The organism is Streptomyces sp. NPDC048417 (genome assembly GCF_040651615.1).
Lineage (GTDB): Bacteria > Actinomycetota > Actinomycetes > Streptomycetales > Streptomycetaceae > Streptomyces.
In genome coordinates, this window is sequence record NZ_JBEZKI010000009.1 from 168663 (window position 1) to 226212 (window position 57550).

At 70.9% G+C, this 57550-nt stretch carries 53 protein-coding genes (2 of these 53 only partly in view); 42 read left to right on the top strand and 11 right to left on the bottom strand.

Features of this window, described 5'->3' with window-relative positions; genetic code table 11:
- The 4 genes in view from AB0D59_RS16450 to AB0D59_RS16465 are tightly spaced (each overlapping or abutting the next) and all read right to left on the bottom strand, a layout consistent with a single transcriptional unit that may run on beyond the window.
- On the bottom strand, nt 1-167 hold the beginning of the coding sequence (locus AB0D59_RS16450; RefSeq protein ID WP_362565323.1) for a response regulator transcription factor. Its footprint begins 457 nt before the window's first position; 167 of the gene's 624 nt are visible here — the first part of the coding sequence; the start codon lies at nt 165-167; the stop codon falls past the left edge of the window.
- Nucleotides 164-1369: a sensor histidine kinase gene (locus AB0D59_RS16455; RefSeq protein ID WP_362565546.1), complete on the bottom strand. Its 1206-nt coding sequence runs from the start codon at nt 1367-1369 to the stop codon at nt 164-166. The genes AB0D59_RS16450 and AB0D59_RS16455 overlap by 4 nt, the downstream gene beginning before the upstream one ends.
- On the bottom strand, nt 1366-2214 hold the full coding sequence (locus AB0D59_RS16460) for an ABC transporter permease (protein WP_362565325.1): 849 nt from the start codon (nt 2212-2214) through the stop codon (nt 1366-1368). The genes AB0D59_RS16455 and AB0D59_RS16460 overlap by 4 nt, the downstream gene beginning before the upstream one ends.
- Nucleotides 2211-3077 (bottom strand): ABC transporter ATP-binding protein, encoded by an 867-nt coding sequence (locus tag AB0D59_RS16465; RefSeq protein ID WP_362565327.1) that lies wholly within the window; start codon nt 3075-3077, stop codon nt 2211-2213. The genes AB0D59_RS16460 and AB0D59_RS16465 overlap by 4 nt, the downstream gene beginning before the upstream one ends.
- A 145-nt stretch (nt 3078-3222) precedes the next feature.
- On the opposite strand from AB0D59_RS16465, the gene AB0D59_RS16470 reads away from it, so the two are divergent.
- The 3 genes from AB0D59_RS16470 (at nt 3223) to rpsD (ending at nt 6196) form a co-directional block, all read left to right on the top strand.
- Nucleotides 3223-3879, top strand: a complete 657-nt coding sequence (locus AB0D59_RS16470; RefSeq protein ID WP_362565329.1) for a vitamin K epoxide reductase family protein — start codon at nt 3223-3225, stop codon at nt 3877-3879.
- A gap of 43 nt (nt 3880-3922) precedes the next feature.
- On the top strand, nt 3923-5278 hold the full coding sequence (locus AB0D59_RS16475; RefSeq protein ID WP_362565331.1) for a replication-associated recombination protein A: 1356 nt from the start codon (nt 3923-3925) through the stop codon (nt 5276-5278).
- Between the two features lie 303 nt (nt 5279-5581).
- A complete protein-coding gene (rpsD, locus tag AB0D59_RS16480) occupies nt 5582-6196 on the top strand; it encodes a 30S ribosomal protein S4 (protein ID WP_351707197.1) in 615 nt (204 codons plus the stop codon).
- Between the two features lie 27 nt (nt 6197-6223).
- Here the strand turns inward: rpsD and AB0D59_RS16485 are convergent, their stop codons facing one another.
- Nucleotides 6224-8386: an AAA family ATPase gene (locus AB0D59_RS16485; protein ID WP_362565333.1), complete on the bottom strand. Its 2163-nt coding sequence runs from the start codon at nt 8384-8386 to the stop codon at nt 6224-6226.
- A 151-nt stretch (nt 8387-8537) separates the two neighbouring features.
- Here AB0D59_RS16485 and AB0D59_RS16490 point away from each other — a divergent pair, with 151 nt between their 5' ends.
- The 13 genes from AB0D59_RS16490 (at nt 8538) to nusB (ending at nt 21462) form a co-directional block, all read left to right on the top strand.
- Nucleotides 8538-8981 carry a DUF948 domain-containing protein gene (locus AB0D59_RS16490; protein ID WP_351707371.1) on the top strand — a complete coding sequence of 148 codons (444 nt, stop codon included), beginning with the start codon at nt 8538-8540 and terminating at the stop codon, nt 8979-8981.
- 11 nt (nt 8982-8992) lie between these two features.
- On the top strand, nt 8993-9340 hold the full coding sequence (locus AB0D59_RS16495; protein ID WP_362565335.1) for a hypothetical protein: 348 nt from the start codon (nt 8993-8995) through the stop codon (nt 9338-9340).
- Nucleotides 9340-12012 carry an alanine--tRNA ligase gene (gene alaS / locus AB0D59_RS16500; protein ID WP_362565337.1) on the top strand — a complete coding sequence of 891 codons (2673 nt, stop codon included), beginning with the start codon at nt 9340-9342 and terminating at the stop codon, nt 12010-12012. The genes AB0D59_RS16495 and alaS overlap by 1 nt, the downstream gene beginning before the upstream one ends.
- 15 nt (nt 12013-12027) lie before the next feature.
- On the top strand, nt 12028-12492 hold the full coding sequence (ruvX, locus tag AB0D59_RS16505) for a Holliday junction resolvase RuvX (RefSeq protein WP_362565339.1): 465 nt from the start codon (nt 12028-12030) through the stop codon (nt 12490-12492).
- A 121-nt stretch (nt 12493-12613) separates the two neighbouring features.
- Entirely contained in the window at nt 12614-14326 is a 1713-nt protein-coding gene (gene mltG, locus AB0D59_RS16510) for an endolytic transglycosylase MltG (RefSeq protein WP_362565341.1), read from the top strand.
- A complete protein-coding gene (locus tag AB0D59_RS16515; protein ID WP_362565343.1) occupies nt 14307-15146 on the top strand; it encodes a shikimate dehydrogenase in 840 nt (279 codons plus the stop codon). The genes mltG and AB0D59_RS16515 overlap by 20 nt, the downstream gene beginning before the upstream one ends.
- A 168-nt stretch (nt 15147-15314) precedes the next feature.
- Nucleotides 15315-16499 carry a chorismate synthase gene (gene aroC, locus AB0D59_RS16520; protein ID WP_362565345.1) on the top strand — a complete coding sequence of 395 codons (1185 nt, stop codon included), beginning with the start codon at nt 15315-15317 and terminating at the stop codon, nt 16497-16499.
- Nucleotides 16496-17014 carry a shikimate kinase gene (locus AB0D59_RS16525; protein ID WP_362565347.1) on the top strand — a complete coding sequence of 173 codons (519 nt, stop codon included), beginning with the start codon at nt 16496-16498 and terminating at the stop codon, nt 17012-17014. The genes aroC and AB0D59_RS16525 overlap by 4 nt, the downstream gene beginning before the upstream one ends.
- Entirely contained in the window at nt 17011-18102 is a 1092-nt protein-coding gene (gene aroB, locus AB0D59_RS16530; RefSeq protein ID WP_362565349.1) for a 3-dehydroquinate synthase, read from the top strand. The genes AB0D59_RS16525 and aroB overlap by 4 nt, the downstream gene beginning before the upstream one ends.
- 142 nt (nt 18103-18244) lie before the next feature.
- The gene (locus AB0D59_RS16535) at nt 18245-19081 is read left to right on the top strand and encodes a Pro-rich N-terminal domain-containing protein (RefSeq protein ID WP_362565351.1); all 837 of its coding nucleotides are present in this window, start codon (nt 18245-18247) and stop codon (nt 19079-19081) included.
- A gap of 229 nt (nt 19082-19310) precedes the next feature.
- The gene (locus tag AB0D59_RS16540; RefSeq protein WP_362565353.1) at nt 19311-20417 is read left to right on the top strand and encodes an aminopeptidase P family protein; all 1107 of its coding nucleotides are present in this window, start codon (nt 19311-19313) and stop codon (nt 20415-20417) included.
- Between the two features lie 44 nt (nt 20418-20461).
- Nucleotides 20462-21028, top strand: coding sequence for an elongation factor P (gene efp / locus AB0D59_RS16545; protein WP_351707161.1), 567 nt, complete (start codon nt 20462-20464; stop codon nt 21026-21028).
- Between the two features lie 2 nt (nt 21029-21030).
- Nucleotides 21031-21462: a transcription antitermination factor NusB gene (nusB, locus tag AB0D59_RS16550; RefSeq protein ID WP_351707158.1), complete on the top strand. Its 432-nt coding sequence runs from the start codon at nt 21031-21033 to the stop codon at nt 21460-21462.
- 266 nt (nt 21463-21728) lie between these two features.
- Here the strand turns inward: nusB and bldD are convergent, their stop codons facing one another.
- Nucleotides 21729-22232 carry a transcriptional regulator BldD gene (bldD, locus tag AB0D59_RS16555; RefSeq protein WP_020938842.1) on the bottom strand — a complete coding sequence of 168 codons (504 nt, stop codon included), beginning with the start codon at nt 22230-22232 and terminating at the stop codon, nt 21729-21731.
- Nucleotides 22233-22484: 252 nt separating this feature from the next.
- Between bldD and pyrR the strand changes: the two genes are divergently transcribed.
- From pyrR to AB0D59_RS16625, 14 genes are all read left to right on the top strand, one after another.
- On the top strand, nt 22485-23060 hold the full coding sequence (gene pyrR, locus AB0D59_RS16560; protein WP_362565356.1) for a bifunctional pyr operon transcriptional regulator/uracil phosphoribosyltransferase PyrR: 576 nt from the start codon (nt 22485-22487) through the stop codon (nt 23058-23060).
- Between the two features lie 85 nt (nt 23061-23145).
- Complete coding sequence (locus AB0D59_RS16565) at nt 23146-24126, top strand: aspartate carbamoyltransferase catalytic subunit (protein WP_351735628.1); 981 nt, start codon at nt 23146-23148, stop codon at nt 24124-24126.
- A gap of 5 nt (nt 24127-24131) precedes the next feature.
- A complete protein-coding gene (locus AB0D59_RS16570; RefSeq protein WP_362565358.1) occupies nt 24132-25418 on the top strand; it encodes a dihydroorotase in 1287 nt (428 codons plus the stop codon).
- Nucleotides 25415-25984: a hypothetical protein gene (locus AB0D59_RS16575; RefSeq protein WP_362565360.1), complete on the top strand. Its 570-nt coding sequence runs from the start codon at nt 25415-25417 to the stop codon at nt 25982-25984. The genes AB0D59_RS16570 and AB0D59_RS16575 overlap by 4 nt, the downstream gene beginning before the upstream one ends.
- Nucleotides 25981-27123 carry a glutamine-hydrolyzing carbamoyl-phosphate synthase small subunit gene (gene carA / locus AB0D59_RS16580; protein WP_362565361.1) on the top strand — a complete coding sequence of 381 codons (1143 nt, stop codon included), beginning with the start codon at nt 25981-25983 and terminating at the stop codon, nt 27121-27123. The genes AB0D59_RS16575 and carA overlap by 4 nt, the downstream gene beginning before the upstream one ends.
- Nucleotides 27116-30424 (top strand): carbamoyl-phosphate synthase large subunit, encoded by a 3309-nt coding sequence (gene carB / locus AB0D59_RS16585; RefSeq protein ID WP_362565363.1) that lies wholly within the window; start codon nt 27116-27118, stop codon nt 30422-30424. The genes carA and carB overlap by 8 nt, the downstream gene beginning before the upstream one ends.
- 156 nt (nt 30425-30580) lie before the next feature.
- Nucleotides 30581-31687 (top strand): quinone-dependent dihydroorotate dehydrogenase, encoded by a 1107-nt coding sequence (locus tag AB0D59_RS16590; protein WP_362565364.1) that lies wholly within the window; start codon nt 30581-30583, stop codon nt 31685-31687.
- On the top strand, nt 31684-32529 hold the full coding sequence (gene pyrF / locus AB0D59_RS16595; protein ID WP_362565366.1) for an orotidine-5'-phosphate decarboxylase: 846 nt from the start codon (nt 31684-31686) through the stop codon (nt 32527-32529). The genes AB0D59_RS16590 and pyrF overlap by 4 nt, the downstream gene beginning before the upstream one ends.
- 278 nt (nt 32530-32807) lie before the next feature.
- Complete coding sequence (locus AB0D59_RS16600) at nt 32808-33131, top strand: integration host factor (RefSeq protein ID WP_003977346.1); 324 nt, start codon at nt 32808-32810, stop codon at nt 33129-33131.
- A gap of 60 nt (nt 33132-33191) precedes the next feature.
- Entirely contained in the window at nt 33192-33785 is a 594-nt protein-coding gene (gene gmk, locus AB0D59_RS16605) for a guanylate kinase (protein WP_362565367.1), read from the top strand.
- A gap of 51 nt (nt 33786-33836) precedes the next feature.
- Nucleotides 33837-34109, top strand: a complete 273-nt coding sequence (gene rpoZ / locus AB0D59_RS16610) for a DNA-directed RNA polymerase subunit omega (RefSeq protein WP_003982715.1) — start codon at nt 33837-33839, stop codon at nt 34107-34109.
- A 128-nt stretch (nt 34110-34237) separates the two neighbouring features.
- Nucleotides 34238-35443, top strand: coding sequence for a bifunctional phosphopantothenoylcysteine decarboxylase/phosphopantothenate--cysteine ligase CoaBC (coaBC, locus tag AB0D59_RS16615; protein ID WP_362565369.1), 1206 nt, complete (start codon nt 34238-34240; stop codon nt 35441-35443).
- A 240-nt stretch (nt 35444-35683) separates the two neighbouring features.
- A complete protein-coding gene (gene metK / locus AB0D59_RS16620; protein WP_362565371.1) occupies nt 35684-36892 on the top strand; it encodes a methionine adenosyltransferase in 1209 nt (402 codons plus the stop codon).
- A gap of 235 nt (nt 36893-37127) precedes the next feature.
- Complete coding sequence (locus AB0D59_RS16625; protein ID WP_362565372.1) at nt 37128-39275, top strand: primosomal protein N'; 2148 nt, start codon at nt 37128-37130, stop codon at nt 39273-39275.
- A 131-nt stretch (nt 39276-39406) separates the two neighbouring features.
- Here the strand turns inward: AB0D59_RS16625 and AB0D59_RS16630 are convergent, their stop codons facing one another.
- Nucleotides 39407-39955, bottom strand: a complete 549-nt coding sequence (locus AB0D59_RS16630; RefSeq protein ID WP_362565373.1) for a hypothetical protein — start codon at nt 39953-39955, stop codon at nt 39407-39409.
- A gap of 678 nt (nt 39956-40633) precedes the next feature.
- Here AB0D59_RS16630 and fmt point away from each other — a divergent pair.
- The 4 genes from fmt to AB0D59_RS16650 all read left to right on the top strand — a co-directional run bounded on the left by fmt (nt 40634) and on the right by AB0D59_RS16650 (nt 45029).
- The gene (fmt, locus tag AB0D59_RS16635; RefSeq protein WP_362565374.1) at nt 40634-41566 is read left to right on the top strand and encodes a methionyl-tRNA formyltransferase; all 933 of its coding nucleotides are present in this window, start codon (nt 40634-40636) and stop codon (nt 41564-41566) included.
- Nucleotides 41567-41650: 84 nt separating this feature from the next.
- On the top strand, nt 41651-43069 hold the full coding sequence (locus tag AB0D59_RS16640) for a transcription antitermination factor NusB (protein ID WP_362565376.1): 1419 nt from the start codon (nt 41651-41653) through the stop codon (nt 43067-43069).
- A gap of 151 nt (nt 43070-43220) precedes the next feature.
- The gene (rpe, locus tag AB0D59_RS16645; RefSeq protein WP_362565377.1) at nt 43221-43907 is read left to right on the top strand and encodes a ribulose-phosphate 3-epimerase; all 687 of its coding nucleotides are present in this window, start codon (nt 43221-43223) and stop codon (nt 43905-43907) included.
- Between the two features lie 78 nt (nt 43908-43985).
- Nucleotides 43986-45029, top strand: a complete 1044-nt coding sequence (locus AB0D59_RS16650; protein WP_351735599.1) for a sugar-binding domain-containing protein — start codon at nt 43986-43988, stop codon at nt 45027-45029.
- A gap of 95 nt (nt 45030-45124) precedes the next feature.
- Here the strand turns inward: AB0D59_RS16650 and AB0D59_RS16655 are convergent, their stop codons facing one another.
- The 3 genes from AB0D59_RS16655 to AB0D59_RS16665 all read right to left on the bottom strand — a co-directional run bounded on the left by AB0D59_RS16655 (nt 45125) and on the right by AB0D59_RS16665 (nt 48294).
- On the bottom strand, nt 45125-46144 hold the full coding sequence (locus tag AB0D59_RS16655) for an alcohol dehydrogenase catalytic domain-containing protein (protein WP_362565379.1): 1020 nt from the start codon (nt 46142-46144) through the stop codon (nt 45125-45127).
- A 189-nt stretch (nt 46145-46333) separates the two neighbouring features.
- Nucleotides 46334-46936, bottom strand: coding sequence for a TetR/AcrR family transcriptional regulator (locus AB0D59_RS16660; RefSeq protein ID WP_362565380.1), 603 nt, complete (start codon nt 46934-46936; stop codon nt 46334-46336).
- 62 nt (nt 46937-46998) lie between these two features.
- The gene (locus AB0D59_RS16665; protein ID WP_362565381.1) at nt 46999-48294 is read right to left on the bottom strand and encodes an MFS transporter; all 1296 of its coding nucleotides are present in this window, start codon (nt 48292-48294) and stop codon (nt 46999-47001) included.
- A gap of 338 nt (nt 48295-48632) precedes the next feature.
- Between AB0D59_RS16665 and AB0D59_RS16670 the strand changes: the two genes are divergently transcribed.
- The 5 genes from AB0D59_RS16670 to AB0D59_RS16690 all read left to right on the top strand — a co-directional run bounded on the left by AB0D59_RS16670 (nt 48633) and on the right by AB0D59_RS16690 (nt 53822).
- Complete coding sequence (locus tag AB0D59_RS16670) at nt 48633-49586, top strand: Dyp-type peroxidase (protein ID WP_362565383.1); 954 nt, start codon at nt 48633-48635, stop codon at nt 49584-49586.
- A gap of 81 nt (nt 49587-49667) precedes the next feature.
- Nucleotides 49668-49979 (top strand): barstar family protein, encoded by a 312-nt coding sequence (locus AB0D59_RS16675; protein WP_362565385.1) that lies wholly within the window; start codon nt 49668-49670, stop codon nt 49977-49979.
- 171 nt (nt 49980-50150) lie between these two features.
- Entirely contained in the window at nt 50151-51593 is a 1443-nt protein-coding gene (locus AB0D59_RS16680) for a GuaB1 family IMP dehydrogenase-related protein (RefSeq protein WP_362565386.1), read from the top strand.
- Between the two features lie 313 nt (nt 51594-51906).
- The gene (locus AB0D59_RS16685; protein ID WP_362565388.1) at nt 51907-53361 is read left to right on the top strand and encodes an amino acid permease; all 1455 of its coding nucleotides are present in this window, start codon (nt 51907-51909) and stop codon (nt 53359-53361) included.
- 8 nt (nt 53362-53369) lie between these two features.
- Nucleotides 53370-53822 carry an Lrp/AsnC family transcriptional regulator gene (locus AB0D59_RS16690; RefSeq protein WP_046726552.1) on the top strand — a complete coding sequence of 151 codons (453 nt, stop codon included), beginning with the start codon at nt 53370-53372 and terminating at the stop codon, nt 53820-53822.
- A 180-nt stretch (nt 53823-54002) separates the two neighbouring features.
- Here the strand turns inward: AB0D59_RS16690 and AB0D59_RS16695 are convergent, their stop codons facing one another.
- A complete protein-coding gene (locus AB0D59_RS16695; RefSeq protein ID WP_362565390.1) occupies nt 54003-54743 on the bottom strand; it encodes a GntR family transcriptional regulator in 741 nt (246 codons plus the stop codon).
- A 236-nt stretch (nt 54744-54979) separates the two neighbouring features.
- Here AB0D59_RS16695 and AB0D59_RS16700 point away from each other — a divergent pair, with 236 nt between their 5' ends.
- The 3 genes in view from AB0D59_RS16700 to AB0D59_RS16710 are tightly spaced (each overlapping or abutting the next) and all read left to right on the top strand, a layout consistent with a single transcriptional unit that may run on beyond the window.
- On the top strand, nt 54980-56140 hold the full coding sequence (locus tag AB0D59_RS16700; RefSeq protein ID WP_362565391.1) for an extracellular solute-binding protein: 1161 nt from the start codon (nt 54980-54982) through the stop codon (nt 56138-56140).
- Nucleotides 56137-57036 (top strand): ABC transporter permease subunit, encoded by a 900-nt coding sequence (locus AB0D59_RS16705; RefSeq protein WP_362565393.1) that lies wholly within the window; start codon nt 56137-56139, stop codon nt 57034-57036. The genes AB0D59_RS16700 and AB0D59_RS16705 overlap by 4 nt, the downstream gene beginning before the upstream one ends.
- Nucleotides 57021-57550 carry the 5' portion of an ABC transporter permease subunit gene (locus tag AB0D59_RS16710; protein ID WP_362565395.1) on the top strand. Its footprint extends 289 nt past the window's final position, so the window shows 530 of its 819 coding nt (coding positions 1-530); its start codon is at nt 57021-57023; its stop codon lies beyond the right edge, outside the window. The genes AB0D59_RS16705 and AB0D59_RS16710 overlap by 16 nt, the downstream gene beginning before the upstream one ends.

The window sequence follows — 57550 nt, forward strand, 5'->3', positions numbered from 1 at the left end:
CGCAGATCCATCAGCACGATGTCGGGGCGGAGTTCCGCCGCCAGCGCCTCCGCCTGCGGCCCGTTGGACGCGTCGGCGACCACCTCCAGGTCCGGCTCGGCGCTCAGCATCGCCCGCAGGCCCTCCCGTACGACGGGATGGTCGTCCGCGAGCACGATCCGGATCACCGGGGACCACCTCCCAGCGGCAGTCGTACCGTCACCGTCGTACCGGCCCCCGGCGCGCTGCGCACGGTCGCCGTCCCGCCCGCAGCCACGGCCCGCGCCCGCAGCCCCGCCAGACCGTAACCGGTGCACACGGCGTCCGGATCGAATCCGCAGCCGTCGTCATGGATGGCCACCGTGAGGCTCTCCTCCTCGTAGGCGAGCCGGATCCCCACCGGAACCGAACTCCCCGCGTGTCTGCGGGCGTTGGTCAGCCCCTCCTGGCAGGAACGCAGGGCGACCACCTCGGCGCCGGCCGGCAGCGGCCGTACCGGCCCGGTCACCTCCAGCCGGGCCGACGCGTGCCGGCCCACCAGCCGGCGCAGCGCGTCCGGCAGCGAGGCACCGTCCAGATCGGCGGGCGCGCCCCCGGCGACGAGCGCCCGGGCCTCGGCGAGGTTCTGCCGGGCCGTCTCGTCCATCAGGGTCAGATGGCGGCGGGCCTGCGGCAGATCGTGCTGGTCGAGCTCCGCGTCCACCGCCTGGACCAGCATCAGCAGGCTGGTGAACCCCTGGGCGAGGGTGTCGTGGATCTCGCGCGCCATCCGCTCCCGTTCCGCGAGCGCGCCGTGCGCCGCCGAGAGCCGGGAGATCTCGTGCCGGCTGGCGTCCAGTTCCGCGATCAGCTCGGCCCGTTCGGTGCTCTGCTCGATGATGCGGACGACCCAGCTGCCGATCACGACCGAGAAGACCAGGGACACGGTGGCGGACAGGGAGTTGGCGAACAGGTCGGGGACCGCCGGCCGCCACAGCAGCGCCCAGCCCGCCACCGGCGCCAGGTTGATCACGGTGACCGCGATCAGCGCCCTGCGCATCCGCAGGGTCATGAAGCACTGGGGGATCAGCGCGAACGACATCAGCCGGACCTCGCCGACCAGCACCGCCGACGGGAGGTACAGCGCCATCACCCCGGCCAGGTAACGCGTCGTCCGCCGCTCGGCCGACTCGGCCGGCTCGGCCGGCTGGATCAGCGCCCGTCCGAGCAACAGGTACCAGGGCACCAACGGCACCAGCAGCAGCGCCGCGACGAGCCGGACCGGCCACCCCGGGAACTCCGCGCCGAGCACGAAGGCCGAGGTGGCCGCCCACACGACCGCGAAGTACACGTCCCAGAGCCGGATCGTCCGGTCCCAGGCGTCCACGTCCCGGGCCGCGCCCCGGGTCATCCGTCGCGCCGGTTCTTCCAGCGGAAGGTCAGCAGACACAGCACCAATCCTCCGACGCACCAGGCGGCCAGCACCAGGGCGATCCGCCCGAACTCCCAGGCGCCCGCCTGCTCCAGCACCTTCGCCGAGTCCGGCAGGAACACCCCGCGCAGCCCCTGGCACAGCCACTTCAGCGGGAACAGCGCGCCGATGTCCAGCATCCAGTCGGGGATGGTGCCGACCGAGATGTAGACCCCGGAGATGAACTGCAGGACCAGGAAGGGGAGTACGACCACGGAGCTGGCGCTCCTCGCCGACTTCGGCACCGAGCTGATCGCGATGCCGAGCAGCGCGCACCCGGTCAGCCCGAGGACGAAGATCCAGGCGAAGTCCAGCCAGCGGGTCGCGGAGGACGGCAGCGAGACGTCGTACAGCGTGGTGCCGACGGCGAGCAGGATCGCCGTCTCCAGGACGCCCGTGAAGAGAACCAGCCAGATCTTGCCGAGGAAGTACGCGGACGGCGGCATCGGGGTGCCGCGCAGCCGGCGCAGGACCTTCTCGTCGCGTTCGACCGCGATCGAGATGCCAAGCGACTGGAAGCTGGTCGACATGATCCCCGAGGCCATCATGGCCGGCACGTACAGCTGGGAGGCGGTGACACCGCTGCCCTCGACGTCGTCGTGGAAGATCGACGCGAAGAGGAAGAGGAAGACGACGGGGAAGGCGAAGGTGAAGACCACCTGGTCGCGCTGGCGGAAGAACTGCTTGATCTCCAGGGCGCCCCGGCTCAGGCCGAGCCTCCAGGCGCCCGGCACCCGCATGTCGCCGCTGCGGGCCCGCACCGAGGCGGCGGTCGTCGTGGTCATCGGGCGGCCTCCTGTCCGGTCAGCCGGAGGTAGACGTCCTCCAGGGTGGGGCGGCTCACCCGCAGCCCCGGGATCTCGCCGTCGAAGCGGCGCATGAGCTCGGCGACCGTCTTCGTCGGGGTCTCCGTGTGCTCCGCGCGCGTGGTGCCGTCGGGTTCCGTCCACTCGACCGTGGCGCCGGTGCCGAAGCGGTCCCGGAGCGCCTGCGGCTCGCCCTCGGCGACCACCCGCCCGTGGGCCACGATCGCCAGCCGGTTCGCGAGGGCCTCCGCCTCCTCCAGGTAGTGGGTGGTGAGCAGGATCGTGGTGCCCTCGTCCGCGAGGAGCCGGATCAGATCCCAGAACCGGCGCCTGGCCGCCGGGTCGAAACCGGTCGTCGGCTCGTCCAGCAGGAGCAGCTCGGGGCCGCCGATCACCCCGAGCGCCACGTCCAGGCGGCGGCGCTGGCCGCCGGACAGGCCCTTGATCCGGCTGTCCGCCTTGGCTTCGAGACCGACCAGGCCGATCACCTGCTCGGGGTCGCGCGGCCTCGGGTAGTAGTGCGCGAAGTGCCGTACGGTCTCGCGGACCGTCAACTCGGCGGGTGCCGATTCGTCCTGCCAGACGATTCCCACCCGCGACCGCCACGCGCGCGTGCCCGTCGCCGGGTCCGCGCCCAGGACCGAGACCTCACCCCCGTCCCGGCTCCGGTTGCCCTGGAGGATCTCCACGGTCGTGCTCTTGCCCGCCCCGTTGGGTCCGAGCAGGCCGAACACCTCGCCCCGCCGGATGCCCAGATCGATGCCGTCCACGGCGGTCACGCCCCCGTACCGCTTGCGCAGCCCCCGGACGTCCACCGCGAGTTCGTTCGCGTGTGCTGTCATGCCTTGATCATCGGCCGGAACCGAACACTCCGGGACGACCGTGCGTACTTCCTTATGTCCACCGAACGGTGGACAGGGTGCCTCGTGCGGCACAATGGCCCCTGCCCGAAGAAGTTCCAACTCTCAAACAGACGGAATCGGCGTGATGAGCAAGACGACAGTCAACGACGTCTCCACCGAGCCCGAGCCCGAGCACGCCTCCGCAGCACCGCGCACCGAGGGCGGCAGCATCGCCTTCGGCCTGCTGCTGATCATCACGGGCGCCGCCGGGCTGCTGGCCGCCTGGGTCATCACGATCGACAAGTTCAAGCTGCTGGAAGCCAAGGTCGAGGGCAAGACGTTCACCCCCGGGTGCAGCCTCAACCCGGTCGTCTCCTGCGGCAGCGTCATGGAGTCCAAGCAGGCCGCCGCCTTCGGCTTCCCGAACCCGATGCTCGGCCTGGTCTGCTACGGCATCGTCATCTGCGTCGGCATGAGCCTGCTGGCCCGCGCCCGCTTCCCGCGCTGGTACTGGCTGACCTTCAACTTCGGCACCCTCTTCGGTGTCGGCTTCTGCAGCTGGCTGCAGTTCCAGTCCCTGTACCGGATCAACGCGCTGTGCCTGTGGTGCTCGCTGGCCTGGGTCGCGACGATCATCATGTTCTGGTACGTGACGTCCTTCAACATCCGCAAGGGCTTCCTGCCGGCCCCGAACTGGCTGAAGTCGTTCTTCGGCGAGTTCACCTGGGTGCTGCCGGTCCTGCACATCGGCATCATCGGCATGCTGATCCTGACCCGCTGGTGGGACTTCTGGACCAGCTGACCGCGCGCGCCGCATTGTCAGTGCCGTGTTCTAGGGTTTCAGCGTGGAACCCGACCTGTTCACCGCAGCCGCAGAAGAACGCCAGGAGAAGGACCCGACCGGCAGCCCCCTGGCGGTGCGGATGCGCCCGCGCACCCTCGACGAGGTGGTGGGCCAGCAGCATCTGCTGAAGCCGGGGTCGCCGCTGCGCAGGCTGGTCGGCGAGGGGTCCGGAGGTCCGGCCGGCCCCTCCTCGGTGGTCCTGTGGGGACCGCCCGGCACCGGCAAGACGACCCTCGCGTACGTCGTCTCCAAGGCGACCGACAAGCGGTTCGTGGAGCTCTCCGCGATCACCGCTGGCGTCAAGGAGGTCCGCGCGGTCATCGACGGCGCCCGCCGCGCCACCGGGGGATACGGCAAGGAGACCGTCCTCTTCCTCGACGAGATCCACCGCTTCAGCAAGGCCCAGCAGGACTCCCTGCTCCCGGCCGTCGAGAACCGCTGGGTCACCCTGATCGCCGCGACCACCGAGAACCCCTACTTCTCGGTGATCTCCCCGCTGCTCTCCCGCTCCCTGCTGCTCACCCTCGAACCGCTCACCGACGACGACGTCCGCGGCCTGCTCAGAAGGGCCCTGACCGCCGAGCGCGGCCTGAAGGACTCCGTCACCCTCCCCGAGGACACCGAGCAGCACCTGCTGCGGATCGCCGGCGGTGACGCCCGCCGCGCCCTGACCGCCCTGGAGGCCGCCGCCGGAGCCGCTCTCGACAAGGGCGAGACTCAGATCGGCCTGGGGACCCTGGAGGAGGTCGTCGACCGGGCCGCGGTGAAGTACGACCGGGACGGCGACCAGCACTACGACGTCGCCAGCGCCCTCATCAAGTCCATCCGGGGCTCCGACGTCGACGCGGCCCTGCACTACCTGGCCCGGATGATCGAGGCCGGCGAGGACCCCCGCTTCATCGCCCGCCGCCTGATGATCTCCGCGAGCGAGGACATCGGGCTCGCCGACCCCAACGCGCTGCCCATAGCGGTGGCCGCCGCCCAGGCCGTCGCCATGATCGGCTTCCCCGAGGCCGCCCTCACCCTCAGCCACGCCACCATCGCCCTCGCCCTGGCCCCCAAGTCCAACTCGGCGACCACGGCGATCGGCGCCGCCCTGGAGGACGTACGCAAGGGGCTGGCCGGACAGGTGCCCCCGCATCTGCGGGACGGCCACTACAAGGGCGCCGCCAAGCTGGGTCACGCGCAGGGGTACGTCTATCCGCACGACCTGCCCGAGGGCATCGCCGAGCAGCAGTACGCACCGGACCCGGTCAAGGACCGCGAGTACTACACCCCGACCCGGCACGGCTCCGAGGCCCGCTACGCGGACGCGGTCGAATGGACCAGGAAGCACCTCGGTCGCAGGCGGTCCTGAGCAGCCTGTAGAATCCCTCGAAGCGCTGAGTCCCGCGCTGTCAGAGCGGGACAGTCGGCCGGAGCCTCCGCAAGGGGGTTCCAGGAGCGTCGCGCACCGTCGAACGGTGTCGCGGGCAGCCCACCACCATTCGCCGTATGGCGAGAGGGTCGGTGGGCCACTCGCGTGCTGCACGTATGTGCCCAGACCAGGGGAGCGGCTGCCCACCAGGCCCGGCAACGGGTCCCGGCGGGTTTCCCCGGCTGCGGATTGCGACCTCCCTTAACCCTGACGAGCCGGATATCAGAAGGAAGAAAGAGACAAGTGGCGAACCAGTCCCGCCCCAAGGTCAAGAAGTCGCGTGCCCTCGGCATCGCGCTGACCCCGAAGGCCGTCAAGTACTTCGAGGCCCGCCCCTACCCGCCGGGTGAGCACGGCCGCGGCCGCAAGCAGAACTCGGACTACAAGGTCCGTCTGCTGGAGAAGCAGCGTCTGCGCGCGCAGTACGACGTGTCCGAGCGTCAGCTCGTCCGCGCCTACGAGCGTGCCTCCAAGGTGCAGGGCAAGACCGGTGAGGCCCTGATCATCGAGCTGGAGCGTCGCCTCGACGCGCTGGTCCTGCGTTCGGGCATCGCCCGCACGATCTACCAGGCCCGCCAGATGGTCGTCCACGGCCACATCCAGGTCAACGGCCAGAAGGTCGACAAGCCGTCCTACCGCGTGCGTCCGGACGACGTCATCCAGGTCCGTGACCGCTCGAAGGACAAGACGCTCTTCCAGATCGCCCGTGAGGGTGGCTTCGCCCCCGACGGCGAGATCCCGCGCTACCTGCAGGTGAACCTCAAGGCCCTGGCGTTCCGCCTGGACCGCGAGCCCAACCGCAAGGAAGTTCCGATCATCTGTGACGAGCAGCTCGTCGTCGAGTACTACGCCCGCTGATCCCAGCCCCGGCGCAGCACTCCAGCGTCAGCCCGCCGTCTCCCCGCCCTTCCGGGTGGGCGAGGCGGCGGGCTTGCGCATACCGGCACCGTCCCGACGCTGCCGCACCGGCCCGCGCGGCGACGGCAGCGCGTCCAGCGGCCGTACCCCGAAGTACTCCAGCGCCCGGGCCACCGCCGCCTCCCGGTCCAGCAGGGCGCCCTGTCGTACGCACTCCGCGTACCGCTCCTCGCCCAGCGCCCGCCGGGCCATCGCCTCGCACAGCTCGTGCGGGGCGTTGTAGTAGGCCGAGCCGAACAGCGGCAGCCCCACCGACGGCCACATCCGACCCGCCGCGCCCTGCAGCACCGCCGCTTCCGCCGGATCGCCCTGTGCAACAGTCACCAGGGCAAGGAGCTCGATCGACAGAACTGAGCCAAGCAGGTCACGGAAGCCGTGTGCATGGCCCAGGCAGTCGGTCAGCAGCTCGCGGGCGCCAGCGTGGTCGCCGCCTTGCCAGGCCGCGTACGCCAGCACATACAGCGCGTACGACCGGGCCCAGTGCTCGCCGTGGTCCTCGCACACCCGCCGCACGTCCTCGCACAGCCGCACCGCGTCCGGCAGATCGCCGAGGAACGCCCTGGTCATCGCCAGCTCGACCTGGCCCATCAGGACATTGCTGTTGAGCTCGCCGATCTCCCGGTACCGGCCGAGCGCCGAGCGCAGCAGCGTCTCCGCCCGCGCCATGTCGTCCGTGACCAGGGCCAGACAGCCCGTGCGATGTTCCGCGTACGCCACCGCCATGGGGTCGGCGACCAGCTCGGCCTCCTCCTGGCACTCCTGGAGCGCGGCCAGCGCGGGCACCGCGTCGCCCTGCAGGATCGCCACATAGCCGAGCACCCACAGCGCCTTCAGCCGGGACCGCGGATACTCCGAGTCCAGCTCCAGACTGAGCTCCAGCCAGCGCCGCCCCTCCGAGAGCCGCCCGCAGCCCGCCCAGTAGAACCACAGCGAGCCCGCCAGATACTGGCCCAGATGTGCCTCGTCCGGCTCGGTCAGACAGTGGTCCAGGGCGGCCCGCAGGTTCGGCAGCTCGGCCTCGACACGCGCGGCCACCTCGCCCTGCCGCGGCGAGAACCAGTCCAGCTCGCACCAGGTCGCCAGCCCCATGAACCAGTCGCGGTGCCGGCGCCGCAGCCGCCCCGCGTCCCCCGTCGCCGCCAGCCAGTCGGCGCCGTACGCCCGTACGGTGTCGAGCATCCGGTAGCGCACCCCCGTCGCGGTCTCCTCCCGGGACACCACCGACTGCGCGAGCAGCTCCACCAGCACGTCCAGGACGTTCTCGGACGACAGCCCGTCCCCGCCGCACACGTACTCGGCGGCCTCCAGGTCGAAGGTCCCCGCGAACACCGACAGCCGTGCCCACAGCAACCGCTCGGCGGGGGTGCACAGTTCATGGCTCCAGCCGATCGCCGTGCGCAGCGTCTGATGGCGGGGGAGGCCGTCGCGGCCGCCGCCGGTCAGCAGCCGGAACCGGTCGTCGAGCCGCTCCAGCAGCTGCCCCGGCGACAGCGCCCGCAGCCGGCCCGCCGCCAGCTCGATCGCCAGCGGGATCCCGTCCAGCCGCCGGCACACCTCCCGAACCTCCGCACGGTCCCGGACCTCCAACCCCTGCCGCTCGGCGCGCTCGGCGAACAGCTCCACCGCCTCGTCCTCGCCGAGCGGCGCCAGCGGGAACAACCGCTCACCCGCCACGCCCAGCGGCCGCCGCCCCACCGCCAGCACGGTCAGGTCGGGCAGCCGCCGCAGCAACTCGGCCACCAGGTCCGCACACCCGTCGACCAGGTGCTCGCACCCGTCGAGCAGCAGGCAGCGATGGCCGGCCAGGTGCTCCAGAAGCGTCTCGCGCGGCAGCCGGGTGGTGTGGTCGGTCAGGCCCAGCGCCTCCACGACCGCGTACTCCACGAACCCCGGATCGCGCACCGCGGCCAGCTCCACCCGCCACACCCCGTCCCGGGGCGCCGCCGCGGCGGCCGCCCGGGCCGCGAGCCGGGACTTGCCGACCCCGCCGACCCCGGTCACCGTCACCAGCCGGCCGGACTCCAGGGCCCGGGCCAGCTCGCCGAGTTCGGCCGAGCGACCCACGAACGCGGTCAGTTCCAGGGGCAGATTGCCGTCCGCCGAAGAGCCGGGGCGCTGAGGACCTCGCATGGAAACGGAGCGTACTTAACCGTAATCAGTCCGTACAATCGCTTCCCGCAACTCCACCTCCAGCGCGCCGGTAATCCGGTACGGAGTCCCACGCCCGGCGCGATAGGCTCGGTGCAGACTTTTCGATGTTGAGGCACGTTTCAGGGAGCGGGTGCGCGCAGTGTCCGGTGGAGAGGTGGCCGGGATCCTGGTGGCCGTCTTCTGGGCGATCCTGGTCTCCTTCCTCGCGGTGGCTCTCGTGAGGCTGGCCCAGACGCTCAAGGCGACCACCAAGCTCGTGGCGGACGTGACCGACCAGGCCGTCCCGCTGCTCGCCGACGCCTCCGCGGCCGTACGCTCCGCGCAGACCCAGATCGACCGGGTCGACGCGATCGCCTCCGACGTCCAGGAGGTCACCTCCAACGCCTCCGCGCTGTCGACCACCGTCGCCTCCACCTTCGGCGGCCCGCTGGTCAAGGTCGCGGCGTTCGGCTACGGCGTGCGCCGGGCCCTGACCGGCCGCAAGGCGGAGGACGTGCCCGCCCGGGAGCCCGGGCGTACCGTGATCGTGGGCCGGACCGTGCCCGCCGCACGGCGGAAGAACCGGGGAAAGTAGGAGCCAGGCAGATGTTCCGCCGTACCTTCTGGTTCACCACCGGTGTCGCCGCCGGTGTCTGGGCCACCACCAAGGTCAACCGCAAGCTCAGGCAGCTGACTCCCGAGAGTCTCGCCGCCACCGCCGCGAACAAGGCGCTGGAGACCGGCCACCGGATCAAGGACCGGGCGATCGGCTTCGCGCTCGACGTCCGCGACAACATGGCCCAGCGGGAGGCGGAGCTGGGGGACGCGCTGGGCATCAACGCGGACCCCGAACTCCCCGCGCCCCGGCGGCTCACCGCCATCGAGAACAACCGCAGCAACCCGAAGTACATCGAGAACACGACGTACTCGCACGACCGGAATGAGGACCACTGATGGAGTCGGCAGAGATTCGCCGCCGCTGGCTGAGCTTCTTCGAGGAGCGCGGGCACACCGTCGTCCCTTCGGCGTCGCTCATCGCGGACGACCCGACTCTGCTCCTCGTCCCGGCCGGCATGGTGCCCTTCAAGCCCTACTTCCTGGGTGAGGTCAAGCCGCCCTTCGACCGCGCCACCAGCGTGCAGAAGTGCGTGCGCACACCGGACATCGAAGAGGTCGGCAAGACCACCCGGCACGGCACGTTCTTCCAGATGTGCGGCAACTTCTCCTTCGGCGACTACTTCAAGGAAGGCGCCATCAAGTACGCCTGGGAGCTGCTCACCAGCCCCCAGGACAAGGGCGGTTACGGCCTGGAGCCGGACCGTCTGTGGATCACCGTCTACAAGGACGACGACGAGGCCGAGCGCATCTGGCACGACGTCGTCGGCGTGCCGAAGGAGCGCATCCAGCGCCTCGGCATGAAGGACAACTACTGGTCCATGGGCGTCCCCGGACCCTGCGGCCCCTGCTCCGAGATCAACTACGACCGCGGCCCCGAGTTCGGCGTCGAGGGCGGCCCGGCCGTCAACGACGAGCGGTACGTGGAGATCTGGAACCTCGTCTTCATGCAGTACGAGCGCGGCGAGGGCATCGGCAAGGACAACTTCGAGATCCTCGGAGAGCTGCCGAGCAAGAACATCGACACGGGCCTCGGCCTGGAGCGTCTCGCCATGATTCTGCAGGGCGTGCAGAACATGTACGAGATCGACACCTCCATGGCCGTCATCAAGAAGGCCACCGAGCTGACCGGCGTGGCCTACGGCGACGCCCACGGCTCGGACGTCTCGCTGCGCGTGGTCACCGACCACATGCGGACGTCGGTGATGCTCATCGGTGACGGAGTCACCCCCGGCAACGAGGGCCGCGGCTACGTCCTGCGCCGCATCATGCGCCGCGCCATCCGCAACATGCGGCTGCTGGGCGCCACCGGCCCGGTCGTCCTGGACCTGGTCGACACCGTCATCCAGATGATGGGCCAGCAGTACCCCGAGCTGGTCACCGACCGCGAGCGCATCGAGAAGGTCGCCGTCGCCGAGGAGAACGCCTTCCTCAAGACGCTGAAGGCCGGCACCAACATCCTCGACACCGCCGTCACCGAGACCAAGGAGGCCGGTGGCACGGTCCTCGCCGGTGACAAGGCCTTCCTGCTCCACGACACCTGGGGCTTCCCGATCGACCTCACCCTCGAGATGGCCGCCGAGCAGGGCCTCGCGGTGGACGAGGACGGCTTCCGCCGCCTGATGAAGGAGCAGCGGGACCGCGCCAAGGCCGACGCCCAGGCCAAGAAGACCGGGCACGGCGGCGCCGGCGCCTACCGCGAGATCGCCGACAAGACCGGCGAGACCGACTTCATCGGCTACTCCGACACCGAGGGCGAGACCACGATCGTCGGCATCCTGGTCGACGGCGTCTCCTCGCCTGCCGCCACCGAGGGCGACGAGGTCGAGATCGTCCTGGACCGCACCCCGTTCTACGCCGAGGGCGGCGGTCAGATCGGCGACACCGGCCGGATCAAGGTCGACTCCGGTGCCGTCGTCGAGATCCGCGACACCCAGAAGCCGGTCCCGGGCGTCTACGTCCACAAGGGCGTCGTCCAGTTCGGCGAGGTGACGGTCGGCGCCAAGGCCCACGCCGCGATCGACCAGCGCCGCCGCACCGCCATCGCCCGCGCCCACTCGGCCACCCACCTCACCCACCAGGCGCTGCGCGACGCCCTCGGCCCGACGGCCGCCCAGGCCGGTTCCGAGAACCAGCCCGGCCGCTTCCGCTTCGACTTCGGCTCGCCGTCCGCCGTCCCGACGGCCGTGATGACCGACGTCGAGCAGAAGATCAACGAGGTGCTCGCCCGCGACCTGGACGTGCGCGCCGACATCATGGGCATCGACGAGGCCAAGAAGCAGGGCGCCATCGCCGAGTTCGGCGAGAAGTACGGCGAGCGGGTCCGTGTGGTGACCATCGGCGACTTCTCCAAGGAGCTGTGCGGCGGCACCCATGTGCACAACACCGCCCAGCTGGGCCTGGTGAAGCTGCTCGGTGAGTCGTCGATCGGCTCGGGGGTCCGCCGTATCGAGGCCCTCGTCGGCGTCGACGCCTACAACTTCCTGGCCCGTGAGCACACGGTCGTCGCCCAGCTCCAGGAGCTGATCAAGGGCCGTCCGGAGGAGCTTCCGGAGAAGGTCTCCGCCATGCTCGGCAAGTTGAAGGACGCCGAGAAGGAGATCGAGAAGTTCCGTGCGGAGAAGGTGCTCCAGGCCGCCGGCGGCCTGGTCGACTCCGCGAAGGACGTCCGCGGGATCGCCGTGGTGACCGGGCAGGTCCCGGGCGGCACCACCCCGGACGACCTGCGCAAGCTCGTCCTCGACGTGCGCGGTCGCATCCAGGGCGGACGCGCCGCCGTGGTCGCCCTGTTCACGGTCAACAACGGCAAGCCGCTCACGGTCATCGCCACCAACGACGCCGCCCGCGACCGCGGCCTCAAGGCCGGTGACCTGGTGCGCACCGCCGCCAAGACCCTCGGCGGCGGTGGCGGCGGCAAGCCGGACGTCGCCCAGGGCGGCGGCCAGAACCCGGCCGCCGTGGGCGAGGCCATCGACGCCGTCGAGCGTCTCGTGGCCGAGACCGCCAAGTAAGAAACGGTCACGAAGATGCGCAGAGGACGTCGACTCGCCATCGACGTCGGGGACGCCCGGATCGGGGTCGCCTCGTGCGACCCCGACGGGATCCTCGCCACCCCGGTCGAGACGGTCCCGGGCCGGGACATCCCGGCGGCCCACCGCCGGCTCGGACAACTGATCGAGGAGTACGAACCGATCGAGGTCGTCGTCGGACTCCCACGCTCCCTCAAGGGAGGGGAGGGCCCGGCCGCCGTGAAGGTCCGGGCCTTCGCGCAGGAGCTGGCCAACGGCATCAAGCCGGTGCCGGTCCGGCTGGTCGACGAGCGGATGACGACCGTGACGGCCAGTCAGGGACTGCGCGCCTCGGGGGTGAAGTCCAAGAAGGGCCGCTCGGTCATCGACCAGGCCGCCGCTGTGATCATCCTCCAGCAGGCGCTGGAATCCGAACGGGTGTCAGGTAATCCACCCGGCGAGGGCGTCGAAGTGGTCATCTGATCGCGATACGGTAACGTTCCGCGCGATGCGATGGTTTTCGAACAGCCACCGCACAGCAAGAAGCGGTACGACAGTCGGCCCACCAGCCGCTGACGCGCCGCTTCGCGGCTCTAGGGGATCGATGACTGAGTATGGCCGGGGCGAAGGCCCCGAACCGTGGCATCCGGAGGACCCGTTGTACGGGGACGACGGATGGGGAGGACAGCAGGCCCACGTGGGTCAGCAGTCCCCCTACGGCGGTCAGCCGCAGCACTATCCGCAGCAGCCGCAGCAGCAGTACGGCGACTGGAGCCAGCACCCGCAGGGCGAGTACGACCAGCACCACGGCCAGCAGCAGTACGCGTACTACGACGAACAGGGCCAGCTTCAGTACGCCGACGGACAGGGTCAGCAGCAGTACGACCAGCAGTACGTCGGCCATGCCCAGCAGCACTATCACCAGGGCGGCTGGGATGCGACCGGCACCCACGGCCAGGTGCCCTACGCCGCCGACCCGGGCGACCCCTACGGCCAGCAGCCGGTGGCGTACGGCGGGGAGCAGCCCGACTTCTACGGCACCGAGGACGCCTATCCGCCGCCGGAGCCGCCCGGCCGCCGGCGCGAACCGGAGCCGGAGGCGCAGCCGGAGCCCGTCGTCGAGGAGGAGCAGCACCCCTTCTTCACGGGCGCCGAGGATGAAGACGAGGATGACGACGACCCGAAAGGGCGCCGCGGTGGTGGCCGCGGCAAGGACGCGAAGGGTGGCAAGGGGGCCAAGAAGCGTCGCAACGGCTGCGCCTGTCTGGTGGTCTGCCTGGTCTTCGGCGGCGGTGCGGCCACGGTCGGCTATTACGGCTGGCACTTCTACCAAAATCGCTTCGGCGCGGCTCCGGACTACGCGGGCGGCGGTGACGGCTCGGTGACCGTCGAGATCCCGAAGGGCGCGGGCGGATACGACATCGGCCGGCGTCTGAAGGAGGCCGGCGTGGTCAAGAGCGTGGACGCGTTCGTGGCCGCCCAGTCGCAGAACCCTGATGGAAAAACGATTCAGGCCGGTGCCTATCTCCTGAAGAAGGAGATGTCCGCCGCGAGCGCCGTACAGCTGATGCTCGACCCGAAGAGCAAGGCCAATGTGGTGGTCACTCCGGGCGAGCGTGCGGCGGCCATCTACGTGGATCTCGACAAAAGGCTCGGGCTTTCCGCCGGCACGACCAAGAAGGTCGCCAGGACCGGGTACAAGGGCTTCGGTCTGCCGAGTTACGCGAACACCGACAGCAAGATCATGGACCCGCTGGAGGGCTTCCTCTTCCCGGGTACCTATCCCGCGGCGAAGGGCATGAAGCCCGACGCGATCCTGAAGCAGATGGTCGCCGCGGCCAAGGAGGAATACGCCACCTACGACCTCGCGGCACAGGCCAAGAAGTACGACCTGGACAACCCGCTGCAGGTCATCACGGTCGCGAGCCTCGTCCAGGCCGAAGGAAAGACACACGACGACTTCCGCAAGATGGCGGAAGTGATCTACAACCGCCTCGAGCCCACGAACACCGAGACGAACCAGTTGCTCCAATTCGACTCGACCTTCAACTACCTGAAGGGCACGAGCAACATCCACATCAGCGAGTCGGAGATCAACAGCAACAAGGACGCGTACAACACGTACACGCAGAAGGGCCTTCCGCCCGGTCCGATCGGCAACCCCGGCGACGAAGCGCTGAAGGCGGCACTGAATCCGACCGACGAGGGCTGGATGTATTTCGTGGCGACCGACGGCGTGAACAATACCGAATTCGCCAAGACCAACGCCGAATTCGAGAAGCTCAAGGAAAAGTTCAATGCCAACTCGGGCAACTGATGCCCGCCGGGCCGCTGTGCTCGGTAAGCCCATCGCCCACTCCCTCTCCCCGGTGCTGCACCGGGCCGCGTACGACGAACTCGGGCTCACCGACTGGTCGTACGAGCGCTTCGAGGTCGACGAGACCCGGCTGCCCGGCTTCCTCGGGCAGCTGGGGCCGGAGTGGGCGGGGCTGTCGCTGACCATGCCGCTGAAGCGGGCGGTCATCCCGCTGGTCGACGAGATCAGTGAGACGGCCGCCTCGGTCGACGCGGTCAACACGGTCGTCTTCACGGAGGACGGCCGACGACTCGGGGACAACACCGACATCCCGGGCATGGTCGCCGCGTTGCGTGAGCACGGCATCGAACAGGTCGACTCCGCCGCGATCCTCGGCGCCGGCGCCACCGCCTCCTCGGCGCTGGCCGCGCTCTCCCGGATCTGCACCGGCGGGGTCGTCGCCTACGTCCGCAGCGAGGAGCGCGCCGCCGAGATGCGGCACTGGGGCGAGCGGCTCGACGTGGACGTGCGGACCGCCGACTGGGCCGATGCCGAACAGGCCCTGCACGCCCCCCTGGTGATCGCCACCACCCCGGCGGGCACCACCGACGCCCTCGCCGCCGCCGTACCCGAGCGCCCCACCACCCTCTTCGACGTCCTCTACCATCCCTGGCCCACGGCGCTGGCCGCACGCTGGTCCATGTTCGGCGGAGCCGTGGTGGGCGGCCTCGACCTCCTGGTGCACCAGGCCGTGCTCCAGGTCGAACAGATGACCGGCCGCGCCCCGGCGCCGCTGGACGCCATGCGCAGGGCCGGGGAGAAGGCACTCGCCGAGCGCTGACCCGGTCCACCTCCGCGTCCGTCTGCTGGACCGGCGGCCGGGTTCACCGCCCGGACGTGGGAGGATCAAAGACGGCGGACCGGGGCCGCGCACCCGGTCGGGCCGTCGCCGTACGCGAGGACGCGCGTACGCAGGGCAGTACCAGGGCGCGAGCACTGAGGAGCATCGTTGAGCAGGCTGCGTTGGCTGACCGCGGGGGAGTCCCACGGTCCCGCACTTGTCGCGACGCTGGAGGGCCTTCCCGCCGGCGTGCCGATCACGACCGAGATGGTCGCCGACCACCTGGCGCGGCGGCGGCTCGGTTACGGACGCGGTGCGCGCATGAAGTTCGAGCAGGACCAGGTCACTTTCCTGGGTGGTGTCCGGCACGGTCTGACCCTCGGTTCCCCGGTCGCGATCATGGTGGGCAACTCCGAGTGGCCCAAGTGGGAGCAGGTCATGGCGGCCGACCCGGTCGACCCCGAGATCCTCGCCGGGCTGGCCCGCAACGCCCCGCTGACCCGGCCCCGTCCCGGCCACGCCGACCTCGCCGGTATGCAGAAGTACGGCTTCGACGAGGCCCGGCCGGTCCTGGAGCGTGCTTCCGCCCGGGAGACCGCGGCCCGGGTGGCGCTGGGTGCGGTGGCCCGGTCGTATCTGAAGGAGACGGCCGGCATCGAGATCGTCTCGCACGTGGTCGAGCTGTGCTCAGTGAAGGCCCCGGCCGGTGTCTACCCCACCCCGGCCGATGTCGAGAAGCTGGACGCCGACCCGCTGCGCTGCCTGGACGCGGACGCGTCGAAGGCGATGGTCGCGGAGGTCGACCAGGCGCACAAGGACGGCGACACCCTCGGCGGTGTGGTCGAGGTGGTCGCGTACGGCGTCCCGGTCGGCCTCGGCTCCCATGTGCACTGGGACCGCAAGCTGGACGCCCGGCTCGCCGGGGCCCTGATGGGTATCCAGGCGATCAAGGGTGTCGAGATCGGCGACGGCTTCGAGCTGGCGCGGGTGCCCGGCTCCAAGGCGCACGACGAGATCGTGAACACGCCCGAGGGGATCCGCCGCGTCTCCGGCCGGGCCGGCGGCACCGAGGGCGGTCTGTCCACCGGTGAGCTGCTGCGGGTGCGGGCCGCGATGAAGCCGATCGCGACCGTGCCGCGCGCCCTGCAGACCGTCGACGTCACCACCGGCGAGGCGACCCAGGCCCATCACCAGCGTTCCGACGTCTCCGCGGTGCCGGCCGCCGGCATCGTCGCCGAGGCGATGGTGGCGCTCGTCCTGGCGGACGCGGTCGCGGAGAAGTTCGGCGGCGACTCGGTGCCCGAGACCCGTCGCAACGTGCGGTCGTACCTCGAGAACCTGGTCATCCGATGAGCAGCGCACCGGTGGTGGTGCTGGTCGGACCGATGGGCGTCGGTAAGTCCACGGTCGGGCAGCTGCTCGCCGAGCGGCTCGGCGTCGGCTACCGGGACACCGACGAGGACATCGTCGCCGCCGAGGACCGGGCCATCGCCGACATCTTCGTGGCCGAGGGCGAGGCGGTCTTCCGGGAGATCGAGAAGCGGGCCGTGCAGGTGGCGCTGGCCGAGCACGAGGGTGTCCTCGCGCTGGGCGGCGGCGCGATCCTCGACGCGGACACGCGTGCGCTGCTGGCCGGCCGGCGGGTGGTCTACCTCTCGATGGACGTCGAGGAGGCCGTCAAGCGCACCGGCCTGAACGCGGCCCGGCCGCTGCTGGCGATCAACCCGCGCAGGCAGTGGCGCGAGCTGATGGACGCACGGCGGCACCTGTACGAGGAGGTCGCCTCGGCGGTCGTCGCGACCGACGGCCGTACACCCGAAGAGGTCACCCAAGCAGCCCTGGACGCACTGGAGTTGAAGGAAGCATGAGCGAGGCAGTCAGCCGGATCCAGGTCGGCGGCACGGCGGGCACCGAGCCGTACGAGGTCCTGGTGGGCCGTCAACTGCTCGGCGAACTGGGCGGGTTGATCGGCGAGAGGGTCAAGCGGGTCGCGGTGATCCACCCCGAGGCACTCGCCGAGACCGGGGACGCGCTCCGCGCCGACCTCGCCGGGCAGGGCTTCGAGGCCGTCGCCATCCAGGTGCCCAACGCGGAGGAGGCCAAGACCGCCGAGGTCGCCGCCTACTGCTGGAAGGCGCTCGGCCAGTCCGGGTTCACCCGCTCCGACGTCATCGTGGGCGTGGGCGGCGGGGCGACGACGGACCTGGCCGGTTTCGTGGCCGCGACCTGGCTGCGCGGGGTGCGCTGGATCGCCATCCCGACCACCGTCCTCGCCATGGTCGACGCGGCCGTCGGCGGCAAGACCGGCATCAACACCGCCGAGGGCAAGAACCTGGTGGGCGCCTTCCACCCGCCCGCCGGTGTGCTGTGCGACCTGGCCGCACTGGACTCCCTCCCGGTCAACGACTACGTCTCCGGGCTCGCCGAGGTCATCAAGGCCGGCTTCATCGCCGACCCGGCGATCCTGGAGCTCATCGAGTCCGACCCCGAGGCCGCGCGCACCCCGGCCGGCCCGCACACGGCCGAGCTGATCGAGCGCTCCATCCGGGTCAAGGCCGAGGTCGTCTCCTCCGACCTCAGGGAGTCGGGCCTGCGGGAGATCCTCAACTACGGCCACACGCTCGGCCACGCCATCGAGAAGAACGAGCGCTACAAGTGGCGGCACGGCGCCGCGGTCGCCGTCGGCATGCACTTCGCCGCCGAACTCGGCCGGCTGGCCGGACGCCTGGACGACGCGACGGCCGACCGCCACCGCGCGATCCTCGAATCGGTCGGCCTGCCGCTGCACTACCGCTACGACCAGTGGCCCAAGCTCGTCGAGACGATGAAGGTCGACAAGAAGTCCCGCGGCGACCTGCTGCGCTTCATCGTCCTCGACGGCCTCGCCAAGCCGACCGTCCTGGAGGGCCCGGACCCGGCCGTGCTGCTCGCCGCCTACGGCGAGGTCGGACAGTAAGTCCGCCGCTGTTCCTTCCGCCCGATTCGCCTCCCGGCACGGGCACTTCGTACCGCCCCCGGCCGTTTCACCAAACGACGACCGGGGGCGGTACCGTTCGGTAACGAGCGCAGCCGCACATGACGAGACGGAGTGGCACCGGATGCAGCACGCAGTGGGATCTCCGCTGCCGCCGCCCCATCAGCCGGGGCAGGGACCGACCGGCTGGCCGCCGGCCGCACACCACCCGGGAGCGCCGCAGGGCCCCGCGCCCGTGCCGCCGCCGCCGGCCGCGCCCCCGCAACCGTCGGTCCCGCCGCCGCCCCCCTTGCCCTCGGCCCCGCCGCCTCCCGACACCACGGGTCATGTGCCGCTACCGCCGGGCGCCCCGGTCGGCATCCCCACCGCATCCCCGGCCGCGACCACCATGCCCGACCCGACCACCACCACCCTGGCTGTCCTCCTCATCGGCCCGGCGGGTGCGGGCAAGACGAGCGTGGCCAAGTACTGGGCCGACCACCGCCGGGTGCCCACGGCCCACATCAGCCTCGACGACGTCCGCGAATGGGTCCGCTCCGGCTTCGCCGACCCCCAGTCCGGCTGGAACGACAACTCCGAGGCCCAGTACCGCCTGGCCCGCCGCACCTGTGGCTTCGCCGCGCGCAACTTCCTGGCCAACGGGATCTCGTGCATCCTCGACGACGCGGTCTTCCCGGATCGCCCGGTCGTCGGCCTCGGCGGCTGGAAGCGCCACGTCGGTCCCGGCCTCCTCCCGGTGGTTCTCCTCCCGGGCCTCGACATCGTCCTGGAGCGCAACGCCGAACGCACGGGCAACCGCCGCCTCGCCGACGAGGAGGTGGCCCGTATCCACGGCCGCATGGCGGGCTGGTACGGCTCGGGCCTCCCGATCATCGACAACTCCCAGTTGGACGTTCCGAGCACGGCCCGCGTGCTGGACGAGGTCCTGGCCCGGGCGATAGCTAGCCCACCGAGCTGGTAGCAGGCGGGGCTGCCACGTCCCCGGGGCGCGGCGCCGCACGGAGCTGCGGCTCCACCGGGTGCACGCGAACACCCCACCGGTCCGCAGCCGACGGACGACCGATCACTTCAGGGGCGCGGGAACTAACGCAAAAAAGGTCCACGGACCCCGCACCCCGCAACGGCGCCCCGCCACCCCACTCGGCCCCCCTCAACCGGCACAAATCGCCCACGACTCCTACGCTCGACTCATGTCAGACGTGTACGCGGCCCGCCGAACCAGGCTGAGGGAACGATGCAACGCGGCCGGCTGCCAGTCCGCGCTCGTCTCACGCCCTGCCAACGTGAGATACCTCGCCGGCGCCGCCCCCGCCGGCTCCGTCCTGCTGCTCGGCAAGCGCGAGGATCTCCTCGTCAGCCCCGGCCCCCAGGACGACCGCCCCACCGAGGCCCGCCCCGACGACTCCCTTCGGCAGCACCTCCTCGAAGGACCCGGCGGTGACCCCGCCGTGGCCGCCGCCGACCTCGCCGACGCCCAGGACGCCGACGCCCTCGCCGTCGAGGAGCACCACCTCACGGTGACCCGGCACCGCGCCCTCTCCTCGGTCGCCCCCCGCCTCCACCTCACCGACCTCGGCGGCGCCGTCGAGCAGCTGAGGGTCGTGAAGGACGAGGAGGAGATCTCCTGCCTCCGGATCGGTGCCGAGATCGCCGACCAGGCCCTCGGCGAACTGCTGGAGTCGATCCTCGTCGGCCGCACCGAACGGCATCTCGCCCTGGAGCTGGAGCGCCGCCTGGTCGACCACGGCGCCGACGGCCCGGCCTTCCCCACCTCCGTGGCGACCGGACCGAACTCCGGCCGCCGCGGCCACCGCCCCACCGACCGGCGGGTCGAGGAGGGCGACTTTCTCTCCGTCTGCCTCGGCGCCACCTACCGCGGCTACCGCTGCGAGATCGGGCGTACCTTCGTCATCGGCACCTCGCCCGCCGACTGGCAGATCGAGCTCTACGACCTCGTCTTCGCCGCTCAGCGGGCCGGCCGGGAGAGCCTCGTACCCGGGGCCGCCTACCGTGACGTGGACCGCGCCGCCCGCCAGGTGCTGGACTCCGCGGGCTACGCCGAGGGACTCCAGCCCCTCACGGGACACGGCGTCGGACTCGAAATCGACGAGGACCCGCAGCTCGCTCCGTCGTCCATGGGTAAACTGGACGCTTGCGTGCCGGTCACCGTCGAACCGGGGGTCCACCTCCCGGGCCGGGGCGGTGTCCGGATCGATGACACGCTCGTCGTACGCCCTGAGGCGGACGGCGGACCCGAGCTACTCACCATCACGACCAAGGAGCTGCTCGCGCTGTAGCGCGTGATCCGGGGTCGTACGTCAGTCCAGGAGATTCCGCAACCGTGGCTTCCACGAACGACCTCAAGAACGGCCTGGTGCTCAAGCTCGACGGGGGCCAGCTCTGGTCCGTCGTCGAGTTCCAGCACGTCAAGCCCGGCAAGGGCCCGGCCTTCGTGCGCACCAAGCTGAAGAACGTGCTGTCCGGCAAGGTGGTCGACAAGACCTTCAACGCCGGCGTCAAGGTCGAGACGGCCAACGTCGACAAGCGCGACATGCAGTTCTCGTACATGGACGGCGACTACTTCGTCTTCATGGACATGGACACGTACGACCAGCTGCACATCGACCGCAAGACCGTCGGTGACGTCGCGAACTTCCTGATCGAGGGCTTCGAGGCCATGGTCGCGCAGAACGAGGGGCAGGTGCTCTACGTCGAGCTGCCCGCCGCCGTCGAGCTGACCATCGCCGAGACCGAGCCGGGCGTCCAGGGCGACCGCTCCACCGGCGGCACCAAGCCCGCCAAGCTGGAGACCGGCTACGAGATCCAGGTCCCGCTCTTCATCACCTCCGGTGAGAAGATCAAGGTCGACACCCGCACCGGCGACTACCTCGGCCGGGTGAACAGCTAACCGTGGCTGCCCGCAACACGGCCCGCAAGCGCGCCTTCCAGATCCTCTTCGAGGGCGACCAACGCGGGGCCGACGTCCTGACCGTTCTCGCGGACTGGATCAGGCTCTCCCGGGACGACACCCGGCAGCCGCCGGTGAGCGAATACACGATGCAGCTGGTCGAGGGCTACGCGGAGCACGTGCGGCGGATCGACGAGCTGATCGCCCAGTACGCCGTCGGCTGGACGCTCGACCGGATGCCGGTCGTCGACCGCAACATCCTGCGCCTCGGCGCGTACGAGCTGATCTGGGTCGACGAGACGCCGGACGCGGTCGTCCTCGACGAGATGGTGCAGCTGGCGAAGGAGTTCTCGACGGACGAGTCGCCGTCGTTCGTGAACGGACTGCTGGGGCGGCTGAAGGAGCTGAAGCCGTCGCTGCGCCGGGAGGCGTGAGCCGACAAACGCCGGAGGGCCCGCAGCAAGCGCACGCTGCGGGCCCTCCGGCGTTTGTGTGCCCAATGGGGTGGGTGGTGCGCTTGTAGGGCGGCTGCGGGGCGTATGGGGGCTTGTCGCGCCCACGCGGCGGAGCCGCACATCGATACAGCCCCGCGCCCCCTGGGGGCGCGCTGTGCCGCTGTCGCCCAAAAGCCGCCGGGGCGGCCGGAACCATCGGGTTCCGGCCGCCCCGGCGGCACGTTTCTGCTCAGGCGTTGTGGGGGTCAGGCGTCCTCGTGGGTGGCGACCGCGCGGCGGGCGTCCGCGTCCAGGACACCCCAGCTGATCAGCTGCTCGGTGAGGACCGAGGGGGACTGGTCGTAGATGACGGCCAGTGTGCGCAGGTCGTCCTGGCGGATCGACAGCACCTTGCCGTTGTAGTCACCGCGCTGGGACTGGATCGTCGCCGCGTAGCGCTGCAGCGGGCCCGCCTTCTCGGCCGGCACGGTGGCCAGCCGCTCCAGGTCCAGGACCAGTTTGGGCGGCGGCTCGGCGGCTCCGCCCGGGGTGGTGCCCGGCAGCAGCTCCTGCACCGGAACGCCGTAGAAATCCGCCAGCTCGGCAAGGCGCTGCACGGTCACGGCACGGTCGCCGCGCTCGTACGAACCGACCACCACGGCCTTCCAGCGCCCCTGGGACTTCTCCTCGACACCGTGGAGGGAAAGGCCCTGCTGGGTGCGGATGGCCCGGAGCTTGGCCCCGAGCTGTTTGGCGTATTCGCTGGACATATGGCTCCCCGGACACTGTGTCGACGCGGCCGGCCTTGGTCCCGCCGCGCGGCTGGTAACTCACTGTGAGGTTACGCAGCGTTACTCTCTCGCGTCAAGCCGAATGGTCCGCACCGACTCTTCCGTGGCGGTGACGACCGATTACGCCAAGGGGGTGATCAGGGGCCTCTCCGGCACCTGATACGGTGGATGGCGCAAATCCGACGTCCTTTAAGGTCCGTCCCGTGAGGCGGAGAAGGGGGTCCGTTTCGTATGGACAAGCAGGTAAAGCCCGACCTTCAGGCATCCGATGCCCGGCCCGTTCTCGAAGGGCCCGACATCGCGCGGGTCCTGACCCGCATCGCCCACGAGATCGTCGAGCGCGCCAAGGGCGCCGACGACGTGGTGCTCCTCGGCATTCCGACCCGCGGTGTCTTCCTCGCCCGGCGGCTCGCCGCCAAGCTGGAGGAGATCACCGACCGCAAGACGCCCGTCGGTTCGCTCGACATCACCATGTACCGCGACGACCTGCGCATGCACCCGCCGCGTGCGCTGGCCCGCACCGAGATCCCCGGTGACGGCATCGACGGCAGACTGGTCGTCCTCGTCGACGACGTGCTCTTCTCCGGCCGCACCATCCGCGCCGCCCTCGACGCCCTGAACGACATCGGGCGCCCACGCGCGGTGCAGCTCGCGGTCCTCGTCGACCGCGGCCACCGCGAACTGCCCATCCGCGCCGACTATGTCGGCAAGAACCTCCCCACGTCGCTGCGGGAGACGGTCAAGGTCCTGCTCACCGAGGAGGACGGTCGCGACACCGTGCTGCTCGGTGTGAAGCCGACCCCGTAGCAAGCCCAGGGGCCCACACCGCACCGGTGCGCCCGCGCTTGCCCGCAATCTCCCGATATGTGAACTGCCTTACGGAGCCTGACAGATGCAGCGTCATCTCATCTCGGCCGCCGACCTCACCCGCGACGACGCCGTCCTGATCCTCGACACCGCCGAGGAGATGGCCCGGGTCGCCGACCGGCCGATCAAGAAACTGCCGACCCTGCGCGGCCGCACCGTGGTCAACCTCTTCTTCGAGGACTCGACCCGGACCCGGATCTCCTTCGAAGCCGCCGAGAAGCGGCTGTCGGCGGACGTCATCAACTTCACCGCCAAGGGGTCGAGCGTCTCCAAGGGCGAGTCCCTGAAGGACACCGCCCAGACCCTGGAGGCGATGGGCGTCGACGCCGTCGTCATCCGGCACGGCGCCTCCGGAGCCCCCTACCGTCTCGCCACCTCCGGCTGGATCGACGCCGCCGTCATCAACGCCGGTGACGGCACCCACCAGCACCCCACCCAGGCCCTCCTCGACGCCTTCACCATGCGCCGCCGGCTCGTCGGCCGGGACGCCGGGATAGGGCAGGACCTGGCCGGCAAGCGCATCACGATCGTCGGAGACGTCCTGCACAGCCGGGTCGCCCGCTCCAACGTCGACCTGCTGCACACCCTGGGCGCCGAGGTCACCCTGGTCGCCCCGCCCACCCTGGTGCCGGTCGGCGTCGGGAACTGGCCCTGCGAGGTGTCGTACGACCTCGACGCCGTCCTCCCCAAGTCCGACGCGGTGATGATGCTGCGCGTCCAGCGCGAGCGCATGAACGCCGCGTTCTTCCCGACCGAGCGCGAGTACTCGCGGCGCTACGGCCTCGACGGCGACCGCATGGCGCGGATGCCCGAGCACGCCATCGTGATGCACCCCGGCCCGATGGTCCGCGGGATGGAGATCACCGCCGAGGTCGCCGACTCCGACCGCTGCACCGTGGTCGAGCAGGTCGCAAACGGAGTCTCCATCCGGATGGCCGTTCTCTACCTCCTGCTCGGCGGCAACGAACCCGCCGTCAGTCACGCCCGCACCATCGAGGAGAAGTAACACCCATGAGCAAGATCCTGATCCGTGGTGCGAAGGTGCTCGGCGGCGCGCCGCAGGACGTCCTGATCGACGGCGAGGTCATCGAGGCGGTGGGCAGCGGGCTGTCCGCCGAGGGCGCCGAGGTCGTGGCGGCCGCCGGCCAGGTGCTGCTGCCTGGCCTGGTCGACCTGCACACCCATCTGCGCGAGCCCGGCCGCGAGGACTCCGAGACCGTGCTCACCGGCACCCGCGCGGCCGCCTCCGGCGGCTACACGGCCGTGTTCGCCATGGCCAACACCTTCCCCGTCGCCGACACCGCCGGTGTGGTCGAGCAGGTCTACCGGCTCGGCCAGGAGCACGGCTACTGCGACGTCCAGCCCATCGGCGCCGTCACCGTCGGCCTGGAGGGCAGGAAGCTCGCCGAGCTGGGGGCCATGCACGAGTCGGCCGCCGGGGTCACCGTCTTCTCCGACGACGGCAAGTGCGTCGACGACGCCGTGATCATGCGCCGCGCACTGGAGTACGTGAAGGCCTTCGGCGGAGTCGTCGCCCAGCACGCGCAGGAGCCGCGGCTGACCGAGGGCGCCCAGATGAACGAGGGCGTCGTCTCCGCCGAGCTGGGGCTCGGCGGCTGGCCGGCCGTCGCCGAGGAATCGATCATCGCCCGGGACGTCCTGCTCGCCGAGCACGTCGGCTCCCGCGTCCACATCTGCCACCTCTCGACCGCCGGGTCCGTCGAGATCGTGCGCTGGGCTAAGTCCCGGGGCATCGACGTCACCGCCGAGGTCACCCCGCACCACCTGCTCCTCACCGACGAGCTGGTCCGGTCGTACAACCCGGTCTACAAGGTCAACCCGCCGCTGCGCACCGAGCGCGATGTGCTGGCCCTGCGCGAGGCGCTCGCCGACGGCACCATCGACATCGTCGCCACCGACCACGCCCCGCACCCGCACGAGGACAAGGACTGCGAGTGGGCCGCGGCCGCCATGGGGATGGTGGGCCTGGAGACCGCGTTGTCGGTGGTGCAGGCGACCATGGTGGACACGGGCCTGCTGACCTGGGCCGGCGTCGCCGACCGGATGTCCGTCAAGCCCGCGCGGATCGGGCAGGCCGCCGGCCACGGCCGTCCCGTCTCGGCAGGTGAGCCCGCCAACCTCGTCCTCGTCGACACGGAATACCGTGGCACGGTGGACCCCGCGGGCTTCGCCTCGCGCAGCCGCAACACCCCGTACGCGGGGCGTGAGCTGCCGGGCCGTGTCACCCACACATGGCTGCGGGGCAAGGCGACGCTCGTGGACGGGAAGCTGACGTGACACCTCTGATCCTGCTGGCCGACGACAAGAAGTCGGCCGCGGTCACCGACTGGTCCGCGCGTATCGGCTGGCTCGTCGGACTCGCCCTGTTCGTCGCGCTCGTCTACTGGCTGATGCGCGAGGGCTGGAAATGGCGCGGCACCCTCCAGGGCGACCTCCCCGAGCTGCCCACCGCGCCGGACGACCTCGGTGCGGCGAGACTGACGATGAGCGGCCGCTACCACGGCTCCACCACCGCCGGGCAGTGGCTGGACCGCATCGTGGCCCGCGGCCTCGGCTCCCGCAGCCGGGTCGAGCTCACCCTGACCGACGCGGGCCTGGACGTCGTACGCCCCGGCGCGAGCGACTTCTTCATCCCCGCGGACGCGCTCCGCGAGGCCCTGCTCGGCAAGGGCATCGCGGGCAAGGTCCTCACCGAGGGCGGACTGCTCGTGGTGACCTGGCAGCACGGCGACCGGTTGATCGACTCCGGCTTCCGCTCCGACCACGCGGCCGAGCACACCGAGTGGGTCGACACCCTCAACTCCATGATCAAGACACCCAGCACGGAAGGCGCCGAACGATGACGACCTCCACCAGGGGAGCCGGCAAGGCTCCCGCCGTACTCGTCCTGGAGGACGGCCGCATCTTCCGCGGCCGCGCCTACGGGGCCGTGGGGGAGACCTTCGGCGAGGCCGTGTTCTCCACCGGCATGACCGGCTACCAGGAGACCCTCACCGACCCCTCCTACGACCGCCAGATCGTGGTCGCCACCGCCCCGCAGATCGGCAACACGGGGTGGAACGACGAGGACGACGAGTCGAGCCGCATCTGGGTCTCCGGCTACGTCGTGCGCGACCCGGCGCGCGTGCCCTCCAACTGGCGTGCCAAGCGGTCCCTGGACGACGAACTGGTCGCGCAGGGCGTGGTCGGCATCTCCGGGATCGACACCCGCGCCCTGACCCGCCACCTCCGTGAGCGCGGCTCGATGCGCGCCGGCATCTTCTCGGGCGAGGCGATCGCCGGCGATTCCGAGCTCCTCGCGCGCGTGGAGGCCCAGCCGCACATGAAGGGCGCCTCACTGTACGAAGAGGTCGCCACCAAGGAGGTGTACGTCGTCCCGGCGGTCGGGGAGAAGCGATTCACCGTCGCCGCCGTCGACCTCGGCATCAAGGGCATGACCCCGCAGCAGATGGCCGAGCGCGGCATCGAGGTGCACGTGCTGCCCGCGACGGCCACCGAGGACGACGTGTACGCCGTCTCCCCGGACGGTGTGTTCTTCTCCAACGGCCCCGGCGACCCGGCCACGGCCGACGGCCCGGTGGCCCTGATGACCTCCGTCCTGGAGCGGAAGACCCCGCTGTTCGGCATCTGCTTCGGCAACCAGATCCTCGGCCGCGCGCTCGGCTTCGGCACCTACAAGCTGAAGTACGGCCACCGGGGCATCAACCAGCCGGTCCAGGACCGTACGACCGGCAAGGTCGAGGTCACCGCGCACAACCACGGATTCGCCGTGGACGCCCCGCTCGACCAGGTCAGCGAGACGAAGTTCGGCCGCGCCGAGGTGTCCCACGTCTGCCTGAACGACGACGTCGTGGAGGGGCTGCAGCTGCTCGACCAGCCGGCCTTCTCCGTCCAGTACCACCCCGAAGCAGCAGCCGGCCCGCACGACGCCGCCTACCTGTTCGACCGCTTCGTTTCCCTGATGGAGGGCCAGCGTGCCTAAGCGCACCGATATCCAGTCCGTCCTGGTCATCGGCTCCGGCCCGATCGTCATCGGCCAGGCCGCCGAGTTCGACTACTCAGGCACCCAGGCCTGCCGCGTCCTGCGGGCCGAGGGCCTGCGCGTCATCCTGGTCAACTCCAACCCGGCGACGATCATGACCGACCCGGAGATCGCCGACGCGACCTATGTCGAGCCGATCACCCCGGAGTTCGTCGAGAAGATCATCGCCAAGGAGCGCCCCGACGCCCTGCTGCCCACCCTGGGCGGCCAGACCGCGCTCAACACCGCGATCTCGCTGGACGAGAACGGCGTCCTCGCCAAGTACGGCGTCGAGCTGATCGGCGCCAACGTCGAAGCCATCAACAAGGGCGAGGACCGCGACCTCTTCAAGGATGTCGTGGCGGCCGTGCGCGCCAAGATCGGGCACGGTGAATCCGCCCGGTCGGTGATCTGCCACTCCATGGACGAGGTGCTCGCGGGAGTGGACGAGCTGGGCGGGTATCCCGTCGTCGTCCGGCCGTCCTTCACCATGGGCGGCGCCGGCTCCGGCTTCGCCCACGACGAGGAGGAGCTGCGCCGGATCGCCGGCCAGGGCCTGACCCTCTCGCCCACCACCGAGGTGCTCCTGGAGGAGTCCATCCTCGGCTGGAAGGAGTACGAGCTGGAGCTGATGCGCGACAAGCACGACAACGTCGTGGTCGTCTGCTCCATCGAGAACTTCGACCCCATGGGTGTGCACACCGGTGACTCGATCACCGTCGCCCCGTCGATGACGCTGACCGACCGCGAGTACCAGACCCTGCGGGACATCGGCATCGCCGTGATCCGCGAGGTCGGTGTCGACACGGGCGGCTGCAACATCCAGTTCGCGGTGAACCCCGAGGACGGCCGGGTCATCGTCATCGAGATGAACCCGCGCGTCTCGCGGTCCTCGGCGCTCGCCTCCAAGGCGACCGGCTTCCCGATCGCGAAGATCGCGGCGAAGCTGGCCGTCGGCTACACCCTCGACGAGATCCCGAACGACATCACCCAGGAGACCCCGGCCTCGTTCGAGCCCACGCTCGACTATGTGGTCGTCAAGGCCCCGCGTTTCGCGTTCGAGAAGTTCCCGCAGGCCGACTCCACGCTGACCACCACCATGAAGTCGGTCGGCGAGGCGATGGCCATCGGCCGCAACTTCCCCGAGGCCTTCCAGAAGGCGCTGCGCTCGCTGGAGAAGAAGGGCAGCCAGTTCACCTTCGTCGGCGAGCCCGGCGACAAGGAGGCCCTGCTGCACGAGGCGGTGCGGCCCACCGACGGCCGGATCAACACCGTCATGCAGGCCATCCGTGCGGGCGCCACGCCCGAGGAGGTCTTCGAGTTCACGAAGATCGACCCGTGGTTCGTCGACCAGCTGTTCCTGATCAAGGAGATCGCCGACGAGCTGGCGGCCGCCGCCGAACTCACCCCCGACCTGCTCGCCGAGGCCAAGCGGCACGGCTTCTCCGACCAGCAGATCGGCGAGATCCGCGGGCTGCGCGAGGACGTCGTCCGCGAGGTCCGGCACGCGCTCGGCGTCCGCCCGGTCTACAAGACGGTGGACACCTGCGCGGCCGAGTTCGCCGCGAAGACGCCGTACTTCTACTCCTCCTACGACGAGGAGACCGAGGTCGCCCGGCGCGAGAAGCCGGCCGTCATCATCCTGGGCTCCGGTCCCAACCGCATCGGCCAGGGCATCGAGTTCGACTACTCCTGCGTGCACGCGTCCTTCGCGCTGTCGGACGCCGGGTACGAGACCGTGATGGTCAACTGCAACCCCGAGACCGTCTCCACCGACTACGACACCTCCGACCGGCTGTACTTCGAGCCGCTCACCCTGGAGGACGTCCTGGAGATCGTCCACGCCGAGCAGCAGGCAGGTCCGGTCGCCGGTGTGGTGGTGCAGCTCGGCGGGCAGACGCCGCTGGGTCTGTCGCAGGCGCTGAAGGACAACGGCGTGCCGATCGTCGGCACGTCCCCCGAGGCCATCCACGCGGCCGAGGACCGGGGCGCCTTCGGCCGGGTCCTCGCGGAGGCGGGTCTGCCGGCCCCCAAGCACGGCACCGCCACCAAGTTCGCCGAGGCAAAGGCCATCGCCGACGAGATCGGCTACCCGGTGCTGGTGCGGCCGTCGTACGTCCTCGGCGGCCGGGGCATGGAGATCGTCTACGACGAGACCCGTCTCGCCGCCTACATCGCCGAGTCCACCGAGATCAGCCCCTCCCGGCCGGTGCTCGTCGACCGGTTCCTGGACGACGCGATCGAGATCGACGTCGACGCGTTGTACGACGGCCAGGAGCTGTACCTCGGCGGCGTCATGGAGCACATCGAGGAGGCCGGTATCCACTCCGGCGACTCGGCGTGCGCCCTGCCGCCGATCACGCTCGGCGGCTTCGACATCAAGCGCCTGCGGGCCTCGACGGAGGCCATCGCGAAGGGCGTCGGGGTGCGCGGTCTGATCAACATCCAGTTCGCGATGGCCGGGGACATCCTCTACGTCCTCGAAGCCAACCCGCGCGCGTCCCGTACGGTCCCCTTCACCTCGAAGGCGACCGCGGTGCCGCTGGCCAAGGCCGCCGCCCGGATCTCGCTGGGCGCGACCGTCGCCGAGCTGCGCGCCGAGGGCCTGCTGCCGGCCCGCGGCGACGGCGGTGAGCTGCCGTTCGACGCGCCGATCTCCGTCAAGGAGGCGGTCATGCCGTGGTCGCGGTTCCGCGACATCCACGGCCGGGGCGTCGACACCGTGCTCGGCCCGGAGATGCGCTCCACCGGCGAGGTCATGGGCATCGACTCCGTCTTCGGCACGGCGTACGCCAAGTCGCAGGCGGGGGCGTACGGGCCGCTGCCGACCAAGGGCCGCGCGTTCATCTCGGTCGCCAACCGCGACAAGCGATCGATGATCTTCCCGGCGCGTGAGCTGGTCGCCCACGGCTTCGAACTGCTCGCCACGTCCGGCACGGCCGAGGTGCTCAAGCGCAACGGCATCAACGCGACCGTTGTTCGCAAGCAGTCGGAGGGCATTGGTCCGCAGGGCGAGAAGACGATCGTTCAGCTGATTCACGACGGCGAGGTCGACCTCATCGTCAACACCCCGTACGGGACGGGGGGTCGCCTGGACGGGTACGAGATCCGGACGGCCGCGGTGGCCCGGTCGGTGCCGTGTCTGACGACGGTGCAGGCGCTGGCGGCGGCCGTGCAGGGGATCGATGCGCTGAACCACGGGGACGTGGGGGTGCGGTCGCTTCAGGAGCATGCGGAGAGGTTGACGGCCGCGCGGGACTGACAGGCCGTTGTTCTGCTGCGGGCCGGTTGTGGCTGGTCGCGCCCACGCGGCGGCGCCGCATATCGAGTACCGCCCCGCGCCCCTGAAGGGGCGCGTTGCCCAGCTGTCGACATGGGGGGCACCGTACGTCGGTGTCCCCCTTCGCATGAGGACTCCATGTACAAGATCTTCTTCAATCTCGTTTTCAAGCGGATGGACCCGGAACAGGCCCACCACCTCGCCTTCCGGTGGATCCGGCTCGCCGTCCGCATCCCCGTGCTGCGTACCTTCGTCGCCGCCTCGCTGGCGCCTCGCTACAAGGAGCTGCGTACCGAGGCCTTCGGGCTGCGGATGCACGGGCCCTTCGGGCTGGCCGCCGGATTCGACAAGAACGCCGTCGCGATCGACGGGATGTCGATGCTCGGGTTCGACCATGTCGAGATCGGCACCGTGACCGGCGAGGCGCAACCCGGCAATCCCAAGAAGCGGCTGTTCCGGCTGGTCGCCGACCGGGCGCTGATCAACCGCATGGGGTTCAACAACGACGGTTCGCTCGCCGTCGCCGCCCGGCTCGCCTCCCGTGAGCCCGTCTTCAAGACCGTCGTGGGTGTCAACATCGGCAAGACCAAGGTCGTACCGGAGGCCGAGGCGGTCCGCGACTACGTGAAGTCCGCCGAGCGGCTCGCGCCGTACGCCGACTACCTGGTCGTGAACGTGTCGTCCCCGAACACGCCCGGACTGCGGAATCTCCAGGCCACCGAGGCACTGCGCCCGTTGCTGAGCGCGGTGCGCGAGGCCGCCGACCTCACCGTCACCGACCGCCGGGTGCCGCTGCTGGTGAAGATCGCGCCGGACCTCGCCGACGAGGACGTCGACGCCGTCGCCGACCTGGCCGTCGAGCTGGGGCTCGACGGGATCATCGCGACGAACACCACCATCGCGCGCGAGGGCCTCGGACTGCGCTCCGGCCCCGAGCTGGTGAAGGAGACCGGAGGGCTCTCCGGGGCGCCGCTGAAGGCACGGTCCCTGGAAGTGCTGCGGCGGTTGTACGCGCGCGTGGGCGACCGGATCACCCTGGTCGGTGTCGGCGGCATCGAGAACGCCGAGGACGCCTGGCAGCGCATCCTGGCCGGTGCCACGCTGGTCCAGGGCTACAGCGCCTTCATCTACGAGGGGCCGTTCTACGCTCGCGACCTCCACAAGGGGCTCGCGGCGCGCCTGCGCACCAGCCCGTACGCCACGCTCGCCGACGCGGTCGGCGCCGATGTGAGGAAGGCCGTATGAGCCCGTTGGAGCCCTTCGGCGCGCGGCTGCGCCGTGTGATGGACGAGCGCGGTCCGCTGTGCGTCGGCATCGACCCGCATGCCTCGCTGCTCTCCGAGTGGGGCCTGAACGACGACGTGGCAGGGCTTGAGCGGTTCAGCCGTACCGTGGTGGAGGCGGTGGCCGACCGGGTCGCGGTCATGAAGCCGCAGAGCGCGTTCTTCGAGCGGTTCGGCTCGCGCGGGGTGGCCGTCCTCGAGCGGGTGGTGCGGGAGGCACGGGACGCCGGGACGCTGGTCGTCATGGACGCCAAGCGCGGCGACATCGGCTCCACCATGGCCGGGTACGCGGAGGCCTACCTGAGCAAGGACGCGCCGCTGTTCTCGGACGCCCTGACGGTCTCGCCCTATCTCGGCTACGGCTCGCTCAGCCCGGCCGTGGCGCTGGCCCGGGAGAGCGGGGCCGGCCTGTTCGTGCTGGCCCTGACCTCGAACCCGGAGGGCCCCGAGGTGCAGCACGCGGTGCGCGGCGACGGCCGGACGGTCGGCGCGACCATGCTGGCCCACCTGGCCGCCGAGAACGCGGGGGAGGAGCCGCTGGGCTCCTTCGGCGCCGTCGTGGGTGCCACGGTCGGCGATCTGTCGTCGTACGACCTCGACATCAACGGCCCGCTGCTCGCGCCGGGCGTCGGGGCGCAGGGGGCGACGGCGGCCGACCTGCCCACGGTCTTCGGGTCGGCGGTGCGCAACGTGGTTCCAAACGTGAGCCGAGGTGTTTTGCGTCACGGTCCCGATGCCGGGGCCCTGCGGGCGGCCGCGGAGCGGTTCGCGGGCGAGATCCGGGATGTCGTCGCAGGTCGGTGAGGACTCCGACGAGTGGTCCGGGAGCGCTTCGGTGGGCGCTCGGACGACGGGTTCAGCGTGAATACATCCTCAAATCCTGGGCAGTATGTCTGAAATGTCCGGCCTGACGGAGGCTGACCAGGACTTTTCCGCTGTTCTCGCTGACTCTGGCGGACTTGCCCGCTAGTCTCCGAGCAGGGTGAACGGGCAAGCGTGTTGCTCGTGGCTCCCCAGGTGTGGGGCGACTAGGTTCCTCACCGGTCCGTATCCGACAGTTCGACATCCGAGGTGACGTAGGCGTGGCTCTTCCGCCCCTTACCCCTGAACAGCGCGCAGCCGCGCTCGAAAAGGCCGCCGCGGCTCGCCGGGAGCGGGCCGAGGTCAAGAATCGACTCAAGCACTCCGGTGCCTCTCTCCACGAGGTCATCAAGCAGGGTCAGGAAAACGACGTCATCGGCAAGATGAAGGTCTCCGCCCTGCTCGAGTCCCTGCCGGGCGTGGGCAAGGTCCGCGCCAAGCAGATCATGGAGCGACTCGGGATCTCCGAGAGCCGGCGGGTGCGTGGCCTCGGTTCCAACCAGATCGCGTCCCTGGAGCGCGAGTTCGGCAGCACCGGCTCCTGATCGCCGGGCCGTCCGGGACAGCCGTCCCGGGCAACCCGCGATTGCTGGAATAATCGCTGCATGGCTGCAACATTCCGGGGGACGACCCCCGAGCCCCCGGACGTACGTCCGCGGCTGACCGTGCTCTCCGGCCCCTCCGGGGTCGGCAAGAGCACGGTCGTCGCCCATATGCGCAAGGTGCACCCCGAGGTCTGGCTCTCGGTGTCGGCGACCACTCGCAAGCCCCGCCCGGGCGAGAAGCACGGAGTGCACTACTTCTTCGTCTCCGACGAGGAGATGGACAAGCTCATCGCCAACGGCGAGCTCCTGGAGTGGGCCGAATTCGCGGGCAACCGCTACGGCACCCCGCGGCAGGCGGTGCTGGAGCACCTGGAGTCCGGTGTGCCGGTGCTGCTGGAGATCGACCTCCAGGGCGCCCGGCAGGTCCGCGAGTCCATGCCGGAGGGTCGGCTGGTGTTCCTGGCGCCTCCGTCGTGGGAGGAACTGGTGCGCAGGCTCACCGGACGGGGCACCGAGCCGCCCGAGGTGATCGAGCGCCGTCTGGACGCGGCCAAGATCGAGCTGGCGGCCGAGCCGGAGTTCGACGAGACCCTGGTCAACACCTCTGTCGAGGACGTGGCGCGCGAGCTGCTAGCCTTGATGGACGTTGTGTGATCGTCTCTGATCATTCAGACTGAATCTTTCCCATCCATCGGAAGGCAGAGCGTGTCCTCTTCCATCACCGCGCCCGAGGGCATCATCAACCCTCCGATCGACGAGCTCCTCGAGGCCACCGACTCGAAGTACAGCCTCGTGATCTACGCGGCCAAGCGTGCCCGCCAGATCAACGCGTACTACTCGCAGCTCGGCGAGGGTCTCCTGGAGTACGTCGGTCCGCTCGTCGACACCCACGTCCACGAGAAGCCGCTCTCCATCGCCCTGCGCGAGATCAACGCGGGTCTGCTGACGTCCGAGGCCGTCGAAGGCCCGGCGCAGTAGCACTGCAGTAGTACTTTCGTATTGCAGTTGACTTATCCACAGGCCCGGCAGCCGACTGTCGGGCCTGTGGTGTGTGATGGAGTCGTGCGCCGGAGCCGGTGCACGGGAGCCGAGTGCGGGGAGAGACGGTGGACAAGCCGAAGGTCGTGCTGGGGGTCAGTGGTGGCATCGCCGCGTACAAGGCCTGCGAGCTGCTGAGAAGGTTCACCGAGTCGGGCCATGACGTCCGGGTCGTGCCCACCGCCTCCGCGCTGCACTTCGTCGGCGCCGCCACCTGGTCCGCCCTCTCCGGCAACCCCGTCTCCACCGAGGTCTGGGACCACGTCGAAGAGGTCCCGCACGTCCGGATCGGCCAGCACGCCGACCTGGTCGTGGTCGCCCCCGCCACCGCCGACATGCTCGCCAAGGCGGCCCACGGCCTCGCCGACGACCTGCTCACCAACACCCTCCTCACGGCCCGCTGCCCGGTCGTCTTCGCCCCCGCGATGCACACCGAGATGTGGGAGCACCCGGCCACCCAGGAGAACGTGGCGACGCTGCGCCGCCGCGGCGCCGTCGTCATCGAACCGGCGGTCGGCCGCCTCACCGGGGTCGACACGGGCAAGGGCCGCTTCCCCGACCCGGCGGACATCTTCGAGGACTGCCGTCGCATCCTGGCGCGCGGAGCGCGGGAGCCCGACCTGACGGGCCGCCATGTCGTCGTCTCCGCCGGCGGCACCCGCGAGCCCCTCGACCCCGTCCGCTTCCTCGGCAACCGCTCCTCCGGCAAGCAGGGCTACGCCCTCGCCCGCACGGCCGCCGCGCGGGGCGCCCGGGTGACGCTGGTCGCGGCCAACACCACCGGTCTGCCCGACCCGGCCGGCGTGGACGTCGTCCCGGTGGGGACGGCCGTACAGCTGCGGGAGGCGGTGCTGAAGGCGGCCGCCGACGCCGACGCCGTGGTCATGGCCGCCGCCGTCGCCGACTTCCGCCCCGCGGTCTACGCGACCGGGAAGATCAAGAAGAAGGACGGCCAGGATCCCGAGCCGATCGTCCTGGTACGGAATCCGGACATCCTCGCGGAGATCTCGGCCGACCGGGCGCGGCCCGGACAGGTGATCGTCGGCTTCGCCGCCGAGACCGACGACGTCCTCGCCAACGGCCGGACCAAGCTGGCGCGCAAGGGCTGCGACCTGCTCGTGGTGAACGAGGTGGGGGAGCGCAAGACCTTCGGCTCCGAGGAGAACGAGGCCGTGGTGCTCGGTGCCGACGGCAGTGAGACGCCCGTGCCGCACGGGCCCAAGGAGGCTCTCGCCGACATCGTGTGGGATCTGGTGGCAGCCCGTTTGGCTTAACTTTTTTCAGCCGTATGTCAACTTTCTCGGACGTCACATTAGGGTGCGGTGGCTCTGGTCAACGCCGCCGCCCATTGGGCAGAATGCCCGTGCCGCAGGTCACAGCACTTCCGAGTGTCGAGACAGGTGGGCCGGCGGCGGAGCGCGACCGATAAACTGTTCTCGGACGACGCACAGGTGCAGCCCACCGTGTCGTCCGCCAATGATCAGCCAGCAGCCGCTGCAACCCCAGGGAGCGTTGTGTCCCGTCGCCTGTTCACCTCGGAGTCCGTGACCGAGGGTCACCCCGACAAGATCGCTGACCAGATCAGCGACACCATTCTCGACGCGCTTCTGCGCGAGGACCCGACCTCCCGGGTCGCCGTCGAGACGCTGATCACCACCGGCCTGGTGCATGTGGCCGGCGAGGTCACGACCAAGACGTACGCGGACATCGCGACGCTGGTCCGCAACAAGATCCTCGAGATCGGCTACGACTCCTCGAAGAAGGGCTTCGACGGCGCCTCCTGCGGCGTCTCGGTGTCGATCGGCGCGCAGTCCCCGGACATCGCACAGGGCGTCGACACCGCGTACGAGTCGCGGGTCGAGGGCGACGAGGACGAGCTCGACAAGCAGGGCGCCGGCGACCAGGGCCTGATGTTCGGGTACGCGACGGACGAGACGCCGACCCTGATGCCGCTGCCGATCTTCCTGGCGCACCGCCTGTCGAAGCGCCTGTCCGAGGTCCGCAAGAACGGCACCATCCCCTACCTGCGCCCGGACGGCAAGACGCAGGTCACCATCGAGTACGACGGCGACAAGGCCGTCCGCCTCGACACGGTCGTCGTCTCCAGCCAGCACGCCTCGGACATCGACCTGGAGTCGCTGCTCGCCCCCGACATCCGCGAGTTCGTCGTGGAGCCGGAGCTGAAGGCCCTGCTGGACGAGGGCATCAAGCTCGACACCGAGGGCTACCGCCTCCTGGTCAACCCGACCGGCCGCTTCGAGATCGGCGGCCCGATGGGCGACGCCGGCCTGACCGGCCGCAAGATCATCATCGACACCTACGGCGGTATGGCCCGCCACGGTGGCGGTGCCTTCTCCGGCAAGGACCCGTCCAAGGTCGACCGCTCCGCCGCCTACGCCATGCGCTGGGTCGCCAAGAACGTCGTCGCGGCCGGCCTGGCCTCCCGCTGCGAGGTCCAGGTGGCCTACGCGATCGGCAAGGCCGAGCCGGTCGGTCTGTTCGTGGAGACCTTCGGCACCGCCAAGATCGACCACGAGAAGATCGAGAAGGCGATCGACGAGGTCTTCGACCTGCGTCCGGCCGCCATCATCCGCGACCTCGACCTGCTCCGCCCGATCTACGCCCAGACCGCCGCGTACGGTCACTTCGGCCGCGAGCTCCCCGAGTTCACCTGGGAGAAGACGGACCGCGTGGACGCCCTGCGCAAGGCCGCGGGCCTCTGACCCGGCCGACTCCCCGCACCTGCCCGAAGGCCCGGTCTCCCTCCAGGGGGCCGGGCCTCGGCATGTCATGGCGAAGGCTCGTCGTCGGTCGTCCTCAGACGTCTCGGAGGCTTCGCCGCGGGCACCGACCGGTATCGCCGAGTGGCCCAAGGCAGAGGAGCGCCGGGTGGCGGTCCGCGGTCGGAATGATCTCGGGCGGCGTCGGCTGTCAGTGGCGTTTGGTAAGAATGCAAGCGTGAGCAGCGAGAACGGGCAGGGGGGCGGGGGCGTCGAAGGGGCGCCGCCGGAGCAGCTCGCGCTCATTCGGGAGAGCGTGCGGGGGGCCAAGGTGCCCCGGGCCAAGCCGCGGACCTGGCGGGGGGCGGAGCTGGCCGAGCGGCTGCCGGTCGCCCGGGTGCTCGTGGACAAGGGTGTGCTGCATCTCGACCGGTACTTCGACTACGCCGTTCCGGCCGAGCTGGACGCCGACGCACAGCCGGGGGTGCGGGTGCGGGTGCGGTTCGGAGCCGGCCGGCACCGGGTCCGGGACGGGCGCCGGGAGGGCGGGGGGCTCATCGACGGGTTCCTCGTGGAGCGGCTCGCCGAATCCGAGTACGCGGGGCCGCTGGCCGCGCTGGCCCAGGTGGTGTCGCCCGAACCGGTGCTGAGCGAGGAACTGCTGCGGCTCACGCGGGCCGTCGCCGACCGGTACGCGGGGAGCCTCGCGGACGTGTTGCAGCTGGCCGTGCCGCCGCGCAGCGCGCGGGCCGAGAAGCGGACCTCGCCCGAGCCGTTGCCGCCCCCGCCGGTGCCCGACGCCGGATCCTGGACGCGGTACGAGCACGGGGCGGCTTTCCTCGAGGCGCTGGCCTCCGGCGGCGCGCCGCGTGCGGTGTGGAACGCCCTGCCGGGACCCCGGTGGAGCGAGGAGACCGCCCGGGCCGTCGCCGCCACGCTCGCCTCGGGACGCGGCGCGCTCGTCGTCGTACCGGACGGGCGGGCCGCCGCGCGGGTCGATGCCGCGCTGACCGATGTGCTGGGCGAAGGGCGGCATGCGCTGCTCACGGCCGACGCCGGGCCCGAGAAGCGGTACGCGCAGTGGCTCGCCGTCAGCCGCGGCTCGGTGCGGGCGGTGGTGGGGACGCGGGCCGCCATGTTCGCGCCGGTACGGGACCTCGGGCTCGTCGCGATCTGGGACGACGGCGACGACAGCCACAGCGAGCAGCACGCCCCGCAGCCGCATGCCCGGGATGTGCTGCTGCTGCGCGCCGCGCTGGACAAGTGCGGCTTTCTGCTGGGGAGCTGGAGCTGCACGGTGGAGGCCGCACAGCTCGTGGAGAACGGCTGGGCGCGGCCCCTGGTGGCGGGGCGGGAACAGGTACGGCGGGCCGCGCCGCTGGTGCGGACCGTTGGGGACGGGGACCTCGCGCGGGACGAGGCCGCGCGGGCCGCGCGGCTGCCGACGCTCGCCTGGCAGGCGGTACGGGACGGCCTGCGGCACGGGCCGGTGCTCGTGCAGGTGCCCCGGCGGGGGTATGTGCCGCGGATGGCCTGCGCCCAGTGCCGGGCGCCGGCGCGCTGCCGGCACTGCGCCGGTCCGTTGGAGGCCCGGGATGCCGGGGCGCTGGGGTGCGGGTGGTGCGGGCGCGAGGAGACGGACTGGCACTGCCCCGAGTGCGGCGGCTTCCGGCTGCGCGCCCAGGTGGTCGGCGCCCGGCGGACCGCCGAGGAGCTGGGGCGGGCGTTTGCCGCCGTACCCGTACGGACCTCGGGGCGCGAGCATGTGCTGGACACCGTCCCGGGGACGCCCGCGCTGGTCGTGAGCACACCCGGCGCCGAGCCGGTCGCCGAGGGCGGCTATGCGGCGGCGCTGCTGCTGGACGGCTGGGCGATGCTCGGGCGGCCCGACCTGCGTGCCGGTGAGGATGCGCTGCGCCGGTGGATCGCGGCCGGGGCGCTGGTGCGGCCGCAGGAGGAGGGCGGCACCGTGGTCGTCGTCGCGGAGCCCACGCTGCGGCCTGTGCAGGCGCTGGTGCGCTGGGATCCCGTCGGGCACGCGGTGCGGGAACTCGCCGAGCGGGCCGAGCTGGGCTTTCCGCCGGTGTCGCGGATGGCGGCGGTGTCGGGACCGGCGGAGGCGCTCGCGGAGTTCCTTGCCATGGCCGAACTGCCGTCGGACGCGGAGGTGTTGGGGCCGGTTCCGGTGCCCGTGGTGCGCGCCGGGGCGCCTCGGCGGGCGGGGGCGCCGCCGCCCGGGGAGCACTGGCAGAGGGCGCTGGTACGGGTACCGCCGGGGAGCGGTGCCGCGCTGGCGGCCGCGTTGAAGACGGCTCAGGCCGCGCGGATGGCACGAGGGAGTGGGGAGGCCGTACGGGTGCGGGTCGATCCGCCGGACATCGGCTAGTGCGGGAGATGGGGGATGCCGGGGGGAGAGAGACAGGGAAAGACGGCTGGCAGACGGCTGCCCTCCCGGGTGTTTGCCGGGAGGGCAGAGGGCGGGCGGGTCAGCCCCTTGAGGTCAGCCGTTGTGCTGGGTCAGCCGTTGCGTGGGCCGGGGAAGGCTGTTGGCCTCGCCTCGTCGCGGAGGGTGGGGCTGCCCGCGGTCGGCTGTGTCGGCATGGAGCGGGCAGCCGGGACCGTGGGGACCGTGGGCAGGCCTGCGCCCATGCTGAGCGTGCGGGTGCCGGTCGTCTCGGTCGGCCGTTCGGTCTCGGCGGCCGGTGTCGGCTGGGACGTGGCGCGTCGGGCGCCGTAACGGCGGTGCACCGCCTGCTTGGTGACGCCGAGGGCGGAGCCCACCGCGTCCCACGAGAAGCCGAGCGAGCGGTCGAAGTCCACGGCGGCCGTGACCAGGGTTTCGACACTGTCCCGGAGTTCCTGGGCGAGGCGGACCGTCGGGGCGGGGGCGCGTCCGTAGACGACGAAGCCCGTGGACGGGCCGGAGCGGCGCGGGCGGTAGACGTTGCCCAACTGGGCGGTGAGCGTGCGCAGTGCGTCCACCTGCCGGCGGACCCGCTCGATGTCCCGCACCAACAAGTGCAGGCTGGCCCGGGCCTGGGCGTCGTGGGTTGCGTGGTCGGCCATGAACAAGCCTCTCGAACCGGCGTTGAAAGGAATGGGCCGCGTATGCGGCCCGTGGTGGTCAACTCTTCCTTGACCAACGCGTGGGCGCTCCGCTGGTCACGGTGTGGGGGCGTGTGGGCATATGCGTACGCCGGGTTTTCCCACCCGCGCACCGCCCGTTCGGTTGGCAGAGAGGTTGAGCGACCTGTGGGGGTGTTCGCCGTCGGCGGATTGCGGTTCGTGGATCGCGGTTCGTAGCCCGGTAGCCCGGTAGCCCGCAGCCCGCAGCCCGCAGCCCGCAGCCCGCAGCCCGCAGCCCGCAGCCCGCAGCCCGCAGTCCGGTAGCCCGCAGTCCGGTAGCCCGCAGCCCGGTAGCCCGCAGCCCGGTAGCCGGTAGCCGGTAGCCGGTAGCCGGTAGCCGGTAGCCCGTAGCCCGTAGCCCGTAGCCCGTAGCCCGTAGCCCGTAGGCCGCAGTCCGCGGCCTATGGGCTACGGGCCGTGGTTCGCGGTTCGCGCTTGGTCGTTCGTGGTGTGCGGGCTGAGCGGCAGCGAGGCTGTGCGGCAGCGGGCAGCGGGCAGCGGGCAGTGGGCAGTGGGCAGCGGGTTGCGGGGCTGTGGTTTGGGGGTGGTGGTTTTGGGTTGCGGCTTAGACTTGTGCGTTGCCCGTGTTCGTCGTGTCCGAGAGGCCCTCAGTCGCCCATGAAGCTTGTCTTCGCCGGTACCCCCGAAGTCGCCGTTCCCGCTCTCGACGCTCTCATCGCCTCCGGGCGGCATGAGGTGGCCGCCGTGGTCACGCGGCCCGACGCGCCGGCCGGGCGGGGCCGCAGGCTGATCGCTTCGCCGGTGGCCGAGCGGGCGATGGCGGCCGGGATCGAGGTGCTGAGGCCGCAGAAGCCGCGCGACCCGGAGTTTCTGGAGCGGCTGAAGGCCATCGCGCCGGACTGCTGCCCGGTGGTCGCCTACGGTGCGCTGTTGCCGCGGGTCGCCCTCGACGTGCCGGCCCACGGGTGGGTCAATCTGCACTTCTCACTGCTTCCCGCGTGGCGTGGCGCGGCGCCCGTCCAGCACTCCATCATGGCGGGCGACGAGATCACGGGCGCGTCCACCTTCCTGATCGAGGAGGGCCTCGACTCCGGGCCCGTCTACGGGACCGTCACCGAGGAGATCCGGCCCACCGACACCAGCGGTGATCTGCTGACACGGCTCGCGTTCGCCGGGTCGGGGCTGCTCGCCGCCACCATGGACGGCGTCGAGGACGGCACCCTCAAGGCCGTACCGCAGCCGGCCGAGGGCGTCACCCTCGCCCCGAAGATCACCGTCGAGGACGCGAAGGTCGACTGGTCGGCGCCCGCGCTGCGGGTCGACCGGGTGGTGCGCGGCTGCACTCCCGCCCCCGGCGCCTGGACCACCTTCCGCGGTGAGCGGCTCAAGCTGATCCAGGTCACCCCGGTGCCCGAGCGGACCGATCTCGCCCCGGCCCAGCTCGCCGTCGGGAAGAACAGCGCGCACGTGGGGACGGGGTCGTACGCCGTGGAACTGCTCTGGGTCCAGGCCCAGGGCAAGAAGCCGATGCGGGCGGCCGACTGGGCGCGTGGCGTGCGCATCGGCGCCGGTGAGACCCTCGGCGACTGAGCCTCCCCTTCTCAGCAGCGGCTTTCCGGTGCGCGCGGCGTACGCTGGGAGTCGCATCACTCCCATACCCGGAGCACCTTTTTCGTGAGCCAGCAGTCCCGGGGGCCGCGTCGGCCCGCCAAGCCCTACCGCCGTCCCCAGAAGGACCCGGTCCGTCTCCTCGCCTTCGAGGCGCTGCGCGCCGTGGACGAGCGGGACGCCTACGCCAACCTCGTGCTGCCGCCGTTGCTGCGCAAGGCGCGGGAGAAAGACGACTTCGACGGGAGGGACGCGGCCCTCGCCACCGAGCTGGTGTACGGGACGCTGCGCCGGCAGGGGACGTACGACGCGATCATCGCCCAGTGCGTCGACCGGCCGCTGCGCGAGGTCGACCCGCCGGTGCTGGACGTGCTGAGCCTCGGTGTGCACCAGCTGCTCGGCACGCGGATCCCGTCGCACGCCGCCGTCTCCGCCTCCGTCGAGCTGGCCCGGGTGGTGCTGGGCGACGGGCGGGCCAAGTTCGTCAACGCCGTGCTGCGCAAGGTCGCGCAGGACGATCTCGACGGCTGGCTCGCGAAGGTCGCGCCGTCCTACGACCAGGACCCCGAAGACCATCTCGCCGTCGTGCACTCGCACCCGCGGTGGGTCGTCTCCGCGCTGTGGGACTCGCTGGGCGGGGGCCGTGCCGGGATCGAGGAACTGCTGGCCGCCGACAACGAACGGCCCGAGGTGACCCTGGTCGCCCGGCCCGGGCGGGCCACCGCCGAGGAACTGCTCGACGAGGACGCGGCCGTGCCGGGGCGCTGGTCGCCGTACGCGGTGCGGCTCAGCGAGGGCGGGGAGCCCGGTGCCATCGAGGCCGTGCGGGAGGGCCGGGCCGGGGTGCAGGACGAGGGCAGCCAGCTGGTGGCCCTCGCACTCGCCAACGTGCCGCTCGACGGCCCGGACCGGACCTGGCTGGACGGCTGCGCCGGGCCCGGCGGCAAGGCCGCGCTGCTCGCCGCGCTCGCCGCGGAGCGCGGGGCCGTGCTGCTCGCCTCGGAGAAGCAGCCGCACCGGGCCGGCCTCGTGGAGAAGGCGCTGCACGGCAATCCGGGGCCGTACCAGGTCATCACCGCCGACGGCACGCGGCCGCCGTGGCGTCCCGGCACCTTCGACCGGGTGCTGATGGACGTGCCGTGCACCGGTCTCGGCGCCCTTCGGCGGCGTCCGGAGGCGCGCTGGCGCCGGCGGCCCGAGGACCTCGACAACTTCGCCCCACTGCAGCGTGCGCTGCTGCGTACGGCGATCGACTCGGTGCGGGTGGGTGGGGTCGTCGGGTACGCCACGTGCTCGCCGCATCTCGCGGAGACGCGGGCGGTGGTCCAGGACGTGCTGAAGCAGCGGCCGGAGACGGAGCTGCTGGATGCGCGTCCGTTGCTGCCCGGTGTGCCGGCTCTCGGTGAGGGCCCGGATGTACAGCTGTGGCCGCATCTGCATGGCACGGACGCGATGTACCTGGCGCTGATCCGGCGGACCGGCTGAGATGGTGGACGAAGGACACGCCCGTGCGGCGCCCGGTAGGGGGCGCGGGGAACTGCGCGGGCAGCCCCCACCGGCCCGCGGCCGACGCTCATCCGCAACCGCCCCCGAACCCCACGCGGCCCCCGCCGTCGGGGCATGGCACGCTTGACGCATGGCCGCGCAGATCAACCCCAGCATCCTGTCCGCCGACTTCGCCCGCCTCGCGGACGAGGCCAAGGCGGTCGAAGGCGCCGACTGGCTCCACGTCGACGTCATGGACAACCACTTCGTCCCGAACCTCACGCTCGGCGTGCCGGTCGTAGAGTCCCTGGCCCGGGCCACGGACACCCCGCTGGACTGCCATCTGATGATCGACGCCCCCGACCGCTGGGCACCCCAGTACGTCGAAGCGGGTGCCTCCTCCGTCACCTTCCACGTGGAGGCGGCGGCCGCCCCGGTGCGGCTGGCGCGCGAGATCCGCGCGAAGGGCGCCCGCGCCTCCATGGCGCTCAAGCCCGCGACGCCCATCGAACCGTACGAGGATCTGCTCCCCGAGCTGGACATGCTGCTCATCATGACGGTGGAGCCGGGCTTCGGCGGCCAGGCGTTTCTCGACATCATGCTGCCGAAGATCCGCCGCACCCGGGAGTTGATCAGCAAGCACGGACTGGAGCTGTGGCTCCAGGTGGACGGTGGAGTTTCGGCGTCGACGATCGAGCGGTGCGCGGACGCCGGGGCCGACGTTTTCGTGGCAGGTTCGGCGGTGTACGGGGCAAACGACCCGGCAGCGGCGGTACGTGCACTACGCACCCAGGCCGAGGCGGCCACCGCCGCCGCGTCCTGGGCGTGCGACCACTGAGGTACGGGAACGTGAACGGCTCCGATCAGGGCTGATCGACTGCGCCGGATCTGCAAGGATGAACGGCGTATCCAGAGTGTGAACAGCAGTGAGGAGATGACCGTGTCGGGTATGTCGGCGGGCCGGTCAGCCATGCGGATGGGACCCGCTGAGCTGGTGCAGGCGGCGGCCATGGCCCGCCGCTTCTACCTCGAGGGCAAGTCCAAGATCCAGATCGCTGAGGAGTTCGGCGTCAGCCGCTTCAAAGTGGCCCGGGTACTGGAGACTGCCCTCGAAAGGGATCTCGTACGCATCGAGATCCGTGTGCCGGCCGAACTGGACGCCGAGCGCTCCGACGCGCTCCGCGCCCGCTACGGCCTGCGGCACGCTGTCGTGGTCGAGTCCCCGGCCGAGGCGGAGGAGACCCCCGACCCGGAGAACCTCGGTGAGGTCGCCGCCGATCTGCTCGGCGAGCTCGTCAACGAGGGCGATGTGCTCGGTCTCGCCTGGGGCCGGTCCACCATCCACATGGCGGCGGCGCTCGACCGGCTGCCCCCGTGCACGGTGGTGCAGCTGACGGGCGTGTACGACGCCGGGACCTCCGAGCGCGGTTCGGTCGAGGCCGTCCGGCGTGCCGCCCAGGTGTCGGGTGGCGACGCCCACCCCATCTACGCGCCGATGCTGCTGCCGGACGCGGCCACCGCGGCCGCGCTGCGCAACCAGACCGGTATCGCCCGGGCCTTCGAGTACTTCGACAAGGTCACGGTCGCCTGTGTCTCCATCGGTTCCTGGGAGCGCGGCATCTCGACGGTGCACGACATGCTCAGCGACGAGGAGCGTGCGCACTACGCCACGCTCGGTGTCGCCGCCGAGATGGCCGCGCACCTCTTCGACGCCGACGGCCGCCGGGTCGGACGCGACCTGGGGGAACGATGCATCACGGTCAAGGCCGACCAGCTGCGCCGTATCCCCGAGGTCGTCGCGATCGCGGGCGGGCAGCGCAAGGCGGCCGCCATCGACGCGGTGCTGAGGTCGGGGCTGGTCACCAGCCTCGTCACCGACACCTCGGCCGCCGACTACCTGATGACGGCGGGGCCGACGCCCAAGCCGACGCTGAACCGTTCCGACCCCGACGGTTCCTGACAGGGATCACGGCAGCGCCGCGGCGGCGTCGATGACAACGCTGCCGCGGCGCTCCCGCCCGTCCCTGTCAGGGCGGAGGGCGGCTCGTGCCCGTGTCAGGCGCCAGTGGTGAGCACCATCCGGAAGCGGGCCTCGTTGCGCATCATGCGGTCGTACGCGGCGGCGGCCTCCTCCAGCGGGGCCTCCTCGACCCAGGCGCGGATCCCGTGCAGCGCGGCGAAGGCGAGGGTGTCCTCGACGTCCATGGCGTCGCCGCTCGGATGGCCGTGCACGGTACGGGAGTTGGTGATGAGCTGGAGCGGGGACAGCTGCATGGGGGCCGCGTCGATGCCCACCACGAGCAGTTCGCCGTTGGCCTTCAGCCCGTCCACCGCGACGGCCATGGCGTCGGCGTTGGCCGCGGTCGCCAGAACGGCACTCGCGCCGCCGAGCGCGGTCAGCTCGCCCGCCACGTCCTGCCGGGTCGAGTCGATGTAGTGGCGGGCGCCCAACTCCCGGGCCAGGGAAGCCTTTTCCTCTCCTCGCGCGATGACCGCCGTGTCGTAGCCCATCCGGGCGGCGAACTGCACCCCCAGGTGGCCGAGGCCGCCCAGGCCCAGGACGGCGACCAGGTCTCCGGGGCGGGCCTGGCCGCGGCGCAGCGCGGCGAAGGTGGTGACCCCCGCACAGGCCAGCGGCGCGGCCTCCACGGCCGTCAGCTCGTCCGGGACACGGGCGAGCGCGTTGGCCGGGACGGTGACGGACTCGGCGTAGCCGCCGGGGTAGGCGAGGCCGGGCACCTGGGCCTGCTCGCAGTGCACGAAGTCACCGCGCCGGCAGGGGGCGCAGTAGGTGCAGTGGCCGCCGAACCAGCCGACGGCCACCCGGTCGCCGACGGCCCAGCGCCGCACACCGGGGCCGACCTCCGCGATCCGGCCGGCGATCTCGTGGCCGGGCGTGACGGGGAAGGTGAGCCTTGGGAGGTGGTTGTCGACGAACTGCGAGTCCGTGTGGCAGACCCCGCAGGCCTCCACGGCGATGCGGACCTGACCGTGCGCGGGCGCCACGGCCTCGCGCTCGACGACGTGCAGCTTCCCGGACGGCTCGGAGACCGTTACCGATCGGATCGTGGACATGACTCATCTCCGTTGGGGGAGGGGGAGGGGAAGAGAGAGGGGGGAAAGGGGGGAGGGGGCGCGAACAGCACGGCCGACGAGAGACGCGCCCTCAGGAACGCGCTCTCGGAAACGGACGTCAGAAAAACGGGCATCAGGAAACGGACGTCAGGAAACGGGCATCAGGAAACGGACGTCAGGAAACAGGCCTCAGGAAACGGGCTCTGACGAACGGGTGGCCAGTGCCGCGTCGATCAGGACCGTGGCCGCCTGCCGGGCCACCGCGCCCGCCGACGGGTCGCGGTCCATCCGCGCGGACACGCCGCCCCCGTCGTACAGCAGGTGGAGCTGGCGGGCGAGGCCCTCGGGATCCGGGGCGCCGGCCTCCGCGGCGAGGTCGGTGAACAGCGCCCGGACCCAGGCACGGTAGGTGTCGGAGACCTCTTCGATGGCGCTGCCCTGCTTGGCCTCCGCGCTGGCCGCCACGAAGGCGCATCCGTGATAGCCCTGCTCGGCGAAGAGCGTGGCCTGTGCGTCGAAGACGGCCAGCAGACGCTCCCGCGGATCCTCGGTGCCGTCGACGGCACGCAGCAGCCGGGTGGACACCCTGGCGTACCGGGAGTCGAGGTAGGCGCGGATCAGCTGTTCCTTGCCGCCGAAGGTGTTGTACAGCGAGGCCTTGGCGACCCCGGCGCGCTCGATGATCCGGTCGATCCCGACCGTCTGCACGCCCTCCGCGTAGAACAACTCGTTCGCGGCCGAGAGCAGCCGCTCCCGGGCCGTGGGAGCCTTGGCAGTCAACGTCTTCGTCATGCCACTCACCACTCACCTTCTCGACGCCTGCAGTCTAGGGCCGACCAGACCGGTCTACTCAGTCACCGGGACGCCACGTCGGCGCGCTCGGCTTCGCGGGCCTCGACGGCGGGCGAGCCTCCCGAGGCCACCAGCACCCCGGGCGCGGTCTGCGGACCGCCGCGCAGCAGCAGGGCGGCGAGGGCCAGCAGTGCCAGGGCGATGACCACCGCGCCGTACTCCTCGGAGGTCGGGACCAGTCCGCCGCCGTGCACCACCAGCGTTCCGGCGATGACGGAGGGGACGCCCATGCCGAGGTAGGCGACGACGAACAACAGGGACAGCACGCCCGAGCTCTCGTGCGGCTTGGTCAGCGGCAGCACGGTGCGGATGCCGCCCTGGAAGCCGCTGCCGAAGCCGAAGCCGGCGACGGCCGTACCGACGAAGAACAGCACCGGTGCGCTCCGGTCGACGGCCAGCAGCGTGACGGCGACGCCGGCGACCAGCGCGCCGATGCCGGTGTACATCACGGTCGTCGCCCGGGCGTTGCGCAGCACGAGGACCGAGGCGGCCGCGACGAACGCGAGGACGAAGAGGCCGAGGCCGCCGTAGACGGCGGAGTCGGAGCCGACCAGGGTACGGACCAGGGCGGGGCCGAGGGAGCCGTAGAACCCGGCGAGCGCCCAGACCGCGAAGATGACCGGGGCCGCCGCGAGGGCCGCGCCGCGGACCGTGCGCGGGAGCCTGATCTCGGGCACCAGGGTGGCCAGGGCGCCGGGCTCACGGGTGACGGTCTCGTCGATGAGGGCGATGGCGACGGCCTGGGCCACGAACACACCGAGCAGGCCGAGGTAGATCGTGTGGGTGGGGGAGGGCAGGTACTGCACGACGAAACCGCTGACCAGGGCGCCTGTCGCGGTGCCCAGGCCGGGGGCGAAGGCGTTCGCCACGGTGCCCCGGGAGCGGTTGATGTCCATCATCGCGGCGCCGACCGCACCGAGCGCGGCGCCGGTGGACAGGCCCTGCACGACCCGGGCGAGGAGCAGTTCTCCGACGCCTCCGGCGGTGGAGAACAGCACCATCGCGACGGCCTGGGCGGCGATCGCGGCGATCAGGACGGGGCGGCGGCCGACGTGGTCGGACAGCTTGCCGAGGACCAGCAGGCCGGAGAGCACGGCGATCGCGTAGATGCCGAAGACGACCGTGGTGGTGATCGGGCTGAAGCCCCATTCGGCCTGGTAGGACGCGTAGAGCGGGGTGGGCGCGCTGGAGGCGGCGAGGAAGGAGACGACGATGGAGGCGAGCACGTAGAACGCCGCGCGCGGCGGGATCGGCTTGCTCGACGGCTTGGTTCGCGCGTGCGCTGCGAGGTGGTTCATCGGGGAGATCCTTCGCGGGGACGGGGCCGGAGGTCGTCGGTTCACAGACGCTTGAGTGAGTAGACCGGTCTGTCTATATGACCTGGCAACCGCATAGACAGGTCTGTCTATTCCGGCACGGCGAGAAAATCTTCGATCGAACCAGAAATCTTCGATCGAACCGCACGGGCAGCGCCCTCACCGAGCTGGACGGGGTCGGTCGTCCGTCCCCGCACTCTGTGAGCCGATCTCGACGCCGTCGCATGGAGCGTCTGCGTCGACCGGGCGTCGCCAACCCCGATCATGTGTACGGCGTACGTGTATGACAGGCCGAGAACCGATCGCATCGGGAGGACACGGTGAGCACTCAACCCCAGTCCGCAGGGGAAGCCGAACCACAGCCTGTGCTGGGGCCGTTGACCACCGCGGCGATCTTCCTGGTGGTCACCGTCCGCCCCGGGCACGAGGAGCGGGTACGGGAGGTGCTGGGCGATCTGAGCTCGCTGCGGCGCAGTTTCGGGTTCGGCGCCCCGGAGGCCGCCCTGAGCTGTGTCGCGGGGATCGGCTCCGAGGCCTGGGACCGGCTGTTCGACCACCCGCGCCCGGCCGGACTGCATCCCTTCCGGCCACTGGAAGGCTCCCGGCACACCGCGGTCGCCACCCCCGGCGACGTCCTCTTCCACATCCGGGCCGGCCGCTTCGACCTCTGCTTCGGGCTCGCCGCCGAGATCATGCACCGGCTGCGGGACGCGGTGACCGTCGAGGACGAGGTGCAGGGCTTCAAGTACCTCGACGCCCGCGACCTGCTGGGCTTCGTCGACGGCACCGAGAACCCGGTCGGCGCCGCCGCCCGCAGGGCCGTCCTGATCGGCGCGGAGGACCCCGCGCACGCCGGCGGCAGCTATGTGGTCGTGCAGAAGTACCTGCACGACCTGGACGCCTGGAACGCGCTGCCGGTCGAGACGCAGGAGCGGATCATCGGCCGTACCAAGGCCACCAACATCGAGCTGGAGGAGCCGGGCTCGCACGTCGACCTGAACACCGTCACCGGACCGGACGGCGAGGAGCAGGACATCCTGCGTGACAACATGCCCTTCGGCAGCCCCGGCCAGGGCGAGTTCGGCACCTACTTCATCGGATATGCCCGCACCCCGGACGTCATCGAGCGCATGCTGGACAACATGTTCCTCGGCACTCCGCAGGCCGCCCACGACCGGATCCTCGACTTCTCCACGGCGGTCACGGGCACGCTCTTCCATGTGCCGTCCGGGGACTTCCTCGACGACCTGCCCGCCGCTCCCGGGAAGGCGTGACGCCGGTGCGCATTGTCACCCGGCACACCGGTGGGATCTACTACACCGTGATCCCTGCAACTTCTCCCAGGCGGTGCTGAGATGACGACGAGTCCGCATCTGGTGACCCTCGACCTGGCCGGCGTCGTGGACAAGGCCGGTCTCATGGACCGCGCCGTCGCCGCCCTGAGCCTGCCCGACTGGTTCGGCCGCAACTGGGACGCTCTCGCTGACAGCCTCCGGGATCCCTCGGTGTGGCCGCCGGAGGCGGTCGACCGCGGGCTCCTCCTCGTCGTCACCGGCTGGCAGGGCTACGCGGGGACCCGGCCGGACGAGTGGAAGACCGCCCAGGACGTGTTCGCCCAGGCGGCCGCCGGCGAACCGGGGCTGACGGTGGCGCTCGCCCTCGGCTGACCCGAGAAGCCGTGCCCACCACCCTTGGAGGTTCCTCCTAAGCGTCCCTGACCTGCCTGGACGTTCGTCCCGGGCACCGCATACCGGTCGCCATGGGACAATGAAGTACGTGCTCTTCCCCTTGGCCGGCCGGTCCGGGGGTCACCTCTGATCGACCGGGATGTGCGGCACGTGCGTTTCCTCAATGACATCCAGCCCGCGTACGACCTGACGTACGACGACGTCTTCATGGTGCCGAGCCGCTCCGCGGTCGGCTCGCGTCAGGGCGTGGACCTCAACTCGCCGGACGGCACGGGCACCACCATCCCGCTGGTCGTCGCCAACATGACCGCGATCGCGGGCCGGCGGATGGCCGAGACGGTGGCCCGGCGCGGCGGACTCGTCGTGATCCCGCAGGACATCCCGATCGACGTGGTCACCGACGTCATCACCTGGGTGAAGAGCCGTCACCTGGTGCTGGACACCCCGATCGTGCTCGCCCCGCACCAGACGGTCGCCGACGCGCTGGCCCTGCTGCCCAAGCGCGCGCACAACGCGGGGGTCGTCGTCGACGAGGACGGCCGCCCCGTCGGTGTCGTCACCGACCGGGACCTCAGCGGCGTCGACCGCTTCACCCAGCTGGCCGAGGTCATGTCCCGCGACCTGCTGCTGCTCGACGCGGACATCGACCCGCGCCAGGCGTTCAACAAGCTCGACACGGCCAACCGCCGCTACGCCCCGGCCGTCGACCGGGACGGCAAGCTCGCCGGCATCCTCACCCGCAAGGGCGCCCTGCGGGCCACCCTCTACACCCCGGCCACCGACGCGCAGGGCAGGCTGCGGATCGCCGCCGCCGTCGGGATCAACGGGGACTTCGCGGACAAGGCCAAGCAGCTGCTCGACGCGGGCGTCGACACGCTCGTCATCGACACCGCGCACGGCCACCAGGAGTCGATGATCAGCGCGATCAAGCTGGTCCGCGGCCTCGACCCACAGGTCCCGATCGCGGCCGGCAACATCGTCTCCGCCGAGGGCGTCAAGGACCTCGTCGACGCGGGCGCGGACATCATCAAGGTCGGTGTGGGCCCCGGCGCCATGTGCACCACCCGCATGATGACCGGCGTCGGCCGGCCGCAGTTCTCGGCGGTCCTGGAGTGCGCCGCGGAGGCGAAGAAGTACGGCAAGCACGTCTGGGCCGACGGTGGTGTCCGGCACCCGCGGGACGTCGCCATGGCGCTGGCCGCGGGCGCGTCCAACGTGATGGTCGGCTCCTGGTTCGCCAGCACGTACGAGTCGCCGGGCGACCTCCAGCAGGCCGCCGACGGCCGGCTGTACAAGGAGTCCTTCGGCATGGCCTCGGCACGTGCGGTGCGCAACCGTACGTCCGACGAGTCGGCCTACGACCGGGCCCGCAAGGCACTCTTCGAGGAGGGCATCTCGACGTCCCGGATGTTCCTCGACCCGGCCCGGCCGGGTGTGGAGGACCTGATCGACTCGATCATCGCGGGCGTGCGGTCGTCGTGCACCTACGCCGGTGCGGGGTCCCTGGAGGAGTTCGCCGAGAAGGCGATCGTGGGGATCCAGAGCGCGGCGGGCTACGCGGAGGGCAAGCCGCTGCACGCGAGCTGGAGCTAGGCGCTTCGCCGGGGGCGGCGTTTTCGGGTGCGGCTGCGTGGGGGTCGATCGTGCCCGCGCGGCGGAGCCGCATGTCGATACAGCCCGCGCCCCTGAGGGGCGCTCCACCACCGACGCAATGAATGTGCACCCTCCTTCCACACACGCAACGATCTTGCGGGTACGTGCAAGGTTGCTGCATTACGCCCGTGAAGGGCTGGCTCATAGGGTCATGCGCTGTACGTGGCGTGGCCGGGACCCCGCTCGGTGGGGCCCAGCGGGATGGGCGCCGCCGGTCCCGGCCGCCCAGACCCGCAGCGAGAAGGAGCCGCGCGTGCTCGACCAAGGCGCACCCCCACGAACCGACGCCTCCCCCTCCGTCGGTGCCCGGCTGATGCGGCGCAAGCCCGTCGAGCGGCTGGTGGCCGAAGGCGGGCAGGGCGAAGGAGGCACGCTCCGGCGTTCCCTCGGGCTCTGGCAGCTGACGATGATCAGCATCGGCGCCACCCTCGGCACCGGCATCTTCGTGGTCCTCGGCGAGGCCGTTCCCAAGGCCGGCCCGGCCGTCACCCTCTCCTTCGTGATCGCCGGGCTGACCGCGCTCTTCTCGGCGCTCTCCTACGCCGAGCTGGCGGGCACCATCCCGGTCGCCGGCTCCTCGTACTCCTACGCATACGCAACGATGGGCGAGCTGATTGCCTGGGTCTGCGGCTGGTGTCTGCTCCTGGAGTACGGCGTTTCGGTCGCCGCGGTCGCGGTCGGCTGGGGCGAGTACCTCAACGAACTGCTCGCCGGGACCGTCGGCGTCACCCTCCCGACGGCCCTGTCCGCGCCACCCGGCGTCGACGGCGGTGTCTTCAACCTGCCCGCCCTGATCGTCGTCCTCCTCGCGATGGTCTTCCTGCTCGGCGGCGCCAAGGAGTCGGCGCGCGCCAACACGATCATGGTGTGTGTGAAGATCGCCGCGCTGGTGCTGTTCTGCGCCATCGGCTTCATGGGCTTCAGGTCCGGCAACTACGCGCACTTCATGCCGCTGGGCATGGCCGGCGTCAGCGCGGCCGGCGCGACGCTGTTCTTCTCGTACATCGGCTTCGACGCCGCCTCCACCGCCGGCGAGGAGGCCAAGAACGCCCAGCGCGACCTGCCCCGGGCCATCATGCTGTCGCTGGTCATCGTGACGGCGCTGTACGTCCTCGTCGCGGCCGTCGCCGTCGGCGCGAAGCCCTGGCGGCAGTTCAACGACTCCGAGGCCGCCCTCGCCCAGATCATGCGGGACGTGACCGGCCAGAGCTTCTGGGGCACCCTGCTGGCCGCCTGCGCGGTCGTCGCCATCGCCAGCGTCGTCCTGACCGTCCTCTACGGCCAGACCCGCATCCTCTTCGCGATGTCCCGGGACGGCCTGGTGCCCAAGGTGTTCGCCAAGGTCCACCCGAAGACCGGCGCGCCGCGGGCCAACACCGTGATCGTCTCCCTCTTCTGCGGGGTCCTCGCCGCCGCGATCCCGCTGGGGCAGCTGGCCGACGCCACCAGCATCGGCACGCTGTTCGCCTTCGGCCTGGTGAACATCGCGGTGGTGGTGCTGCGCCGGACGCGTCCCGCGATGCCGCGTACCTTCCGCGTGCCGCTGTCCCCGCTGCTGCCCGCGCTGGGCTTCGGATTCTGCGTCTGGATGATGGGCAGCCTGTCGGCCGTCACCTGGGTGGTCTTCGGTGCCTGGCTGGCGGTCGGGCTCGTGTTCTACTTCCTGTACGGCTATCGCCGGTCCCGTCTTGCAACACCTGAAAGCTGAACGACCCCTTGCTGAACGATCTCGACGAACGCATCGTGCACGCCCTCGCCGAGGACGCCCGCCGCTCCTACGCGGACATCGGGCAACTGGTCGGCCTGTCCGCGCCCGCCGTCAAACGGCGGGTGGACCGGTTGCGCGCCACCGGAGCGATCACGGGTTTCACCGTGCGAGTCGATCCGGCGGCCCTCGGCTGGGAGACGGAGGGGTTCGTCGAGATCTACTGCCGGCGCAACACCTCTCCGGAGACGATCCAGCGGGGGCTGGAGCGGTACCAGGAGGTGGTGGCCGCGTCGACGGTCACCGGTGAGGCCGATGCGGTCGTGCAGGTCTTCGCGTCCGACATGCGGCACTTCGAGAGGGTGCTGGAGCGGATCGCTGGAGAGCCGTTCGTCGAGCGCACGAAGTCGGTGTTGGTGCTGTCGCCGTTGCTGAGGAGGTTCTCCTCAGGGGCGCCGGGGTGAGAGCGGGACCGATCTCGGGGGGTGCGCTTGTCCTGCCGGGTGCCGGTAGTTCGTGGCTGATCGCGCAGTTCCCCGCGCCCCTGAAGGTGGGACCAGCTGAGTTGCTTTCAGGGGCGCGGGGAACTGCGCGAGCAACCCCCACGCACCCGCACCCGGCAACGCGTCCGCACCCCCCGCCCCCTATTCCGCGGTCATCCGCGCCAGCGCGTTGCTGTCGATGGAGTTGTGCACGCTGAAGCTCACCGCGTCCGACCGGTACCGGTCGTCCGACCACTCCACCGGGCGTCCTTCCCGTGTCGTCGTCACCCGCCGCACCCGCAGCAGCGGGCTCGACCGGCGCACCCCCAGCAGTTCGGCGTCCCGTGCGCCGCAGGCGACCGCGTCGATGACGTGTTCGCCGTACGCGAAGACCAACCCCGTGTCCTCGTAAAGGCGTTGAGTCACCGACGGGCACTCCGGCTCTATCGCCGCCACCGCCGGGGCGATCCAGTCCGCGTACACCGTGCGCTCCAGCAACACCGGTTCGCCGTCCAGGCCGCGTACCCGGAGTACGTGCAACACCGGTGTACCGACGGCTAGTTGGAGGCGGACGGCGTCCTCCTGGGTGGCGGGGCGGTGTTCCTGGGACACCACGTGCCCGGTCGCCTCACGGCCCATCGACCTCGCCCACTGGGCGAAACTGCGCAGCTCGGCGAAGCTCTGGCTGCGGCGGCTCGCCAGCACCACCCGGCGGGCGCCCTGACGGGAGCCGATCAGCCCCTCGGAGGTGAGCGCGGCGACGGCCTGGCGGACGGTGCCGCGGGAGACGCCGTACTGCGCCGCCAGTTCCGTCTCCGAGGGCAGCCGACTGCCGACGGTGTACTCCTCACGGTCGATGGCGCGCCGCAGCTCGTCGGCGATCTCCTCGTGTCGCGCCGTCATGCTTCCCCTCTGGATAGGCCGCTGTGCACAGCGTGACCAGCCTAATCGACGTTCCCGGGTGATTCGTGTCAGCCCGGAACCGGCCAGGAGTGTGCAGGGAATTGGGGGCCAGGGTTTTTCCGGAGTTCACAGTCCCGACACCCGCGCCGGGCGTACTGTGAGCCAACTTGTTCAGACAAGTTCGCCCGTGCCACCCACAGCGCCACCCACCCTCGTGCGTACTCCCTGGAGAGACCGTGACCGTGTCCCTGCCGAGAACCGCCGTCCTTGGCGGCTCCCTCGCCGTCGTTGCCGCGCTCGCCCTGAGCGCCTGCGGCGCCGCCCCCGACAACGCGTCGTCCACCACCTCCGACGGCAAGAACGCCGCCACCGCCACCTCCGCCACCGACCTCGGCGGCATGGACAAGCTGGTCGCCGCAGCGAAGAAGGAGGGCACGCTGCACATCATCGCCGTGCCCCGTGACTGGGCCAACTACGGCGCCATCATCGACGGCTTCCAGAAGAAGTACGGCATCAAGATCGAGGACGAGAGCCCCGACGGCTCCAGCCAGGACGAGATCAACGCCGTGACCTCGCGGAAGGGCCAGGACCGGGCCCCGGACGTCCTCGACCTCGGCTCCTCCTTCGCGCTCAGCGCGGCCCAGCAGGGGCTGCTCGCGCCGTACAAGGTGACCTCGTACGCCGACGTCCCCACCGGCCAGAAGGACCCGCAGGCCCGCTGGTACAACGACTACGGCGGCTACATCTCCATCGGCTGCGACGCCAAGCGCGTCAAGACCTGCCCGACCACCTTCGCCGACCTGCTCAAGCCGCAGTACAAGGGCCAGGTCGCCCTCAACGGCAACCCGACCAAGTCCGGCTCCGCCTTCGGCGGCGTGTACGCGGCCGCGCTCGCCAACAAGGGCTCCTTCGACGACATCCAGCCCGGCCTCGACTTCTTCGCCGAGCTGAAGAAGAACGGCAACTACACGCCCGTCGAGTCCACCCCGGCCACCGTCGAGAAGGGCGAGACGCCCATCTCGATCGACTGGGACTACCTGAACGCCGGGTACGCCGACGAGTTCAAGTCCAAGGGCGTGGACTGGAAGGTCGCCATCCCGACCGACGGCCAGTACGCCCAGTACTACTCCCAGGCCATCAACAAGGACGCCCCGCACCCCGCGGCCGCCCGCCTGTGGCAGGAGTACCTGTACAGCACCGAGGGCCAGAACCTGTGGCTCAAGGGCTACGCCCGTCCGGTCCTGATGACCTCCATGGAGTCCGCCGGCACCCTGGACAAGACGGCCGCCGCCAAGCTGCCCGCGGTCTCCGGCACGCCCTCCTTCCCGACCGAGGCCCAGCAGGACAAGGCCAAGACGGTCCTCGGGCAGGGCTGGTCGAAGGCCGTCTCCGGATGACGGCCACGCTCACGCGGGCCGACGTGGCGCCCGCCGCTTCCCAGAAGCGGCGGCGCCGCGCCCCCGGCTGGCTGGCCGTGGTCCCGCTGCTCGTCTTCACGGCCGTCGCCTTCGGGCTGCCGGCCGTGGCCATGCTGAACGGCGCCTTCACGGTCAAGGACCCGGCCAGCGGGGCGAGTTCGTACACCGGCCGGAACCTCACGGACTCCCTTCAGGGGCCCTACCTCACCGCCCTCGTCGGCAGCGTCAAGCTGTCCGCGCTCTCCGCCCTCATCGCCGCCGTCCTCGGGCTGCCGCTCGCGCAGGCCGTGGTCAGCTCGCGTTCCCGGGCGCTGCGCGAGGCCGTGCTCACCGCCTCCGGCGTGCTCGCCAACTTCGGCGGTGTGCCGCTGGCGTTCGCGTTCGTCGCGACCCTCGGCAACGCCGGTGTGCTCACCGTGCACCTGCATCTCGCGGACCACGGCTGGAACCTGTACAGCTTCTGGGGGCTCGTACTGGTCTACCTGTACTTCCTGATCCCGCTGATGGTCCTCACCATCACCCCGGCCCTGGACGGCCTGCGCACCCAGTGGCGGGAGGCCGCGCTCAACAACGGCGCCACCGGCGTGCAGTACTGGCGGTTCGTGGCGCTGCCCGTGCTCGCGCCCTCGCTGCTCGGCGGGCTCGTGCTGCTCTTCGGCAGCGCCTTCGCCGCCTACGCCACCGCCGCCGCGATGGTCGGCAGCGCGGTCCCGCTGGTCACCCTGCAGATCGCCGACGCCCTCTCCGGCAACGTCCTGGTCGGCCAGGAGAACGTGGCCCTCGCCCTGAGCCTCGACATGGTGCTGGTGGCGGGCGTGGTGATGGCCGTGTACCTGCCCCTGCAACGACGGAGTGCCCGATGGCTCGACGCCTGACCCCCTGGCGCTGGGCCGTCCTCGGCCTGGCCGCCCTCTACTTCCTGGTCCCGCTGGGCGCCTCCGTCGTCTTCACGGTCGACGTGCCCGGCCAGGGCGTCACCTTCGACGCCTACAGCCAGATCCTGTCCGCCGACGGGTTCACGTCCAGCCTGCTGCTCTCGCTGGAACTGGCCGTCGCCACCATCGTCGTCGTGCTGCTGCTGATGGTGCCCGCCGTGGTCGCCCTGCGGCTGAGCGCGCCCAAGCTGCGTCCGGTGGTCGAGATCGTCTGCTCGCTGCCGCTGGTGGTGCCGCCGATCGCGTTCGTCGCCGGCATCGCGAGCGTGCTCAAGTGGGGGCCGGACCACCTCTCCCGGACCCCGCTGTTCGAGACGTTCGTCGCCATCCAGAACCCGGACTTCCCGGTCGTCCTGGTCCTCGCGTACGTCGTGATGGCGCTGCCCTTCGTCTACCGGGCGCTGGACGCCGGACTGCGCGCGATCGACGTGCGCACCCTCGTCGAGGCCGCCCG

Bases quoted from the DNA above. Each gene is read 5' to 3' on its own strand.
- AB0D59_RS16665 (WP_362565381.1), bottom strand. From the start codon at position 48,294: ATGAACCACCTCGCAGCGCACGCGCGAACCAAGCCGTCGAGCAAGCCG.
- pyrF (WP_362565366.1), top strand. From the start codon at position 31,684: ATGAGCCCGTTGGAGCCCTTCGGCGCGCGGCTGCGCCGTGTGATGGAC.
- mltG (WP_362565341.1), top strand. From the start codon at position 12,614: ATGACTGAGTATGGCCGGGGCGAAGGCCCCGAACCGTGGCATCCGGAG.
- AB0D59_RS16515 (WP_362565343.1), top strand. From the start codon at position 14,307: ATGCCAACTCGGGCAACTGATGCCCGCCGGGCCGCTGTGCTCGGTAAG.
- AB0D59_RS16465 (WP_362565327.1), bottom strand. From the start codon at position 3,077: ATGACAGCACACGCGAACGAACTCGCGGTGGACGTCCGGGGGCTGCGC.
- AB0D59_RS16470 (WP_362565329.1), top strand. From the start codon at position 3,223: ATGAGCAAGACGACAGTCAACGACGTCTCCACCGAGCCCGAGCCCGAG.
- AB0D59_RS16705 (WP_362565393.1), top strand. From the start codon at position 56,137: ATGACGGCCACGCTCACGCGGGCCGACGTGGCGCCCGCCGCTTCCCAG.
- AB0D59_RS16675 (WP_362565385.1), top strand. From the start codon at position 49,668: ATGACGACGAGTCCGCATCTGGTGACCCTCGACCTGGCCGGCGTCGTG.
- rpe (WP_362565377.1), top strand. From the start codon at position 43,221: ATGGCCGCGCAGATCAACCCCAGCATCCTGTCCGCCGACTTCGCCCGC.
- AB0D59_RS16485 (WP_362565333.1), bottom strand. From the start codon at position 8,386: ATGCGAGGTCCTCAGCGCCCCGGCTCTTCGGCGGACGGCAATCTGCCC.
- AB0D59_RS16525 (WP_362565347.1), top strand. From the start codon at position 16,496: ATGAGCAGCGCACCGGTGGTGGTGCTGGTCGGACCGATGGGCGTCGGT.
- bldD (WP_020938842.1), bottom strand. From the start codon at position 22,232: ATGTCCAGCGAATACGCCAAACAGCTCGGGGCCAAGCTCCGGGCCATC.
- AB0D59_RS16570 (WP_362565358.1), top strand. From the start codon at position 24,132: ATGAGCAAGATCCTGATCCGTGGTGCGAAGGTGCTCGGCGGCGCGCCG.
- AB0D59_RS16630 (WP_362565373.1), bottom strand. From the start codon at position 39,955: ATGGCCGACCACGCAACCCACGACGCCCAGGCCCGGGCCAGCCTGCAC.
- pyrR (WP_362565356.1), top strand. From the start codon at position 22,485: ATGGACAAGCAGGTAAAGCCCGACCTTCAGGCATCCGATGCCCGGCCC.
- AB0D59_RS16695 (WP_362565390.1), bottom strand. From the start codon at position 54,743: ATGACGGCGCGACACGAGGAGATCGCCGACGAGCTGCGGCGCGCCATC.
- AB0D59_RS16535 (WP_362565351.1), top strand. From the start codon at position 18,245: ATGCAGCACGCAGTGGGATCTCCGCTGCCGCCGCCCCATCAGCCGGGG.
- AB0D59_RS16455 (WP_362565546.1), bottom strand. From the start codon at position 1,369: ATGACCCGGGGCGCGGCCCGGGACGTGGACGCCTGGGACCGGACGATC.
- gmk (WP_362565367.1), top strand. From the start codon at position 33,192: ATGGCTGCAACATTCCGGGGGACGACCCCCGAGCCCCCGGACGTACGT.
- alaS (WP_362565337.1), top strand. From the start codon at position 9,340: ATGGAGTCGGCAGAGATTCGCCGCCGCTGGCTGAGCTTCTTCGAGGAG.
- AB0D59_RS16655 (WP_362565379.1), bottom strand. From the start codon at position 46,144: ATGTCCACGATCCGATCGGTAACGGTCTCCGAGCCGTCCGGGAAGCTG.
- AB0D59_RS16495 (WP_362565335.1), top strand. From the start codon at position 8,993: ATGTTCCGCCGTACCTTCTGGTTCACCACCGGTGTCGCCGCCGGTGTC.
- AB0D59_RS16540 (WP_362565353.1), top strand. From the start codon at position 19,311: ATGTCAGACGTGTACGCGGCCCGCCGAACCAGGCTGAGGGAACGATGC.
- aroB (WP_362565349.1), top strand. From the start codon at position 17,011: ATGAGCGAGGCAGTCAGCCGGATCCAGGTCGGCGGCACGGCGGGCACC.
- ruvX (WP_362565339.1), top strand. From the start codon at position 12,028: ATGCGCAGAGGACGTCGACTCGCCATCGACGTCGGGGACGCCCGGATC.
- AB0D59_RS16590 (WP_362565364.1), top strand. From the start codon at position 30,581: ATGTACAAGATCTTCTTCAATCTCGTTTTCAAGCGGATGGACCCGGAA.
- AB0D59_RS16460 (WP_362565325.1), bottom strand. From the start codon at position 2,214: ATGACCACGACGACCGCCGCCTCGGTGCGGGCCCGCAGCGGCGACATG.
- fmt (WP_362565374.1), top strand. From the start codon at position 40,634: ATGAAGCTTGTCTTCGCCGGTACCCCCGAAGTCGCCGTTCCCGCTCTC.
- carA (WP_362565361.1), top strand. From the start codon at position 25,981: ATGACGACCTCCACCAGGGGAGCCGGCAAGGCTCCCGCCGTACTCGTC.
- AB0D59_RS16565 (WP_351735628.1), top strand. From the start codon at position 23,146: ATGCAGCGTCATCTCATCTCGGCCGCCGACCTCACCCGCGACGACGCC.
- AB0D59_RS16660 (WP_362565380.1), bottom strand. From the start codon at position 46,936: ATGACGAAGACGTTGACTGCCAAGGCTCCCACGGCCCGGGAGCGGCTG.